We start from the raw sequence: 57,671 nt of genomic DNA on the forward strand, positions 1-57,671 counted from the left end.
ATAACATCTCTTTAGACAGTACAAGCTGATAGCTCATAGCTGACAGCCGATAGCTAAGGAGTGAGGTAGGTAATCAATTTGTTACAATTGACAGAAACGGTTGGAAATAAGTTATGGGTACCGTGCTTCGCATCAGTTATAGACATAACATCTCTTTAGACAGTACAAGCTGATAGCTCATAGCTGACAGCCGATAGCTAAGGAGTGAGGTAGGTAATCAATTTGTTACAATTGACAGAAACGATTGGAAATTAGTTATAGGCACTGCACTTCACATCAGTTATAGACATAACATCTCTTTTGACAGTACAAGCTGATAGCTGATAGCTCATAGCTGAAAGCTTTAAACTGCTTTACTAAACAACATTCTTTGTTCGGCTGCCGCTTCGCTGCGCAACAGGTGCAGATCAAAAGCCTTACACACATTTCTGATGAAATGACGGCCGGTGTAGGTTAGCTCAAGTCTCTTTTCACTCCAATGAATAAGGCCGTTTTTTTCAAGTTCATCTAATTCTCTAAGCGTGTAAGGTTGAAAAAGGGACAAGTGCTCAGGGCGGAAATAAGTCCCTCCCTGGCAGGATATATCAAGGATATATTTCCGCATGATCAGATCCTCCTCGTTAAGGAAGTAGCCTTTTGTTACAGCTAATTCATTTTTCTCAATGCTGGCGTAATAATCGTGAATTGTTTTATGGTTTTGTGCGAATGCAACACCTGCGTCGCTAATGCTTGAAACACCGAGACCAAGTAGCATTGATGTGCGCTGAGTTGTGTATCCCATAAAATTCCGGTGCAGCCAGCCTTCTTTCCATGCTTTATACAGATCATCACCAGGCAAGGCAAAATGGTCCATGCCTATATCGGTGTAGCCATTGGCCGTAAACAACTCTTTTCCCGCAAGGTATAATTGCATTTTAAGAGATGCGTCGGGAAGATCGCTTTCATCAAACAAACGTTGAGCTTTGCTGGTCCAGGGTACATGTGCATAGCTGTAAAGCGCAATGCGGTCCGGCTTCAATTGAATACTCTGCAGGATTGTTTGTTGAATACTTTCTAAAGTCTGTAAAGGCAGGCCGTAAATAAGGTCAAAGTTGACTGATTTGTATCCTATTTCCCTGGCATTTTTTACCGCGCGTTCAACATTTTCGTACGGTTGAATGCGGTTGATCACTTCTTGCACTCTTTCGTTGTGATCCTGTACACCATAACTAACTCTTCTAAAGCCGATATCATAAAGGGTTTGGAGATGCTCTCTCGTCGTGTTGTTCGGATGTCCTTCGAAACTAAATTCATGCTCAGCGTGAACTACGCAATCTGAGAGGATAGTTGAAAGAAGTGTCTGCAGATTTTCAGGGGAGAAAAATGTTGGGGTCCCTCCGCCAAGATGCAGTTCCCTGATAACCGGTGCTTTAGTTACTAACGCCCGATATAACCGCCACTCTTTAATGATGGCATTCATGTAATCATTCTCCACAGAGTGGTTGGTGGTTATTTTTTTATTGCAACCACAGTAAGTGCATAGCGACTCGCAAAATGGAAGATGAATATAAAGACTGATCCCGTCCGCTGCACTTGCTTGTTCCATTTGTGTTTTGCAAACGTCTTTCCATCTATTCACGTCTATATTGCCTTGCCAGAAAGGAACAGTAGGATAGCTGGTGTAGCGTGGTGTTGGAACGTTGTATTGTTGCGGTAATTCGAGCGAGATCATGGTTTGCAAAATATGTCGCAAAGGTATCCGGGGCAATTACGACAGAACATGACCAAAATCATATCGACCGTTGAAAATTGTCATGATACTATCATTTATTGGATATTAAGAACATTACGCAGGCATGATCAAACGAATATTTATTTGTCAGATTCCTGCTCTTCTTCATCCATTTCCAATAATAAATTAGTTATTAAAGCCGTCCACCCGGTTTGGTGAGAGGCGCCCAGCCCCTGACCAGTGTCGCCGTGGAAAAATTCGTAAAACAGGTGATGTTCTTTGAAGTGTTGTTCTCGCCATTGTGGCTGATGACTTGCATGGTACTGAAATCGCCCCTCATCATTTCTTTCAAAAATTTTCAACAGCCTTTTGGTAAGCTCGTTGGCAATTTGCTTTAGTGTCAGCCTGTTTCCGGATTTAGCCGGAAATTCATATGTATAGCTATCACCATAATACTGATAATACTTGCGAAGGGCATTAATAATCAGATAATTTAAAGGCAGCCAGATAGGGCCGCGCCAATTGGAATTTCCTCCAAACATAGAACTGGAACTCTCACCAGGTTCATACTGTATTCTATATTCGCTGCCAAGGTATCCAAATACAAATGGATTGTCTTTGTAGTGTCTTGACAACGAACGGATTCCATAATCTGATAAAAACTCAGCCTCATCCAGGAGTCTTTTCAATAAATGTTCAAGCCTGTCACCAATCATTATTGCGAATAAATAATTCCCGTCTTTGTTTTTGTTTTCGATATCTGAAATAATTCGTGTTAAATCAGGCCGGGTAAGCCTGATTACCTGAAGTCTTGTATTAAACTCCCGCAACTGTTCAAACACACTGCAATGCATAATTTCAACTGCGAGTAACGGAATAACGCCAACGAGGGAGCGGACTCTTAAGCGCTGACTTGTTCCATTTTCAAACTGAATAGCATCATAATAAAACCCATCCTGTTCATCCCAAAGAGAAATGTCCTTTTTGCCTATGTGATGCATGGCCCATCCAATATTGAGAAAGTGACGGAAGAATTTAGCGGCAGATTCTTCGTAAGCCTTATTATGCTGAGCCAGTTCAAGCGAAATACGCAACATATTGATGGCATACATTGCCATCCAGCTGGTAGCGTCTGCCTGTTGAAGTTTTTTTATGCCGGCCGGCATATGGTTTCTGTCGAACACACCGATGTTATCGAGGCCTAGAAAACCACCCTCAAAAATATCTGTACCGTTTGCATCTTTTTGATTGACCCACCAGGTAAAATTCATCAGCAATTTCTGAAAAGCCCTTTCGAGGAAGTCCCAATCCGAAATGCCTGTTTTTTTCTTATCCGTTTCATAAACATACCATACGCTCCATGCATGCACAGGCGGATTAACGTCACTAAAATTCCATTCATAAGCCGGAATTTGTCCGTTTGGATGCATGTAATACTCTCTTAGTACTAAAGACAATTGTTGTTTTGCAAAAGAAGGGTCCACATGAATAAAAGTCGCTGCGTGAAAGGCCAGGTCCCAGGCTGCAAACCAGGGGTATTCCCACTTGTCAGGCATGGAAATAATATTTCTGCAGGTAAGGTGCTGCCAATCATAATTGCGTTTATAATTTCGAAAAGGCGCTGCTTCACTTGGTTCTCCAAACAGCCATTTGAATACGTCGAGATAATAGAATTGCTTTGTCCATAACAAGCCACTCACCGTAGTGCGAAGCAAAGAGCGGTTTTTTTCTGATATTCTTTTTGGTGTAAGGCGTGCGTAATATTGGTCGGTTTCAGCAATGCGTTGCGCAAAGATCTCGTCAAAGTCCGCCCATGGCTCATCCATCGCTGTTTTGGTCAGTCTTACACTGAAGGATTTTGACGCTCCCGGATTAATCTTCTCTTTTATCCAGATTGCCGCCTTGGTCCCTTCCTTTTTGGGGTTCACTGTATTCTCTTTGTTTACGATGTAATTGTTGATCCCGTCTTTAACAAAAGGAGAATCATTGGGCGTATTATACATCCTTCGATTGTTGGTTTCATTATCACAAAACAATTGTTCTCCTCCCTGGTGGTAAAAGAAAAAATTGCCATTTCGGCTGGAGCTGCTTTGAAGGCAATTGCTTGATATGGATATAATGTTCGGCTTACTGAAGCGGGAATTATGTTTCCAAAAATTACGAAACCAAAAATGAGGAATTACATGGATGAATGCCGGTTCCTTCCCCCGGTTATACACTGTTACCTTTATCAATATATCGTTTATACCTCCTTTGGCGTATTCGATGTAGCAATCAAAATAGCGGTTATCCTTAAACAAATCCGTGTCAAGTAGTTCATATTCCGGTTTAAGGCGATCCGTCCTGTTTTGCTGCAGCAATTCCATGTAGGGAAATGCCTCCTGTGGATATTTATATAAAAACTTGCAGTATGAATGTGTAGGAGAAGAATCAAGATGGAAATAGAGCTCCTTAACATCTTCGCCATGATTACCTTCTCCATTGGTCAGGCCAAAAAGCCGCTCTTTCAGAATGGGGTCTTTTCCGTTCCAGAACGCCGGCGCGACACAAAGTACCTGGTCGCTATCGCAGAAACCACCGATCGCCTCTTCTCCCCAACGATAGGCATAACTTCTTGCAAGGTCATGATTGACATAGTGCCAGGCATCGCCGTGCGGGCTATAGTCTTCCCGGACAGTACCCCATTGCCGGTCTGAAATATATGGCCCCCATTTTTTCCAGTTTTTACTGCTTAACGGATCAGAAAGGCGTTCATTCTCCATAGAGTCTTCTATTGCGTACTTAAATTACGTAATATGTTATATCATTTGGTTTCAGTAAAAAATGTAATCGAATTTTAAGGAGGCTAAATAAATTATTTTATTTTTAATGTTATTTATTGGCTTTAAAATTGAATAGTTAAACGCTCTGTTTTTTATTGTTTTACAATATGTTAGGGAGTATTTTATTTTATTATGTATTCAATGGCTTCATTTCACGTGCTTTGCTTCAACTTAATTATAAGCGATTTATTCATTCAGGTATTGCTTATTTCCATTTTGCTTATAAGTCCGTTTTCAAACTGATAAACATGCTTCACAAAGCCATCGGACAGCAGATTTCCGTCAAGATCTTTTACAACCTGATGAACATGCACTTCCACAAGGTTAGGGCCTGTCTCTTTATAAGATGTTGGTTTAACAGTGGGATTAATCGCTTTCCATTGTCTTAGCCAGTATGCTTTTACCGCATCTTTCCCTTCAACATAACCGCCTTCCCAGCCGTTGGGCCAATGCACATTTTCTGCCATCAATTGCAATACAGCGTCCGCATCGCGGTTGTTAAATGCATCATATGCTTGTTCGAGTATGTGTTGATATGTAACAGGCATTTGCAAATATTTTTGTTTGAGTTTTCAGCATCCTTGTTTTGTCAGTCGATAATAGTTCACCATCTTTTAAAAAACAAACCCCTACGCAGGGCAGGGGTTTGTAGAAAAAGAATTTGAAGGCTTATAAGTTCTCTAACTCTATATTTTTCCATTTAACTTTTATTCCGCCGCCATCATGAATTTGCAGTGCAATAAAACCATTTCCCTGTCCGATCTTTTCGTCTTTTAACGTGATCATCTGATGGCCGTTGAGCCATGTAGTTACTTCATCACCATTCACTTTTATCTTGTAAGTGTTCCATTCGCCTTGCTTCAGGTATTTTTCGTCTTCTGCTTTTGGCTGAATTAACCATCCGCGGCCATAAGACTCATAAATGCCACCTGTATGATGGTTTAGCGGAGCCACTTCCGCCTGCCATCCGCTGATCTTTACGCCTTCGGGAATGCGTGACCTGAAAAATACACCGCTGTTTCCATCAGCCTCTTGCTTAAACTGCAGCGTTAAAACAAAGTTCTTGTAATCTTTATTGGTGGAAAGGTATCCGTATTGTTTATCAGGACCGCTTTCGCAAATAAGTTCACCATTGTCAACGTACCATTTTTCCGTTCCATGAATTGTCCAGCCTGTGAGATCTTTTCCGTTGAATAACTTTTCTTTTTTCTGTGCATTAGCAGCTGTAAGCACGCTGATAAGCGTTAATAAGGTAAGCAAATGTTTCATGTCGATAGTTTTTAAAAAGCTTTCAGCTATCAGCTGTCAGCTTTGAGGTCTCTGTAATAAATAGGTTGAAAGTTAATGTAATTCTCATTTCAAATCTCAAATTTCAAATCGCCTCCTCTATACTTTGCAGGATTATCTCACACGCTTTTATCAATTCATCCTCCGTTATAATGAGCGGCGGGCCGACACGCATGCATTCCGGCGCAAATAAGAACCAGTCGGTGATCAACCCGTTTTGAATACAACGATGTATGATTTTTTGATTGATTTCAAAGCTCCCAAACTCTACCGCTGCCCAAAGGCCTGCAGTGCGAAGTTGTTTGATGGCCTTGTGTTGCAGCTGTTGTTGGATGATGGTTTCTTTCTTTTTTACGTCGCTGATGAACTTTCCATCCAGTAATACTTCCAACGCAGCCTTTCCCGCAGCACATGAAACAGGGTGCCCGCCGAATGTAGTAATATGTCCCAGCACCGGACTGGAAGTTAAAGTTTGCATCAGGTCCCAACTACTTATAAATGCACCAAGTGGCATTCCGCCACCAAGCGCTTTGCCCAGTAATAGAATGTCTGGGATCACTTCATATTGCCCGAAAGCCCAAAGGCTGCCTGTGCGGCCAAATCCTGCCTGTATTTCATCAAATACCAGCAACACATTGTGATCCGTACATTTTTTCCTGATCTGTTGAATCCATTCTTTAGCGGGCGCGTTTAAACCGCTTTCAGCCTGCACTGTTTCCATAATAACACATGCTGTCGTATCGTCTATAAGGTCAATTGCTGCATCGCTGCCATAATCCACGTGGTAAATATCCGGCAATAAGGGCCTGAAGGCATTTCTAAAGTATTCATCTCCCATTATACTAAGAGCTCCCTGGGTACTTCCATGATAGCTTTTGTTGAAGGCAATTATTTTAGAATGTCCTGTAGCGCGTTTGGCTAATTTCATGGCACCTTCAGTTGCTTCGGCGCCGCTATTGGTAAAATAAACGCAATTCAGGGATTCGGGTAAAAGGTCAGCCAGCATTCGTGCATATTGTACCTGTGGGTTTTCAATAAACTCGCCATACACAATCAGGTGCATGTATTCAGCCGCTTGTTGCTGGACAGCTTTTACAACATCCGGATGGCCATGGCCAATATTACAAACACTAAAACCGGATATGAGATCTATATACGGTTTGCCATTTATGTCGTACTGGTAAATGCCGCGGGCTTTCACAATTTCCAGTCCTATAGGAGCCGGAGATGTTTGTGCCACATGATCAAGAAAAAGTTGCCTGTTCGAAATATGACTCATGCTTATTGCTTGAAAGTTGCAAATATCGCAGATTATTTTCTGTACCGGGGTTTGTGTTAATCAGAAACAAGTAACTTGGGCAAGCTTAAAGCTCACAGCCTGAAGCCCGAAGCGGAGGTATAAGGAGTGAGGTATAAGGCGTAAGGTATTTGGGACAGGCGTTACTGTAAGGTGCAACACTTCGATAGGGGAGTAAGATATGCATACAGTCCTCAAACCTTACACCTTAAGCCTTACACCTCAGAGCTCTATATCACCTAACCTGAATTTGAGTCGAGCCTGTTGCTCCAGACGTCTACTCTCAGTTTTAGGCTCTAGGCTTTGAGCTTTCAGCTTGTATTCATAAATCTTCTTAATTTGAAATTATGGCAGTGATTTTACCGGTTTTAGGAAAGGAACCAAAGTTTGGAGAAAAATGTTTTGTTGCGCCTAACGCTACAATTGTCGGTGATGTGGTAATGGGACGAGAGTGTAGCGTGTGGTTTAATGCAGTTGTCCGCGGAGATGTGAATTACATAAAGATTGGTGATAAGGTAAATATCCAGGACGGAGCAGTCATTCATTGCACATTTGAAAAAAATCCGACAGAGATTGGCAATAATGTGTCTATTGGACATAATGCACTGGTGCACGGATGCAAAATATACGACAACGTTCTGATCGGGATGGGTGCGATTGTAATGGACCGTTGTGAAATTCATAGTAATTCAATTATTGCAGCCGGTGCGGTTGTTTTGGAGGGAACGGTTGTAGAGAGTGGAAGCATTTATGCCGGAGTGCCTGCCAAAAAAGTAAAAGAGATACCCAAAGAAACTACTCACAGCGAAATAGAACGTATTGCGAATAATTACGTAAAATATTTTTCGTGGTTTTCTGATTTTAATGCAGCGAAATAATTTTTCCCGTTGTCTTTAACCAAAAAGATAGATACTGTACCCCGCAATCTCAACTAACTGCTTAATTTAATAAAATGATTAGACCCTTGACAGTATCTGTCTTTTTTCTTGGCCTTATGTTTGCTTTTACATCTTGCAAAGTGCGAAAAGGGTGTCCCAGTAACGGGGCAAATGTGGGAGCAGAAAGGATTTTAAGCGGCGACCCCCAGGCTGTCAAAAGTGTTAAAGGTGGAAAAAAATATAAAATGAACAAATTCTAAATTCGTTACTTTTTAAAAATCTGCCTTTTATTTAAGCCATCCAATTCCAATTGTAAAATACTAATTGCTTGCTGATAAAAATGTTGCACAATCATTCGATGAGTGCAATTGATGAAGTATTGTAAATGATATAAAAACGAAGGAGGATTAAATGAAAGTAAAAGTTACCGTAATTAAAGACGCAGCAGAAAGTTCCATAATTAACGAAAATGCAAGCTTGCAGCAATTTTACTCACTTACTAATGAATTAAGTAAGAACCGCCACGTTCGGTTTACAGGAAAAACTGATGAGGCTGATAATATTGTGTGGAGTTTTAAATATCGCGGAAGAAACCTTAACCTGCAATATAGCATTTACAATGGCTTATCCCTTGAGCCTGAAGATGTTAAAGATGCCAGAACCGCTTATGAACTGGTTGATAAAATCAAAAGCAAATCAGCAGTTTAATAATTCTTTGTATCGATCGATTCAAGTATATTATAATAACTGATATACCTGTCTTCGGTTATTCTTCCTTCGGCAACCGCCTGTTTAACGGCGCAACCCGGCTCATTAATGTGTAAACAATTATTAAATTGACAACTGGTTATCAATTTTTGCATTTCAGGGAAATAGTGAGAAAGTTCCTGGCGGGAAATATCCACCAGGCCGAATTCTCTTATGCCGGGCGTGTCAATGATCTGGCCACCGCCCGGCAAATCAAACATTTCCGCAAATGTTGTTGTATGCATTCCTTTTCCGCTCCATCCGCTAACTTCTTTCGTCCGTAATTCAAGGCCGGGAAAAATTGCGTTAATAAATGTTGATTTTCCTACTCCGCTATGTCCGCTTAGTAATGTTACTTTATCCTGCAGCAATGTGATCAGTTCGTCAATTCCACGGTTTTCTGTCATGCTAACCAGCAGTATTTTATAGCCGATATCTGTGTACATCGCGTGCAATTTCTCATATTGTTCAAGCTCTTTTTTCCTGTAGATATCAGCTTTGTTAAATACAATTACGGCGGGTACATGAAAGGATTCCGCAGAAATAAGAAATCGGTCTATAAACCCCTGCGAGGTTTTCGGTTCTTTCAAAGTAGCGAATAAAAGTGTCTGATCGAGATTTGATGCTACAATGTGATGCTGGTTCTTGTTGTGGGGAGATACCCTCGCTATATAATTCTTACGGTCATAAATTTGTGTAATGATGACCGTTTTTTCAATTTCGTTCTCATGTTCAATCTCTACTTCGTCGCCCACTGCGATCGGGTTAGTGGATGTAATACCCTCTATCTTAAATATGCCTTTTATGCGGGCATTGTAAACAGTGCCGTCTTCGGTTTTGGTGATATACCAGCTTCCTGTTGATTTATAAACCAGTGCTCTCATTCAATTGTAATGCTCAGGCTTTGGGCTCAGGCCTTTAAGCTTTCGGCTTTTAAGGAAATTTTCTAAATACAGTATAACGTAAAGTTATTTCAATAAGCAGGAAGAACAATGCTGCCGCAAGCCATGGTAAATATTTCTCTGTGTACCTGTTATGGGTCGAGATCTCTACCCTGGACTTTTCCAATTGATTAATGCTGTTGTAAATTAACTGAAGTGCGGCCTTGTCTGTGGCATGAAAATATTCGCCGCCCGTTTGCTGGGCAAGGTCCTTTAACAGCTTCTCATTAAATTCCAGCTTCTTGGTTTGCTGAACCGGTCCAAAAGGTGTGTTGGTTACTTCCTGTATTTCCTTTTCGGAACCCACACCGATCGTATATACTTTTATCTTGAAAAGTCTGGCCATGTCCCGGGCAATATCGGGTGGAATGGTTCCTCCAAAATCAACACCATCTGTTAACAGCACAATTACTTTTGATTTTGCTTTGCTTGACCTTAAACGGTCAACACTAGTCGCAAGCCCTGAGCCGATTGCCGTGCCTTCATCCTGCAAATAGCCGCTTTGTATATTTCTTATTTGTGTAAGTACTGCATTGTGATCAGTTGTTATGGGGCACAATGTAAAACTTTGATTGCTGAATATGACTACGCCAATTTTATCGCCGGGTCTTTGTTGAACAAACTGCGTGGCTACATCTTTCGACGCTTCCAGGCGATTCGGCTCAAAGTCGCGCTCCGTCATACTTCCGCTGATGTCAAAACAAAGCACCATGTCAATTCCTTCACCTTCTGTCAATTCCTCGGTAAATTTCTGCTGTGGCCTGGCCAGTGCGATAATGAGACAGATGAGTGACAGGCATCTTAACACAAACGGAAAATGCCGGAAAGTAAGTTTCAGGTTATTGGTGTTTCCGATAAAATGCGTTGTGGTAATGAGCATAGCGGCTTTACCCTTGTCGCCTCTGCGCAGGTATTCAAGTATAAGTATCGGGATGAGTAATAGCAATCCGAGCACCCATACATAAGCAAACTGAATATGTTTAAACCACTCTGTCAGCATTTACTTTCCTTTGGTTGTTATATATGAAATCTATTGTTTTTCTAACGATGCCAATCGCATTTGCTTCATCCTTCGGCGGTAAATATTTTGCAAATTTTACCGCAGATATTAACCTGGCCAGCTGAAAGAATTCTGTTCTTAGGCCAGTATCGGAAATCAGGTCCCTGGTGTGCATCATTACCTCATCCGTTGTGCTCTGCATCGTGTGGATATTTAGTTCGGCATCCAGGTACGTGCGATATATTTTGTCCAGCTGCAAGTAAAAGATATTGACTGGGTAATTGCTTTTTTCCAGTTCTTTCAGGGCTTCAATTGCCTGTTGATAGTTGGTGACCGGATCTTTTGGTTTTATTGCAACGGCCTTCGATTTTTTCTTTCTGAAAAGGAACCACCATAGGAGAAAAATTAGCAACAAGCCTCCTGCAATCAGCAAAATGATCAGCCATATATTGCTACGCGCCTGTACTTCCAGTATGTCTTTAATAGGGTGGTAATCTTTTAAAGAAGATACATCCACCGGTAAAACTTCCAGTATAACAGGGGCGCTATGTAAAATTACCGGTTTGCCTGTCGGTTTATCTGCAAATGTGACACTGATGTCTGGCAGTTGCCATTTTCCTGAATCAAAGGAGGTGATGGTTATTTTCTGAACGTAAGTATTCAGACCGGAGATCATAGTCGAGTCGGTCTCTTCTCTTTTTACTACTTCAACATGATTACCGGTGTCAGGAAGATTGGCCCATGTAACAAGTGTGGCGGATAAGGGATTGATGTCTTCAGCCTTAATGGTTAAAGTAACCTGTTCGCCTAACAGAATTTTATCTCTGTCCAGGGAAGCGGAAAGTTTTTGGGCGGTTAAATTTTTTGAAGCCGAAAGACAAAGTAGTAATGCCAGCCCATAAATAACAGCCTTCAACTTATGATAATCTGATCGTGGTCCTTTCGTGTGCTTCATGCCCTTCTGATGAAAAATTCCTGTAAAGCTTTAACATAATCCTGGCCAGTGGCAACCTGTATCAGATCTGCGCCGGCTGATCTGAATGTAGTTTTTGCATCGTCCAGTATTTTATGAAATTGCTGGTTGTATAAATGCCGGGTATAAGTATCATTGGTATTCAGCCATTTTGTTTTGCCGGTCTCTGCGTCTTTTACCTGGATAAGTCCAACCTGAGGAAGCTCCTGATCACGCTTGTCATAGACCTGCACACCAATTACGTCATGCCGTTTTGCCGCCACCCGTAAGATCTCCCTATAACCTGCATCGGCAAAATCACTCAGAATAAAAACAATGCTTTTATGCCTGGAAGTATTATTCAGAAACTGCAGGGCTTTGACAATATCTGTCTGTGCGGAGTGAGGTTTAAAAGAGAGTAACTCCCTAACCATATACAGCACATGATCGCGACCTTTTTTGGCAGGAATGTATTTTTCAACTTTTTCGCTGAAAAAGATCAACCCGGCCTTATCGTTATTGCTGATAGCAGAGAATGCAAGCACTGCGCAAATCTCAGTTATCAGGTCTTTTTTTGTTTGACGGAATGTTCCAAACAAACTACTTGCGCTCATGTCTACCAGCAGATAAACACTCAGTTCACGTTCTTCTTCAAAAAGTTTGCTGTAAGTATGCCCCATGCGGGCAGAAACATTCCATTCAATAAATCTCACATCATCGCCAGCCTGGTATTCTCTTACTTCCTTAAAAGCCATGCCGCGCCCTTTAAAAGCAGTATGATACTCACCGGTAAAGAGGTGGTTGGTGAGTCGCTTGCTTTTAATTTCCAGTTCGCGAACCTTTTTTAATATGTCGGATGATTGCAACATGAATAAGTTATAAGTTGTACGTTTTAAGTTTTACGTTATAAGTTATACGTTGTACGTTGAATACAGCAGTATGTTGCAAATTGTAAGTTTTTAATACAAATAAAGGAACTGTTTTTCCTTCTCCGCAAGAAACGTACAACGTATAACTTACAACGTACAACTCCTAAGGAACATTAACGCTTGCCAGAATATTGTCGATGATCTGTTCGCTGGTAACATTTTCAGCTTCTGCTTCATATGTAAGTCCAATGCGATGGCGCATTACATCTTTACAAATTGCTTTTACATCATCAGGAATAACGAACCCACGTTTTTCCATAAATGCATGGGCTTTGGCTGCAAGTGCAAGGTTGATGCTCGCACGTGGAGAACCGCCATAACTGATCATGCTTTTTATTTTACCCAGGCCATAGTTATCCGGAAAACGTGTGGCAAAAACCAGGTCAACGATATATTGCTCAATCTTTTCGTCCATGTAAACCTGCCTCGTCAATTCGCGTCCTTTGGTAATTTCTTTTACACTTACAACGGGTTTTACCTCGGGTAACGTCAGATCCTGCACCTGCTGCCTGATGATCATTTGTTCTTCTTTTTTATCCGGATACCCAACAATAACCTTCAGCATAAACCGGTCAACCTGCGCTTCAGGCAGGGGATAGGTTCCTTCCTGCTCCAGCGGGTTTTGTGTGGCAAGAACCAAAAACGGATCATCCAGTTTAAAAGTGTCTTCACCTATTGTTACCTGTCTCTCCTGCATTGCCTCAAGCAAAGCACTCTGCACTTTTGCCGGAGCCCGGTTAATTTCATCTGCAAGAATAAAGTTCGCAAAAATCGGCCCCTTGCGAACCATAAATTCATTGCGTGGCTGATTGTATATCATTGTGCCCACCACATCGGCCGGTAACAGATCCGGCGTAAACTGTATACGGCTGAATTTAGCATCAACAGCCTGGGCGAGTGATTTGATGGTTAATGTTTTGGCCAGGCCGGGAACACCTTCGAGCAACACGTGCCCGTTACTCAGCAATCCGATCAAAAGCCTGTCTACCATTGTGTTTTGGCCCACAATAACCTTTTTTAACTCCTCACGTATTACCGTTACAAACGTTGCTGTATTGCTTATTTTTTCGTTCAGTTGTTTTATCTCTTCGCTGGTGAGCATGTTTTATCTGATTATGTCGTGAATGTACAAAGTAAAGAGCAGTGGCTGAAAAATCAAAACGGAAGTAGAGCAAAGCTTAAAGCTTAAAGCCCAAAGCCCAAAGCTTAAAGCCCAAAGCCTAAAACCCAATGCCTAAAGTTTAACGTCATTTAGTAAGAACATTTAAAACTCCAGCGAAGCTTGCTGTTTGTAGAAGATCCGAATTTAAATTGTCATCGGACTCCATCGAAGTTTCCTGTAACGCTTAACCGGTAGCTCTTAACGGAGCTTAAACGCGTTTATTTCTTATTTCTGCAAACAGGTGCTCATATGATGCAAGCCCGACGGATTGTTCTTGACTAAATGAGATGGGCCAAAAGTCCTTGACTTTAACCTTAATCCTTAAGCCTAAAACTCAAAACCACGCTCTAATGAAGGCTTATAGCCAATAAAAATGCCAAACGTCTGTTTCAAAACGTTTGGCATAAAAAAAGTTCCTTTTCTGGTTTTAAGCTTTGAGCTTTAAGCTTTCAGCTTGCCTCTCTAATCTTCTTCAACACTTCCTTTAGCATAGCGTTTGATAACACCACGGCCACTCTCACGAATGAACGTGATGATCTCATCTCTTTCATCACTTGCTGTAAACTCTTCCTCAATAAATTCCAGTGCCTGGCTTATGTTCAGGTTTTTGGTGTAAATGATGCGGTAGATGTCAAGGATATGATTGATCTTATCCAGTGTAAATCCTCTGCGTTTTAATCCTACACTATTAACACCTCCATAACTAAGTGGCGTACGAACTGCTTTAATGTAAGGAGGTACATCTTTGCTAACAAGGCTGCCACCGGCAATATAAGAGTGCTGACCAATATGAACAAACTGGTGAACAGCACAAACGCCTGCAATAATAGCCCAGTCGCCCATTATTACGTGACCTGCCATTTGAGAGTTGTTACTCATAATGCAGTTGTCGCCAATAACACAATCGTGCCCGATATGGCTGTAAGCCATAATGAGACAATTGTTACCAACTTTGGTTTTATACCTGTCAACGGTACCGCGGTTTATGGTAACAAATTCACGGACTGTTGTATTGTCTCCAATTTCAACGTAAGTTTTTTCACCGTTAAACTTCAGATCCTGCGGAATAGCTCCCAAAACTGCGCCTGGAAAAATGCGGCAGTTTTTACCGATCCTTGTGCCTTCCATTATTGTAACATTACTGCCAATCCAGGTGCCCTCGCCTATCTCTACGTCCTGATGTATTACAGTAAACGGATCGAGCTTAACATTCGTGGCCAGCTTTGCATTGGGGTGAATATATGTATGGGGATGAATCATGCAATAATGTTATTATTTGCTATTTGTTTTTTAGCGATGATAAAAAATATGCCGGAAGCATTTTTTTTCCGGCATGCAAAAATAAACTTATTCAAATAACTTAATAATGATTTAACTTCTCTTCACAACCTGGGCTACCAGGTCTGCTTCTGTTGCCACTTTGCCGCCAACATAAACAGTTCCTTTCATTTCGCAAATTCCGCGACGAACGGGTGCAGAAAGCTCCATTTTCAGGATCATTGTGTCTCCCGGAACCACTTTTTGCTTGAATTTGCAATTATCTATTTTAAGAAAGTAAGTGTCATATTGTCCCTCAGGCATCGCATTAATACAAAGAATGCCACCGGTTTGCGCCAATGCTTCAATTTGTAAAACGCCTGGCATCACCGGGTTATTGGGAAAGTGGCCCTGGAAGAACCATTCATTCACAGTAACATTTTTTATGCCCACGATATGATTATCAGAAAGCTCGATAATCTTGTCTACCAGAAGGAATGGAAAACGGTGTGGTAACGTTTTCTCAATATTTTCCTGGTTAAATACCGGCGGTAATGCCGGGTTATAAACAGGAACATCTTTAACGTGCTTATTCTTCTTAATATACTGTTTGATCTTTTTTGCAAACTCAACGTTGGTGCTGTGACCAGGTCTGTTTGCTATGATCCGTGCTTTAATTGGATAACCTATCAGGGCCAGGTCACCTACAATATCCAGTAATTTATGCCTTGCAGGTTCGTTAGGGAAACGCAGTTCAAGATTGTTCAGGTAGCCTTCGCTCTTAACTTCAATTTTATCGCGCTTGAAGATTTTTGCAAGACGTGACATCTCTTCCTGAGTTACCGGTTTATCAACTACTACGATCGCATTATTAATGTCGCCACCCTTAATCAGGTTATGCTCCATCAGCATTTCCAGCTCGTGCAAAAAGCAGAATGTACGGCATGGAGCTATTTCAGCTCTAAAGTCACGGATTGTTTTCAGACCTGCGTGTTGTGTGCCAAGGACGGGGCTGTTGAAATCGATCAGCGTCGTTATCTGGTAATCCACGGATGGGAGCGCCACCATTTCAACGCGTTTTGCTTCATCGTAATGGTAAATATTCTCATCCAGGCTGTACCATGCCTTTGCAGCTTCCTGTTCTACTACGCCAGCCTCTTCAATCAGCTCTATGAATGGTTCGGAGCTTCCATCCATAATCGGAATTTCAGGCCCGTTTAAAGAGATCAATACATTATCAATACCCATTCCAACCAATGCAGCCAGAAGATGTTCTACTGTGCTTACTTTGGCATCACCCACCTGCAAAGTTGTACCACGGCTTGTATCGGTAACAAGATCGCAATCGGCCTTAATAACCGGCTTATTGGGCAGATCCACTCTTTGAAACTGAATACCAAAACCCGGGTTGGCTGGATGCAGTGTCATATCTACAAGAATGCCGGTATGCAAACCAGTTCCGCTGATATTGGCTACAGCTCCCAACGTATGCTGCTTATCCGGATTGAAAGTTGCGTTCATAAGTTAATTTTAAAACGTGATACCGCCGGAAATCATGGTTTGTTTATTATTCCGGCTTTGTCAGGGGTTGCAAAGGTAAGCATGAATGAGAAAAGGTAGTAACCGTGATGATGCGATTTTTGTAAATAAAGTCACAAATCATTCATTGTCAATATTCTGCAGCCAAATGAAAAATGGCCCATCAGGTGAACTAACAGGCCATTTTAAATATATTTAAAAATCTAGATTCCTATTTTTTCAGCCATCAACTGTTGAATCAATTTTTCCAGTTCAGCTACCTTTTTTTCCAGCTCAGGTAGTTTACGGGTTATGGCCTGGCTACGCAAAGCGCTGGTGTAATCGTGCGCGGGTGAACCGGTTACAGCTGAATTTGGCATTTTTATAGATTTGCTGACACCGCTCTGGGCATTGATTTTACTGCCATCGGCTATATGAATGTGTCCAACAATACCTGCCTGGCCACCAATCATTACATGATTACCCAGTTTAGTGCTTCCACTAACGCCTGCCTGAGCAGCTATAACGGTGTTGTTGCCCACTTCAACATTATGTGCTACCTGGATAAGATTATCCAGTTTTGCACCGGATTTTATCAGCGTTGAACCGATGGTGGCGCGATCTATTGTTGCATTGGAGCCTATCTCAACAAAATCTTCTATTACAACATTGCCAATCTGGGGCACTTTTTTATAAGAACCGTCAGGCTGAGGTGCAAATCCAAATCCATCGCCGCCTATAACGGTTCCTGCATGAATGGTAACATTTTTACCAATCTTGCAATCGTGATAAATTTTTACACCCGGATGAATAATTGAGTTATCGTCAATAGTAACGTTGTTGCCAACGAATGCTCCCGGAAAGATTTTTACATTATTTCCAATTGTTACATTGTCTCCCAAATAAGCAAATGCGCCGAGGAATACGTTTTCACCCAGTTTGGCTGAGGCTGAAACATAGCTTGGTTGCTGAATACCGGTTAATTGCTGTGTCATTAATTCCTGGTACTTATTCAGTAAACCTGCAAAAGCACTGTAAGCATCAGGAACCCTTATTAGCGCGGCCTGTACCGGCTGTTTCAGTTCCAGGGATTCATTTATAATTATTACTGACGCCTGTGTTGTGTATAAGTGCTCTTCGTATTTGGGGTTAGCCAGGAAGGCAAGCTGGCCAGCCTTTGCTTCTTCGATTTTTCCAAAAGAACCTACCAGGGCAGAAGCATCTCCTTCTACCTTTCCATCGATTAGCATGGCTATTTGCGCGGCGCTGAATTGCATATATTGTTGTTAGATATGTATTTTTTATTAGTAGTTTAAGGCAAAAAAGTTGAGTTATACGCTGCTTTTTTGTTTAACGCCCGGCTATTTTAGCAAAACGCCCTACCCCTTCAATGTGCAAATGTAAAATTTTTTAACCTGCGTAGAAAGAGTTTGATGGATAAGCGGATTATCAACCTTAGAAATATCCTTTACTGCTCCATCTTTAAATAAAATATTAATGTGTTCATCGGCTAATTTGTAGGTGGTGTTGGTGGCCTCGCCGCTAAACACAAAGAACGCAGCCTCTTCAAGTGATATATTCAAATTTTTTGCTGTTTCAGCTCTTTTCTCCATCAAAACGTGTTCATTTACCGGTTCAGACTGTATAGAGCATTTTATAAGCCTTCGGTTTAATATGCCTTTACATAAAGTTGAAAGTATCACATCCGTATGCTTGCTCCATAGTTTAATGGCAAACATCAGGTCGTTATCATCCATACTACAAAATAACTCCAGCGCTTGTTTGTCGGCCATACCGGCTCCATTGCCTGATAAAAAGTAATCTAACGGAGAATTCGTCTTTAAAAGTATGTCGGCGGGTGAGTAAATGGCCCGGGCGCGTTCAATAATTTTAACAAGCATTTTTTCTGCGGCCAGCACAGCCTTGTGCAAATACACCTGCCAGTACATCTGGCGACGGGCGACGAGAAATTTTTCAACGCTGTAAATACCTTTTTCTTCAACCATCAATTCGTTATTGTGAACGATAAACATTTTAATAATGCGATCGTAACCAATAACACCTTCGCTAACGCCGGTAAAAAAGCTATCGCGGGTTAGATAATCCATTCTGTCTACATCCAGCTGGCTGCTGATCAACTGATGAAGAAACTTTTTATGATAGTGACCTTTAAATATTGCAATCGTCAGATCCAACGCCCCATTCAGCTGGTTGTTCATTTCATGCATAATCTGCAGGCTGAGATGCTCGTGATGAGCGCCCTGAACAAGTGTTTGCTCCAGCGCATGTGAAAAAGGCCCGTGACCAATATCGTGTAGCAGGATCCCGGCCTTAACCGCCGTATCTTCTTCAGGTGTTATTTCTACGCCTTTGCTTTTTAGTTCGGAAACTGCATTGCACATTAAATGATAAGCGCCGAGGGAATGATGTAATCTTGTGTGCACCGCTCCCGGATAAACAAGCTGCGCCAGGGCCATTTGCTGAATGCGTCTTAACCTTTGATAATATGGATGAGCAATTATGCTGAATATTAGATCATTGTGTATTGTAATAAAGCCATAAACCGGATCGTTAATGATTTTTCGTTTAGAAGTGGGCATGCTTGTTGCTTATTTGTTAAAACAATGCGCTGTGAAATATTCAAAAGTAACATTTGTATTTTGCACTTGACGTTAGAAGTTATACGTTATAAGTTGTACGTTTTACGTTTATTGGCGCGAAAGAAATATTTTAAGAGGGAAATTTTCGCTCCAATCTTTGCTAAGAAAAACGTACAACGTGCAACTAAGTTGTAAGTTTTACGTTATACGTTTATTGAAACGAAAGAAATATTCTAATAAGGTAATTTTCGCTCTAATCCTCGCCTAAAAAAACGTACTACGTACAACTAAGTTGTAAGTTTTACGTTATACGTTTTACGTTTATTAAAGCGAAGGAAATATTCTAAGAATGTAATTTTCGCTCCAATCTTTGCTAAGGGAAACGTACTACGTGCAACTAAGTTGTAAGTTTTACGTTGTACGTTTTACGTTTATTAAAGCGAAGGAAATATTTCTAAGAATGTAGTTTTCGCTCCAATCTTTGCTAAGGAAAACGTACAACGTAAAACTTATAACATAAAACTTATAACGTACAACTTCACTAGATTTATAGACGAACAACAATTTAACTATGGCATTAGGTAAAATTTTGTGGGTTGATGATGAGATTGAAAGTCTGCAATCGCAAAAGATTTTTTTGGAACATAAAGGCTACGAGGTACAAACACTTACCAACGGTTTTGAAGCCATAGATTTTGTAAAGGAAAATCCGGTAGATGTTGTTCTGCTGGATGAATCAATGCCTGGAATAACAGGATTGGAAACATTGGCAAAAATTAAGGAGGTAAGTAAGCATATACCGGTGGTGATGATCACCAAGAATGAAACGGAGAACCTGATGGATGAGGCGATCGGTAGCCAGATAACCGATTACCTGATCAAACCGGTTAATCCAAACCAGGTGTTGCTTGCCTTAAAAAAGATCATCGACAACAGGCGACTGGTTGCGGAAAAAACAACCAGCTCTTATCAGCAGCAGTTTAGAAATCTGTTCATGGCGTTGAATAGTAATCCTGATCACGACGAGTGGATGGATATTTATAAAAAGCTGGTGTATTGGGAGCTTGAAATGGAGAAGAGCGACAGTCCTGAAATGCAGGAAGTGTTGTTATCTCAGAAACAGGAAGCCAATACAGAGTTCTTTAAATTTATCAGCAGAAATTATGCGGATTGGCTTCATCCAAAAACAGCCAATGCACCGATCATGAGCAATTCGCTGTTCCGGTTTAAAGTATTGCCGCATGTTGATAAGGAAGCGCCAACTTTTTTTATTCTGATAGATAATCTCCGGTTTGATCAGTGGAAAGCTATACAACCTTTCTTTTCTGAGAATTTTCGCATCCTGGAAGAAGAGACTTTTTACAGCATTTTACCGACTGCTACACAATACAGCCGCAATGCCATATTCTCCGGCCTGTTGCCTGTAGAAATAGAAAAGTTGTATCCCGAACAATGGAAGAATGATGATGAAGAGGGTGGAAAAAATATGTTTGAGGAAGAATTTCTCCGCGGCCAGTTAAAACGTCTTAAAAGAGATGATATAAAGTACAGTTATACAAAAGTGATCAATCATAACGATGGTCAGCAATTGGTGAACAATATTCACAATCTGCTCAACAACGATCTGAATGTGATCATTTACAACTTTGTTGATATGCTGAGCCATGCAAGAACGGAAATGGAAGTGCTGAAGGAGTTGGCCAGCGATGAGGCAAGCTACCGCAGCTTAACAAAGAGTTGGTTTGAACACAGTCCGTTAAACCAGGCGCTGAAAAAAATTGCTGATAAAAAGGTCAATGTGATCCTGGCTACGGACCATGGCAGTGTGAAAGTAAAAACACCGTGTAAAGTAATTGGCGATAAACAAACAACCGCCAACCTGCGCTATAAGCATGGACGTAATCTAAATTATGAGCCTAAAGATGTACTGGCATTCAGAAATCCAAAGGATGCGGGGCTTCCGGTGCCTAACGTAAACTCCTCTTATATCTTTGCCAAAGAAGATGGTTTTTTGTGCTACCCTAATAACTACAATCATTACGTTAATTATTACAAGAACACCTTTCAGCATGGTGGCATAAGTATGGAAGAAATGATTGTGCCTGTGGTGAAGATGATGAGTAAGGGCTCTTAAAAGTTATACGTTGTAAGTTATACGTTGTACGTTTATTGAAGCGAAGGGTAACGGAGAAGTTGTAGGTTGAAAGTTATACGTTTATAGAAAAGAAAGATAAATTCATAAGACATATCCTTCGCTCCGGTAAACGTATAACGTACAACGTATCACTTACAACTGCTTTTGAATCTTCCCAAAAGGTGTACACTTAACATTTTCTACTCGTATCCATTTTGCTTCAGAACACCATTGTAAGAATTTAATGCTCTGTTAGGAATAGGAAATACGGATCTGTCTTTTGAATCTGCAGCCTTATCCCACCATTCGTTACCAAACCTGTTCCAGCGCACAAGATCTGTTCTTCTATGACGTTCGCCTATGAATTCACGTCCAAGCTCGATTATAAACTCATCGTCTGTTAATTTGCTAAGATTAGAAACGTAACTATTCGACTGCCATTTATCATCGGGAAAATTTCTTTTACGAACTGCATCAAGTAACTGAGCTGCGCCGGCCTTATCACCTGCACGGTATTTGCATTCACCAAGTGCATAGTAGATTTCAGCCAGTCTTATCTCCGGAGCTGAATTAAATTGAAATAAATTTTGAGTCATTGGCAACCATGGAAATTTGAGTAAACGTACACCGGAATTTTCTTCTCCCGTGCTTACATGAGAGCCTTCACTCCATCTGCCATTAGGTTTTTCTGAAAAGCGGCCAACCTGGTCTACAAAAATCAGGGGCTTGTTATTGTATTCTTCTGTACCATTTACTTTCAGATTATAATTATAGCCGAAACCTTTAGCTGAATCGAAAGCGTATTGTTGACCAATTAAAAAGAATCCATCATACGAATCGCCCTTGGCGGTAGTTTTGAAAGGTTGTTTTCTTTTATCGTCTTCTGAATATCTTTCATATGGCATGCCCAACTTGTAGTTATATAAATTGCCAGCAAGGTCGCGGGATGGAGTAAGATGAATCCCGTTCCATCCACCCCAGTCGTTGTCCAGAGAATATCTCTCCTGATAATGCATCATAGCATTGTACATCCAGCTGAATTCGTAAATATTTTTGGCGTGCGGAAACTCAAAAAGATTTTCCGGAGATCTGTAACCGTTAACCCCCGACCTGAAAGGTCCCCGGTAATCGCTATCAAGACTGTATGAGCCATAAGTACCTTTTATAATATCCCCGGCCACTTGTGCACACTCACTATATTTAGCAGTTCCAATATATTTTTCAGCATTAAGATATAAACGTACTAATAAAGCAGCTGCGCTTCCCTGATCCCAACGGCCGGCTCTGCCATTTTTAGGCAATCCGGGAATAGATTCCTTAATCTCTTTTTCAATAAATGCAAATACTTCCTCCGGCGTAGATTGAGGTTTTATTTCCTGGGGCTTTTCAATAATAGGAACAGTTCTGAAATAATCTATGAGAAACAAATAAAACCATGCACGCAAAGTTCTTAATTCGGCCATATGCTGTGCTTTGTCAGCTTCTGTTAAACCAAAAGATGGATAGTTTAATCGTTGCATGTCATTGAAAATGACATTTATTTGAGCAATTCCCTGGTAAGGACCTACCCAGCCGCCATTAATATGACCATCGTCCGGTGTCCATGTATGACCGTGAAGGCGTATCCAGTCTCCCCCATCATAGCCATGTTTGCCTTTTTGGGTCCACACAAACTGATCTGCTGTTAGTTCAGAAATTACCCATCTGTCACCATCCCATCCGCACCAGTGTGCATGTTCGTAAGGGCGAACCAGTGCTGCTATAATAGAATTTTTATCTTGATAATAATTACTTGCTACAATGTCGCTAAAGGGTTCTTCGGCAAGCTTGGTACATGAAGAGCCTGTAAAAATTACAAGCAACAGAATATATAAGAATTGTATTTTTTTCATCTGTTTAGGTTTTCGTATTTACTTGTTTTGGGCAGTTGTAATTTTAAGGGATCATTTAAAAATTGATCTGTGCACCAAGTGTGAAATTTCTTGTAATGGGATAAACGCTCAGATCTCCATAGCCGGGTGTAAGTCCGGTAACGCCAACAGTTGTAGGATCGAGCCCGGAATATTTTGTAATGGTAAATACATTTCTTACAGTGCCATAAATCCGTAGATTTTTTAAGACGCTGCTTTTGATTGCAGGGCTCCATCCTAATGTTATATTGTCAAGCTTAAAGTAATCGCCGGGTTCAAGAAAATAATCGCAGATCACTTTGCCTGATGTGATTTGACCATTGCGTGTATAAGCGTCTTTCAGCAGGTTAACACCTGGTTCTGCCTGCAGGCCGAAATACATCTGATAAAGGTTGATGATTTTATAATTAAACCTTCCACGGAAATATAGAGAGAGATCAAAATTTTTATAGTTTAAGCTATTACCCCAGCTTAATTCATAATGAGGCGCCCCGTGACCAAGATAAACCCTGTCTCTGTCTGCATTTGCTTCGTTTGTGGCATCAATTTTTTCTTTGCCTACAATTCCGTCTTTCCAAACCTGGATATTGCCTTTGTCATCTATGCCTGCATATTTGTATCCATAAAAGCTACCTATTTCAACACCTGGTTCCAACCTGTAAGCAGGTCCGGGATTTCCTGGTGAAGGAAGATATTGGTCGTAATAGTAATTAGCGTGATACTGATCGTTAGACCAGGTTTGAACCTTTGTTTTTATATACGAAGCAATAACATTAGTGCTATATGCAAGGTTCTTTGTTTTTAATACGTTCCAGTTAACATTTAGTTCGAGTCCTTTGCCAGAAGTAGTGCCAACGTTAACGAACATTTTTTCATGAGGATAAGGCCCCACAGGTACATCATATTCGGAAATCAAAGCCTTCGATTTTCGATCGAATGCCTCAATACTACCGCTTAGTTTGCTTTTAAACAGAGAGAAGTCTATCCCTATATTATAAGCAATGGCTTTTTCCCATTGAAGGTTAGGATTAGGATTGTTGCCCGGGCCATATACTCTTATCCATTGACCCTGATCATTCTGGTATCTTCCATAACCGGAATATTTTGCTAATGCGGTGTAGCGATCAAAATTAGACCTGCCTGTTTCTCCATAAGAAACCCTGAATTTTAATTCATCAAGATTTTTAACCGATTGAAGCGCGGGCAGTTTCGTTATGCGCCATGCCCCGGAAACAGCAGGAAAAAGACCCCATTTATGGTCATCGCCAAATTTGGTGTTTCCTTCATAACGCGCAGATGCTGTTAAATAATAGGTTTCATCAAAATTGTAGGTAATGCGTCCCAGGCCAGCAATTACTTTTTCCTTGCTTCTCCACGAACTCATGACGTCGTCCATTCTTATTGCCTGTCCGTTACCCCAGTCCCCCTGGCCTATGCTGTTATAAGTAAACGCATCAGATAAAAAGCGCCTGTTTTGTATCCATGAACCATCATTGTTAAATTCCTGGTATGAGTAACCACCCATTGCTTTAAAATCATGTTTTCCGGCGCGTGTAGAATAATTACTGGTCCATTCTACTGTATAGTCTTTCCAATTTTCATCTTTCAGTCTTGCGCGTCCGGTGAAGCCGCCATTAACTGATTCTGCTGATTTGGAGGAAAGATATTCGTGCCTGTTCATGGTTTGTGACTGATGAGCAAGTTTTAATTCCGAGTACAAATTTTTTAGGATGTTCAATTTGAAGTTAATATCAACAATGGCATATGTTCTATCCGCATTATTGTCTCTTGTTTTCAGGTCCTGAACCGGATTGTAAGTGTCATATCCTTTAAAAGTATTATAGTTTAAAGGGTTGGCCGGATCCATAATTGGTGCTGTAGGGTTGAGTTTTACAGCCATTTTAAATGCATCATAGCTTATGTCGTCTCCACCATAAGGATATTGCTCCTTAACTGCGCGATAAGAGAAATTACCGCCTACCTCTAAAAGACCATTCAGCGCTTTTTGCAGGAAATTAGCCCGAAGACCATATTCTTTTCTATCACTCACAATATCTATAGCTTGCTTGGTTCTGTAATTGCCGGAAATTCTGAACAATGAATTTTCATTGCCACCGGAAAGAGATAAGTAATGATTTTGACCCACGTTATTATAACGGATCAATTCATTGTACCAGTTGGTGCTTGCACCAAGGTCCTGATCTCTTTTATGAGCGAGAAATTCTTCAGGTGAGAGCATGTCTGGTTTTGCGGCAACAGCATCATGTTCCACATAGCCATCGTAAGACATACTAACTTTGCCAGCCTTACCTTTTTTCGTTTGTATAAGTACAACTCCATTGGCGCCGCGTGAACCGTAAATAGCCGCGGCAGAGGCATCTTTTAAAATAGAGATTGATTCAATATCTTGTTGTGCAAGATTGCGAATTTCTCCACCCGCCATTCCGTCTATAATAATCAGTGGGCCATTTCCTGCTTTTAATGATGACGCACCTCTTACCTGGATGTCAGTTGACCTGTTTGGATCTGCTGCTGCAGGGTTTGAAACAACTACACCGGATACTTTTCCATCAATCAGTTGTAACGGATTATTAATCCCGCCTGACAAAAAATCTTTATTACGTACGGTTGTTACAGAACTGGTCAATTCTTTTTTCTGAACTGTGCCATAGCCCACAACTACTACTTCTGTCAGTTTCTTCTCGCCTTCTTCCAGTGTGATATCCAAAACCGATTTTCCATTGATATTCACTTCCTGGGTTTCATAACCTGTCATGCTTATTACCAGCGTTCCTTTACCGTTTGGAACGTTAATGCTGTAAAAGCCTTCTTCATTTGTGGTTGCTTCAATAGTAGTCTTTTTTAGATTAACAGAGGCATTGTGCAGTTTCTCATTTTTGGGGCCTTTTACTGTTCCTGTTATAGTTACTGCTGATTGTGGTGAGCCTGGATTGGAAAAAAATAATAAGGTTACACATGCAATAAACTGAAGACCTTTTTTTAGCAGATAAAGCTTTTTCTGCCTGAATAAATTTACATGTCTGTTTTTAATACAACAAGCTACATTCATGTTATTGATTTTAAGGTGAGAAAGTCTTAGTTGTTTTGGACTTATTAGCTGACAACAATGTTTTAGTTGGTGAGAAATTACGCAACAGCTAACCTGTTATGTTTAATAGTATTCTTTATTGATTTCAATGTCAAATCTATTTTAGCAAGTTTTCTAAAGTTGTTAACAGACACTAAACGGATAGTTAACGGACATTAAACGGGGCTGCACGGTCTATTTTTTGTGTGTTTATAACGGTAGCTTAGCGAGCGCGTTGTTAGCACAGTGATATGCATGTGCGAAATTGCTGCTTCTTGAATCCAACCTATTGTTTGTGAAGAAGAATAACTCTGTTGTGTTTATTATAATCTCGCTATGCTGCTTTTTGTTGCTTTCTGCAGTGCAGTTTTATCTTGTCTTTAATACATACAAGCTAAAGAACCAGTCTTACTATTACGTTGAAAAAGAAGCGATCAAAGAAGCGTATATGAAGTTGATCCGGAATGATAAGTTGTATCCCGGCGGACAAGCGATCATAGATAGCATTTTGAATCCACAACTCCGCGAACTTATTCAATTGCGGAAATCGGATATACAGCTATATAATACCAAAGCAGCTTCCATTATGAATGTGCTGGTTTACGAATTGCGGCTGAAAGAATCTCTCTCAGAATTTTTTGTTTATTTCAGAAGAAAACAAGGTATTAAAGAACCGCTTGTTTATGCATTGTATATTAATGCAATCGATTTGGTTATCAGCAACAATCAGCACATACCGTTGTATGATAAGCAAAACAATGAATTGGCAGCATCGAATGACGAACAGGATTTTGCTGGTATCCGGATCGGTGGAACCTTGTCCCGGCCATCAAAATCTAATCTTGTCACAGATATGATCGTAAACCCTGACAAGCCATTGCAATACCATATTTCTTTTTCACTGTATGTAGATTCTGTTGCGCATTTTAAAACAATAGTGCTGCAAACCATACCCGTTCTTTGCCTTTCGATCGGGTCAATTCTTGTGATCGGAATGTTGTTTTTTATCACTTTTAGAAAATGGCAATCGCAAAAGCAGCTTTCAGAAATGAAATCCGATTTCATCAATAATATTACGCATGAGTTTAACACACCTCTTGCGGCAATAATGATTGCAAACAAAAGTCTCAGGAATGATAAACTCATAAAAAATCCCAATCAGGTTGCACTTTCCTCGGAGATTATTGAGCGGCAGACAAACAGGCTTAAACAGTTAGTTGACCAGGTACTCGATGTGGTTTCTTTCAGCCGCTTTACGCTTCATTGTGAACAACGGTCGCTTCATACTGCCCTTAGTGAAATAATTACAGATTTTAAAGCAAGATTTGATAATGAAATCATTCAAATAAGATACAATCCCGGCGCTGGGAATGACTGCATTTTGTTTGATCAATTTTATTTGACCACATTGGTCATTAATATACTGGACAATGCAGTCAAGTATAATGAAAGTAGCGTTAAGTGGATAAACATTTCTACAGATGATAATGAACAATGCGTGTGTTTGCGTATTAATGATAACGGCCAGGGAATGAGTGCGGAAACACAAAAAAACATGTTCATGAAATTTTATCGAAACATAGAAACCTGCCGTGATACGAGACCTAAAGGAATTGGATTGGGTTTGTACTATGTGTACAGAATTGCAAAAGCGCATGGCTGGAAAATAAAAGTTGAAAGTGAATTGGGAGAAGGTACTATGTTTGTGCTCATTATTCCTAAACCTGTAAATTAAAACTCCTATGATTGCCAGGTTACTATTAGTAGAAGATGAAATTGATCTTGGTAATATCACAAAACAATACCTGGAACTTGTAGACTTCACGGTTGACTGGTGCACGACGGGCAAAGATGCCCAACGCAAAGCATGCAGCGACAGTTACCATCTCATTATTATTGATATCAATCTTCCGGACATTAATGGTTTTGAAGTAGCATCCTATATAAAACAGCATGCCGCTAATATGCCCTTTTTATTTCTTAGTGCAAGGCGTGCAAAAACTGACAGGCTAACGGGGCTGAAATTAGGTGCAGATGATTATGTGACCAAGCCGTTTGATATAGATGAATTGGTTTTACGCATCAGGAACATCATTAACAGAAACCGTGGGATGGTTCCCGGACATCCCTGTTTGCAGATTGGCGATTTTTGTTATTATCGCGATACATTGAAACTCGTTGTTGGTGGCAATAAAGAAATCTCGCTTACTCCACAAACCTCGCGGTTACTGGACTATTTATTAAGCAATTCCAACCGTTTATTAGAGCGAAAGGAAATTCTCGAGCACGTCTGGGGAAGCAACGATTATTTTTTAGGCCGCAGCCTGGATGTTTTTATGTCCCGCCTTCGCAAATACCTCAAAGGAAACGAGTTAATCAGCATAAGTAATGTGTACGGTGTTGGTTTTGTGTTTAATGTGAAAGCCTAGAGCTTAAAGCTTAAAGCCTAAAGCGTAAAGCCCAAAACTATTTGTACTCACTGCTAGATTATCCATCACAAAATACGATTTAGGCGCTGAAACTTATAGTTCAGACTAAACATGCCCGGTTTTAAGCTTTAGGCTTTGCGCTTTAAGCTTGCTTCCCCTGTGGCTAACCTGTGGATAAAACGGGCATTGTATCCAAAAATTGAAGGTAAATTTGCGGTTGATTAAAATTAATTGGGGGATCGGATAATGAAATATACGCAAGCAAACCTGGATAAGCTGGGAGATATTTTAGGTGAATCTGACTACGTGGTTCGATATGAGCGCGGGACTTTCCAAAGCGGATGGTGTTTGCTTGAGCAGAAAAAAGTGGTTGTTTTAAACAAATTCCTGAATGTAGAGGGACGAATTAATACGCTGTTAGAGCTGATCCCGCAAATAAATATAGACTTCGACAGACTCACGCATGGCTCTCAAAAGTTATATGAAGAAGTATTAAAAAGGGCCAGTGTTGCCCAGGCTGAAGAAGCTGATGCTCAGCAGGAGCCTCTGGTCGAGAGCCCTAAGGATGAAACTGCTGGACAGCAGGATCTTCCGGCCGAAAGCGCTCAAAATGAAGCGACTGAAACAGAAGGCGAAGAGAAAGAACCTGAAACTGAATAGCTTCGACGGCTGTTGGTAAAGCATTAGTCCTTATTTTTGACGCGTGCAAACAACATCTACCTTAAACATAACTTTCCTTGGAACCGGCACAAGCAGTGGTGTGCCAATGATCGCATGCAGTTGCGAAGTTTGTACTTCGCCAGACAGTAAGGACAAAAGGCTGCGTTCCTCCATCCTGGTTGAATCTCCGAAAACGACACTCGTGATTGACACTACTCCGGATTTTCGTCAGCAGATGTTACGCATCAACAACAAAAAACTGGACGCAGTAGTATTCACACATCCTCATAAAGATCATATTGCCGGCCTGGATGATGTACGGGCATACAACTATTTTCAGCAAAAAGAAATGGATGTATATGCCAATGCACTAACGGAAGAGTCGTTAAAACGCGAATTTGCATATGCTTTTTCTGATAAGCGTTATCCCGGTGTACCGGAATTAAATCTGATCACTATTGATGAGACCGCATTTAATGTTGGCGAGATAACCCTACAACCTGTTACAGTCTGGCATCACAAAATGCCTGTGTTCGGTTTTCGTTTTGAGAAGTTTACTTATATAACTGATGCCAATAGGATAGATGATGTAGAAAAAGAAAAAATTAAAGGATCTGAGGTGCTGATCATTAACGCGTTGAGACATCAGCAACATATTTCGCATTTTACATTGAGTGAAGCTATACAACTTGTGGATGAGCTAGAAATAAAGCAGGCGTATATAACACATATCAGTCATCAATTGGGCAAGCATGAAGAGGTAAGCAGGGATCTGCCTCCACACATTCATCTTGCTTATGATGGATTGAAACTGGCGGTATAGCCGCATCTGCGAAATTCAACCCGGTAATAAACCCAATAAATATGAACCCCGTTAACTGGAAAGATTATCTTTCTTTCTCCAAAAAAGAGCGTATTGCAGTGTTTGTCCTGCTAGCACTGATTTTCTTACTGATTATAATTCCGCATCTTCTTCGGGACACCAAAGAGCAAATCGTTATCGAAGAACTCTCTGCGAACGACAGTTTAAATGTAGCCCAGGAATTTCCGAAGTCCATTACCAACGATGGTTACGACAGTGCCGGTTCAGCGCAGCACGAAGAAGCAAAAAACTTTTCTGTTTTCTATTTTGATCCGAATGCTCTTGAAGAAGCAGGTTGGCGAAAACTGGGAGTGAATGAGAAAACGATCAGCACAATTTTACATTATCGTCTTAAGGGCGGAAGGTTTAGAAAGGCCGGGGATTTGAAGAAAATATACGGTCTGTCAGCAAAAGATGCAGAACGGCTGGTGCCATATGTGCAGATCTCCGATGAAGTTTCTGTTAAACCTGCTGATAAGAAAAATGAAGTTTCAAAAGTTGGTGCCAGGAAATTGCTTGTCATCAATGTCAACTCCGCCACAGCCGGAGATCTGAAAACATTGCCAGGCATTGGAGATGTGCTGAGCGAGCGAATAATACGCTTTCGCAATAAGCTGGGACACTTCAGTTCTATTGACGAGGTAGGCAAAACATATGGCTTGCCGGATTCGACCTTCCAAAAAATAAAGCCATATTTAGTTTTGGAGTGATTTTTATGGTATGATTTTACTAGATTTATGCTAACAAATGTTAGCGTATGGATTTCACCTTAAGCGAGCTGACCAGCCAGGTAGCAGAAACAGCAAGACAATTTGCACAACGCAAGATCAAGCCACATGTAATGGAGTGGGACGAGCAGCAGATTTTTCCTGTAGAACTTTTTAAGGAAGCCGGCAAACTCGGTCTTATGGGCGTACTTGTGCCCGAACGCTATGGCGGTTCCGGGCTGTCTTATTTTGAGTATAAGGTCATTATCGAAGAGATTGCCAGGGTTTGTGGATCAATCGGGTTAAGCATTGCTGCACACAATTCTCTTTGCACCAATCATATTCTCACTTTCGGATGTGAAGATCTTAGAATGAAGTTCCTGCCTAAGCTAGCTTCCGGCGAGCATATTGGCGCCTGGGGATTAACGGAAGCCGTGACCGGAAGCGACGCTGCAAATATGCAAACAACAGCAACCAGGGATGGTAAGTATTGGATATTGAATGGAACCAAGTGCTGGATCACGCATGGTAAATCAGCAGATATTGCTGTAGTGATCGCAAGAACCGGGGAACCGAATTCGAGAAACAACAGCACTGCATTTATTGTAGAAAGAGGAACGCCGGGATTTTCTGCCGGAAAAAAAGAAAATAAACTTGGCATGCGCGCCAGTGAAACAACGGAAATGATCTTTGATAATTGCCGCATTCCGGATGATAACCGCATGGGTGAAGTGGGAGATGGCTTTAAACAGGCATTAACCATACTGGACGGCGGAAGGATCTCAATAGCTTGCCTGGCACTCGGTATTGCAAAAGGAGCCTATGATGCCGCCCTGCAATATTCTAAAGAACGACACCAGTTCGGACAGCCAATTTCGAATTTTCAGGGAATCAGTTTCAAGCTTGCCGATATGGCTACAGAGATCACAGCCGCTGAGTTATTAATCCTGCAGGCTTGTGACGGCAAAGTTCGAGGAGCCAATATTACCCGTCAGTCAGCAATGGCGAAATATTATGCTTCTGAAGTCGCCGTAAAAGTAGCAACCGATGCAGTACAGATCTTCGGCGGATATGGTTATACGAAAGATTTTCCCGTAGAAAAATTTTATCGCGATGCAAAACTCTGCACCATTGGAGAAGGCACTTCGGAAATACAGAAGATTGTGATTGCGAGAGAGGTGTTGAAGTAGTGAATAGTGAATGGTGAAAGGTGAAAGGTGCCGCAGGTTGTTTTTTTTGAACAGGCCTTTGGTAAAGTGCGAATGTAGAAGTACGAAGTACGTTAAGTGAGTCAACATATCGCTTGCGCCAAGGTTCTCATTCGCCGTGGTTCGTGTCTTACGAATCTCAGGTACAATAAATGGTTCGTGAGACACGAACCACGGCTTCGCAAATACTTTTCAGTTCTCTCAAAGCCCTGAAGGGCGGCAGGCATTAGCGCAGGGCAACGCCCTGTGAAAAATAAACCATGCGATCGTTCGCCATGGTTCGTGTCTCACGAACCACAAGTGTATTAAAACCCGAAACAAATTTTATCGAAACAATTTTTAATCTCTATGCCTAAGCACACAAAAACACATCAGATAACACTAATTGCTGAAAAGGGTGATGATGCTTTATGGGGGCGTATTAAATATGACGATGACCTGATTGTTGTTATCGGTGAAACCACTGGGGGAACTTAAGCGTAAAATCGAAAAGACACTTGTAGATCTGCATGGATTTCTGCCGGCAAACTATCGGAGGTTCAATTTACAGTCGTTTCGAATAACCACAAAGGCTGCACCTAATCTTTAGATTAATCACAGCCTTTGTTATAAAAAGTATCAGATGAAGTTAATGATGTCGAGTTTAATCAACCACTTCCACCTTTCACTATTGACTATTCACTTTTCACGTCTTCCAACGGATAGCATTAACAACAAAGGCTGCAACTAATCTTCTGATTAATTACAGCCCTTGATATAAAAAGTATCAGATGAAATTAATGATGTTGAGTTTTAATCAACCAGTTCCACCTTTCACTATTGACCATTCACTTTTCACCATCTAATAGCTCGCACATTCCTTCATCTCCTTCTCCGTATAAGCAAAACCATATTGCTTCAACACATCGTCAGGAACACCGTTCCATTTGTTAGGAACGTTACCCATATAGCCAACATCTTTTACACCAATTTCAGAAGTGTAGAAGCCGGTTGCTGTCAGGTTGCGCATCAGGTTAAAGAAGCTTACACCCTGGCTCATTTCAGGTTTTGCTTTTTTAGGATAAGCTATCTGATCAACCATTTCAATTTGTTGCTGTTTGCTGCAATCTTTGAACGGTTTGCCGTAATTGTTAAGGCACTGCAGATCAAGCCAACGTAACCCTCCGCGCATGGGTATCTGGTGCTCCGGCATATCCTTTACAATAAACTCAATGAATTCAGGAACTTTTGCATCACTGGCGCTTCCGCTAACAGCATCTTTGGGAATGATGATGTCGCCAAGAATAGTAATGGTTGCCATTTCGTCTGCAGTAAAGAAGGTTTTCTGAGCCATTACACTTTTGTAATGCTCTTCTTCTTCAGCCATACGATTAATGTCGCTCGTTGGCGGTTTGGTGGCAGCGTCTTCAAGTTTTTTATCTCCTGTTTTGCAGGATTCTATTATTACACCGGTAGATACGGTACCTACAACAAGTGCTTTGAGTGTTTTTCTACGGTCCATAATTTTATTTTAAATTATGATTAGCAATAATTTAGTACGACTATTCAACTAAAACCATTTTGCAAATAGTCTTTAAAAAAAATTACAGGTTTTGTTTTTTCAATTCGTCAACAATGTACTCGCTTGCTCTCATGGACATTGCAAGAATGGTCCATGTCATGTTCTTGTCCGCCATTGATGTAAATGCGCCACCATCCACGCAGAACAGGTTCTTAACATCATGCGCCTGGTTGTATTTATTTAAAACAGATTTTTTAGGATCTGTACCCATACGCACTGTTCCTGCTTCGTGAATGATCTCTCCGGGATTATGTAACCCGTAATTGTTCTGAGGACCATCATCACCTCCCCAGGTGATCACAGCGCCCATTGCATGAAGAATTTCAGCGAAAGTTTCTTTCATGTGTTTGGCCTGCTTGATCTCGTGGTCAGTCCAGTTTACGTTAAAGCGCAGTACAGGAATACCGAACTTATCAACAACATTAGGATCCAGTTCGCAATAGTTACTTTCAAGTGCCAATGCTTCACCACGGCCGGCCATACCAACGTGTGAACCAAAGAAGTAGCGATAATCTTCTTTCAATGAAGCGCCATATCCCCCTGCTTCTTTTTGTTGGCCCTTAATTTTATAAGCACCATTCAGTTTTTCAATACCCCAGTTAAATCCATATAAAGGCATACCAAAACCTCCACCGTATTCAATATGGTAACCGCGTGCAAAATCCAGTTTTTTATTATCAAGCCACCATGGCGTATAAACGTGCATGCCGCCAACACCATCTTCATTATAACGCTTACGGTCAAACAGTTCAGGAATAATGCCACCCATGTCGGCCCCTGTTGAATCATGCAAATAACGGCCAACAACCTTATTGGGGTTTGCAATGCCGTTAGGATGACGTGTAGATTTCGAGTTGAGCATGATGCGTGCACTTTCGCAAGCGCTCGCAGCAAGGATTACAATGCGTCCCTCAACCTGGTATTCCATCATATCATTTTTGTTGATGTAAGAAACACCGGTGGCAAGACCTTCTTTGTTGGTAGTAACCTCTCTCACCATCGCATTCGTGATCAGGTCGATGTTACTGGTTTTCATGCCAGGAATAACCAGTGCAGAAGAAGAAGAGAAATCCGCATAGGCCTTACAGCTGCGTCCGCATTGTGCGCAGTAGAAACATTCGCCACGCTCGTCATTGATCTTTTTTGTAAGGATTGACAAGCGTGAAGGGATTACAGGGATACCAATGCTGGTTCCTGCTTTCTTAATGAAAAGCTCATGCAGACGAGGTTTGGGGGGAGGAAGAAAATATCCATCCGGATCGTTAGGTAAACCTTCATTTGTACCAAAAACACCCAGTAACTTATCTATTTTGTCATAATAAGGCTTCATGTCTTCATAACCAATTGGCCAGTCATCACCTAAGCCATCAATACTTGCGCGCTTGAAATCTTTTGGGCCAAAACGAAGCGAAATTCTTCCCCAATGATTTGTACGCCCGCCGAGCATACGCGCTCTCCACCATTGCCACGGTGTTTTGCCGCCTTGCGTATAAGGTTCGCCGTCAATTTCCCAACCCCAGTAGCAACCATCGAAATCGCCGAAAGGACGATATTTTGTACTGGCGCCACGCCTGGGTGATTCCCATGGGTTTCTGAGTTGTAAAGAATCTTTTTTCGGATCAAACATTGGTCCTGCTTCCAACAGACAAACTTTTAAACCGGCTTTTGCCAGCACATACGAAGCCATGCCGCCACCTGCGCCAGAGCCTACAATGATGGCATCATACTTTTTTGATTGTTTTTTGATTTGAAGATCTCCCATACAATTTGGTGTTGTTCGTTAGAGGGGTAAATTTAAAGAAGCCATGAATGTATGATTTTATGGTGAATGATAAATGCATTTTCTATTTTCGAATTAATATTTCGACAAACATGCAGCATATTCTGGCTATCGATATTGGAACTACACATTGCAAGGCAATCATCACCGACATAAAGGGGGCTATCGTTAGTGCATCTCAAAGGCCTTGTGTTTCAATCACAACGCTTCCCGGCCAACATGAGCAGGATCCTGTTTTGATGTTTGATAACGTAGCAGGGCTTATGCAGGAAGCGTTCTCATCACTAAAAAATAAATCGTTAACATGCGTTAGTTTTAGCTGTGCTATGCACGGGTTGATGGCAGTTGATGCTGACGGTATACCCTTGACGAACATAATCACATGGGCCGATACACGCAGCAATCAGTATGCAGAACAATTACTTGCAAACAATAACGCATTTGAAATTTATCGTGACACCGGTACGCCTATTCATGCTATGTCGCCACTTTGTAAAATAATGTGGCTGAAAAATGAACATGCAGAGGTTTTTAACAAAACGCATAAGTTCATCTCTTTCAAGGAGTATATTTTTTACCAGCTTTTCGGGAAGTTCATTATTGATTATTCACTGGCATCTGCGACCGGATTATTTAATATTCGCGAGAAGAAATGGAATGAGACTTCACTTTCGTATGCTGGTATTAGTTCTGCGCAGCTTTCTAGTCCGGTACAAGTTACTCATACGGAAAAAAGTATGCTGCCTGAAATGGTGGAAAAGCTCGGCATTAATAACGGAACCCCCTTTGTGATAGGAGGGAGTGATGGGTGCCTCGCCAATCTCGGTTGTGGTGCAATTCATCCGAATGAGCTGGCGCTTACTATTGGTACCAGTGGAGCAATCCGGTTAGTTACACCTACTCCGTATACGTTTGAAATAAATACTGTTTTTAATTATTTGCTTACAGATAAACTCTACGTTGTTGGTGGCCCGACAAACAATGGGGGGAATGTGCTTCAATGGTTTATTGAACATGTAATGAAAAAGAAGCCTGATTCGGGTAGCTTTGATGAAGTGCTGGCGCTGGCTGCGGGAGTTTCCGCAGGAGCAGACGGTTTGTTATTTCTACCATATCTGTATGGCGAAAGAGCGCCCATATGGAACGCTACCGCAAGAGGCTGTTTTATCGGGCTGAATGCATCGCATACAATTGAGCACATGGCAAGAGCTGTAGTGGAGGGGATTTGCCTGGGGTTGTTTGATATATTTAATTCCATGCAGGGCCTGAAAGAGAGTGTGGATGTGATTTATGCAAGTGGTGGCTTTACACGTTCCACCTTTTGGTTACAGATGATTGCCGATGTGTTCGGCAAAAGAGTTGTGTTAAATGATGTTGCTGATGCCTCTGCCATGGGAGCTGCAATGGTTGGTATGGTTTCGGCCGGTATTTTAAAAGACGTTGAAGAAGGAAAAGCGATGGTTAAAGAGGGTGAAGTGTACATGGCTGATCCCTGCAAGCATAAAAAATATCTTAAAGCGTACGCGATCTATCATCGTTTATATAACAAACTGAAAACTGAAATGGAAGCGTTAAATGATGCTGATTAAGTGAATTCAAAAAGATCGGAATACAAACTGCATTTGTTCCTATGATTGAACAATTAATGAGCGCTTAAACGAGGCTTGTTAATGCTTTTTTCCTGTCGAGAAACTCATTCCAGATTTCTTCTATGATTTCTTTCGCAGGTTTTATGTCTTTAATCATGGAGCTAACCTGGCCAATTTCCAGCTCACCCTCTTCTAATTCGCCTTCAAACATTCCTTTTTTTGCACGCCCGCGTCCCAATAATTCTTTCAGGGAATCAGTATCGGCGCCGCTTAGTTCAGCAGCCCTCACTTGTTCAAAGAAATGATTTTTAAGGAGTCGCACAGGTACAATTTTTTTTAGGCTGAGCATCGTGTCTCCTTCTTCAGATGTGACTATTGCCTGTTTAAAATGCAGGTGAGAGGATGCTTCGCTGCTGCAGACAAAACGTGTTCCTATCTGTACGCCTTCGGCTCCCAATGCCATTGCCGCAAACATTTGTCTGCCGGTTGCAATACCCCCGGCAGAGATAACCGGAATATTCACGGCGTCGCAAACTGCGGGAGTTAATATTATAGTAGTTGTTTCTTCTCTACCATTATGTCCGCCAGCTTCAAAGCCTTCCGCAACAACCGCGTCGCATCCGCATGCTTCGGCCTTTTTAGCAAACTTGCTGCTGCTTACAACGTGTACAACGGTAATACCGCGTTCTTTAAAAAACGGTGTAAATGTTGCAGGATTCCCGGCCGAAGTGAACACTATTTTTACATCTTCCTCAATAATTACCTGTATGTGTTTCTCAACATCTGCATATAAAAGAGGCAGGTTAACACCGAAGGGTTTGTCTGTTGCATGTTTGCATTGCTGAATATGATGTCGCAGGACATCGGGGTACATACTTCCGCTGCCGATCAGCCCTAGTCCACCAGCATTACTAACCGCACTGGCAAGTTTCCATCCGCTGGCCCAAACCATGCCGGCCTGTATTATAGGCAGTTCAATATTAAATAGACGGGTAACCCGGTTGGAAAAAGGATAAACCATGATGTATGTCTGATGTGATGATCTCTGATGTGTGGATCTAAAAGTCGATCAGAAAATTCGAGATTGTCAGCAGATTGGAATATCGGATACAATTTTGGTGATGCACCTAAAGAAATCAGCGATCCTCAAATCTGAGATCAGCGATATTAGCCTGCTGACAGCTAATTCAACTGTGGATCTATCGGGTAGTTCACCAGCTGTTCATATTCTCCGCCCAATTGTTTCAACGCTTCTCTCCATATCTGGTTTTCGTCAGGAAAAAAGACGAGTCTTTTATTGCCGTCGGTCACCAGCCAGCTTTTTTCTTTCATTTCGCCGTTTAATTGTCCATCGCCCCAGCCGCTATATCCCAGGTAAAAGCGAATCATTTGATCTGTCAGCTTGCCGAGATTGATGGCTTCAACAACTTCTTCAAATTCGCCACCCCAGTAAATGCCATCTGTAACTTCAATGCCGCCGGTGATAAATTGAGGTGATTGGTGCAGAAAATGTATGGTGTCCGTTTGAACAGGGCCTCCAAAGTAAACCGGAAAATCGCATCCTTCCAGATCCAGGATCAGTTCGCCGGCAGTTTTATTGTATCGCCGGTTCATTATAAAGCCAATGCTTCCTTCATCCTGGTGATCACAAAGAAAAACCGCGGTTCGCATGAAATTCGGATCTTTCAAAAAAGGATCGGCTATAAGTATTTTTCCGGATGATAGATTTGCCATAGTATTAAATTAGCGCTTTTAAAGCCAAACATGAAATTAATTATCCAGATATTTATAGCTGTTAAAACGATGACAAAATCACAGAATTAAACAATAACAGCTAGAAACGTTCAACTATTTTTGCCGCAATGAAGAAGACTTTACCTGTAATCGTTATTTTAATTACGCTCGCCCTATTTGGCATTTTTGCCATCCAGGTATCCTGGTTCCGGAATGTATTACAGGTTCAGGAGCAGAGATTGTTTGACAATATTACCAGGGCAATGTATTCAGTTGCCCAGGACGTGAGTACGCAACCATCCATGGGGCCCACAATGCGTTCAAACCGGCGTCCCAGTCTTCAGCTCCCGCACGATAATTTTCCGATGAATTTTGCCAAACAGGCTACTGTCGCTCAAAGATTTACGGATTATGAAATACATGATAAGATTTTGAAGGCCCTGATAAAACAAGACAAAGGCCTTAAAAAGCTGGATTTTGAATTTGGCATAACCTCAGATTATGATGACTATGTGGTAGAAATGCAATCCAAAAATTTTATGTCACTGATTTTGGATTCCACCCGCGCCCGCCAGATTGTTGTGCCCATTGCCGGCGACAATTCCAATTACCTGGCGAGTATCTCTGCATATGAAAATCTCTGGATCGTTCTTCCCGATTTTAAAAAACAGCTTTGGCGTTCGCTTACCTGGCTCGTCATAATTGCCGCAATCTTTACAATCATTATCCTCGCTGCATTCTATCTTACTCTTAAAACAATGTTGAATCAGAAAAAGTTGAGTGAGATAAAGAGTGACTTCATTAATAATATGACGCATGAATTTAAGACGCCACTGGCTACGATATCTCTGGCTGTGGATGCGCTTAAAAATGAAAAAGTGCAGAACGACCGAAATAAAATGTCGTACTTCAGCGGGATAATTAAAGAGGAAAACAAGCGGATGAACAAGCAGGTAGAAACTATTCTGCAGGCCGGTTTGATGGAACGCCAGGATATAAAAATGAACATGCGCGATATCCATGCTCATGAGATCATCCACACTGTCATGGATAATTTCAACCTGCAGCTCCAGGAGAAAAATGCACATTCAGAATTGCTGCTGAACGCAGCCAATGATAATATCATTGCGGATGAAGTTCATTTTACGAACCTGATTAACAATCTTGTTGATAACGCTGTAAAATACTCCAAGGAAAACCTGGTGGTGCGGGTATCTACGCACAGCACCGGCAAAAACCTCGTGATCCGTATTGAGGACAACGGTATTGGTATGAGCAAAGAAACCGTTAAGCGCATCTTCGAAAAATTCTATCGCGCGCATACCGGCAATGTGCATAATGTAAAAGGCTTCGGTCTTGGCATGAGCTACGTTAAGACCATCGTTGATGCACACAAGGGAAAAATTAAAGTAGACAGTACGCCAGGCAAAGGCAGTGCCTTCACGATAGAAATTCCTCTGCGGAAAGACTGAGGAGCTATTAGCTATTAGCTTTCAGGTATCAGGTTTCAGGTATCAGGTTTGTACTCTGGGCTTTCCGCTTTGGGCTTTAAGCTTTAGGCTTTACACTTATTAAGCATCCATCCCCGTAACTCAAAAACCTGAAATCATTTTCAAGTGCATATTTGTAAATATTCTTCCAGTCATCACCGGCAATGGCGGCAACCAATAATAATAATGTTGATTGCGGCTGGTGAAAGTTTGTGATGAGCACTTTGGCTACTTTTAATTCATAGCCCGGTGCAATAATGATCTGCGTTTTGGTAATAAGTCTTTCGGCTTCATTTTTTTTCATCCATGATAGCAAGGATGTTAAAGCGTCCGCTACAGTCACGTTCTCGTGAGGAAGTTCGTAGGGTTCCCATTGGGTGATATGCAGATCTTCCGGAGAAGTGTCCGGATGCAAAATTGTTTTCAATCCAAGCCAGTAAAGGCTTTCAATGGTGCGTAGCGAAGTTGTGCCGACTGCAACAATATTTTTGTCTAAGTGCGAAAGAAGGTTTCTGATCAATTCATCTCTTACATCTATAAACTCTGCATGCATCTCGTGGCCTTTCATGGTGTCAGCCTTCACCGGTTTAAAGGTTCCGGCGCCAACATGCAGGGTGACAAAGTCGCGCTGAATATTTTTCTTCTCAAATTTTTCAAACAGGCTTTCTGTAAAATGGAGGCCGGCTGTTGGAGCTGCCACTGAGCCATCGTGTTTGGCATAAATAGTCTGGTATCTTTCATTGTCGCTTTCTTCGGCTGTCCTGTGCATGTATGGAGGAAGAGGTAATATCCCTCCGTGATGTAAAACCTCAGCAAAAGAAATAGCGCTATCGTTCCAGCTAAATTCTATCAGAAAATAATCGCTGTGCTGAACAAGTTTGGCTGCACTTAATGTTAGTTCTCTGCCGTCAAATGCAATGATTTTCTCCAATGCCCCTTCTTTCCACTTTTTTGCACCGCCTACCAGGCATTTCCATTTAACCGTTCCTTTTTGCAGCATGGCAGTAGTAACATCGTGGTAGGTGTCGTCAGGTTCCAGGCAAAAAAGCTCAATCGCTCCGCCTGTCGGTTTTTTAAAAATGATCCTGGCTTCTACTACTTTGGTATTATTAAAAATCAGCAGTGATGATTCGGGTAAAAAAGTATCTAAATCATAATAATGACTTTCGGTGATATCACCATTCCGGTACACCAGCAATTTACTCTCATCTCTCTTGCTCAGCGGGTAGGCCGCAATCTTTTCTTCGGGTAAATCGTATGAAAAATCATGAATGGATAAATCTTTTGGATGCATTTCGCAAAAATAGAATGGCTTTTCAACATCCTGCATTTTAAATAATTGCGGAGAAATTCACATGTTATCCACACTAATGCACAGTTTAAGCAGTCCGGGGAACGCTGAAGTGCTTTTAAGTAGCAGACAATCATCCATTTACATAAAATTATAGATGTGGATAAAATGATGCATCCAAAATGCCCGACAAAAGTGGGAAAAAGTGTTATTTTGTGTTATTAAATGGAGCAAATCTTCAAATCCGCATAAATGATTGGTTTTCTAGGTGAATATGAGGCCACTTTGGACACAAAAGGGCGTTTTCTTTTACCCGGAGCTTTAAAAAAACAGCTTCCGGAAGGGGAAAGCCGTTTTGTGATCAGCCGCGGATTTGAGAAATGTCTCAATTTATATCCCATTAATACCTGGGAAGGTATTGTCGCCAAAATATCCAAACTGAATGATTTTGATCCGAAAGTACGGCAATTCAAGCTGTTATTTCTCGGTGGTGCAACAGAAGTTGAACTGGATAGCGCAGGCAGAATGTTGCTTCCGCCTTCTTTGAAGGAGTTTGCCGGTTTAACGAAGGATATAGTGTTAGCAGCAAACATTGACAAGATCAATATTTGGGATGCAGGAAAATACAAACAGTTCTTTGAAGAGTTCTCTTCTGAAGCATTTAGTGCACTGGCTGCAGAAGTTATGGGTGGTGTAAACGAAAATTTATAAAACGGCTTTATGGATAATCAACAATCACCAAACGATTCTGGATACCATATTCCGGTCTTATATAATGAATGTCTCGAGGCTTTGAACATAAAGCCCTCCGGCGTTTATGTGGATTGCACTTTTGGAGGAGGCGGACATAGCAGGGGAATTCTGGCAAATTTGAATGAAGAAGGCAGGCTGATTGCTTTTGATCAGGATGCCGATGCACAACAGAATTTGCCGGATGACAAACGTGTAATATTTGTTCCGCAGAATTTCAGGCACATACAACGCTTTTTGAGATTGCACAATTATCCCAAAGTTGACGGGATTCTTGCTGATCTGGGAGTGAGCAGTCACCAGTTTGATGAAGGTGAGCGTGGCTTTTCGACAAGATTTGCCGGTCCGCTGGATATGAGAATGGACAGGAGATTGCCTACAACTGCATCGGATGTACTGGCAACTTATACTGAAGCGCAATTGCACAAGTTATTTGAGATGTATGGCGAAGTGACTAACTCAAAAACTTTAGCAAAACATATTGTACAGAACAGGGCTAAAACATCGTTAAAAACCATTGAAGGCTTTAAAGCAATGTTGCAGCCGGTCGTAAAAGGCAATCCCAATAAGTACCTGGCCCAGGTGTTCCAGGCTTTGAGGATAGAAGTGAACCAGGAAATGGAAGCGCTGAAAGAAATGTTGCAACAGTTGCCGGATGTGCTGAACCAGGATGGCCGAGTTGCAATCATCACTTTCCACTCAATAGAGGACAGGATTGTAAAAAGCTTCTTTAAGCAGGGAACATTTGAAGAGCAGGTTGACAACCCTTTTGAAACTGTAAGGAAGGAGAATCCATTGAAGATCATAACAAAGAAACCGATAGTGCCGGGAGCAGAGGAAACAAAAAGAAACCCAAGATCACGCAGTGCTAAACTAAGAGTGGCTGAAAGAAAATAACCACGGTAATTAAGTATAACATCATCTAAAAGAAATTTGAAATGGAGGGTAAAACAGAAGAAGTTGTACAGGAACAACCGGAAGTTAAACAGGAAAAGCAGCCGGGCGCGTTGAAGAACCTGTTCAGCTATGACTGGATCACGAAGAATATTCCGTTCTTCTTTTTCCTCGCCTTGCTGGCAGTGTTGTACATAGCAAACGGCCACATGGCTGATAAAACAATAAGAGATATAAACCGTACGGCAAGGCAGTTAAAAGAACTGCAGTATGAATATAAAACGTTGAAGAGTGAAGTGATGTTTAAGAGTCGTGAAGCTGAATTAATAAAAGCTGCACAACCGCTGGGTTTGCAACTTTCTGATCAGCCGCCGATGCGCATTACATTGGAGAAAAGAGATAATAAACAGTAAGAAGAAATTAATAGAACAGAGGTTAATTCCTCTAAAACAGAGAAGAGGTTAGTGGAAGTAAAACGTGACATATTATGGCGTGTGTACCTGGGCTATATAGCAGTAGCTGTGGTTTGTGTAGTGGTTCTTGGCAAGGCCTTTTACATACAACAGATCCAGGGTGCTTACTGGCGGGGAATGAGCGATAGCCTTCACCAAAAGATTGAAGAGATTGACGCGGACAGGGGAACTATTTATAGTGAGGACGGCCAGATGTTGAGTACGAGTATTCCCCAGTTTGATGTATATATAGATTTTATGGCGGATGGTTTGCGTCAGAAAAGTGGCAAGCGTTTCCGCGAGAATGTAGATTCTTTGAGTTATTGTCTGGCTGATCTTTTTAAAGATAAGAGCAAAGCTGAATATAAGAAGATGTTGCAGCAGGGGTATCGTGATAAAAGCAGGTACTTTTTGTTGAGAAAGAAAATTGGTTTTCGTGAGTACCAGCAATTGAGGCAGTTTCCATTAGTAAGGCAAGGGCAAAACAAGAGTGGTTTTATTGCGGACAAGAAGAGCATAAGATTGAATCCGTATCAATTGCTGGCTTACAGAACCATCGGGCTGGACAGGGAGAATGCACAAAAAGTAGGTCTTGAACAAACGTATGATACGGTTTTGAAAGGAACTACCGGAAGAAGGCTGGTAAGATATATAGCTGGTGGTGTAAGTGTTCCGGTGGATGATGCTTACCAGGTTGAACCGGAGAATGGAAAAGACATTGTTACTACGCTTGATGTTCACATCCAGGAGATTGCAGAGAATGCGCTGATGAAAATGATGATCAGCAACGAGGCTGAACATGGGTGTGCGATTGTGATGGAGGTGAAAACCGGAAAAATTAAGGCGATAGCCAATCTCGGTAAAAGACCGGATGGCAATTATTGGGAAGATTTCAACTATGCTTTAACACCAACGGAGCCTGGATCTACTTTCAAGCTCGCAACGATGTTAGCGCTGCTTGAAGATAAAAAGGCAAATTTAAATACATCAGTAAATCTTGGGGGAGGCGTTTGGCAGGTAGCAGGAAGAACGGTTTACGATAGTGAACAGCATGGTCTGAATGAAGTGTCAACCAAGAGAGCGTTTGAAGAAAGTTCGAATGTTGGTATGGCGAAACTGGTTTATAATAATTATAGTTCAACGCCATCATTATTTGTAAATCACCTGAAGAAACTTGGAATGGATAGTGTAACAGGGATTGATCTTACGGGGGAAAGAAGACCGTTCATTGACAAGCCGGGCAGCAAATACTGGAGCAACACCACATTGCCGTGGATGGCTTTTGGTTATAACCTGCTGATTACGCCGATGCATACAGCTATGTTGTACAATGCAATCGCCAACAACGGGGTAATGTTAAAGCCTTATTTGTTGCAAAGTGTAAAAGAAGATGGTGTGGCTATTAAAGAGAATGCGCCGGTTGTTTTAAGACAAAAAATTTGCAGCAATGCAACTGTAGCTCTTTTAAAAGAATGTTTAAGAGGTGTATGTATTGAAGGTACGGCGAAAACCTTGTTTAAAGATGCGCCTTATACTGTTGCCGGTAAAACTGGTACAGCGCTGGTGGCAAATGGTACAAGAGGTTATGCGGACCGCATCTATCAATCGTCATTTGCCGGTTATTTTCCTGCGGATGATCCGCAATACACTTGCGTGGTTGTTGTTAAGAACAAACCTTTTGCCGCGAAGTTTTATGGAGCAGCGGTTGCGGGTCCGGTGTTCAGAGAAATAGCAGATCGTTTGTACACGCTGTACGTAAGACAGAAGAACCAGGTTCAATATGCTTCGGTTACAAAGAATGACAGCATCGCTTACAACTATGGCGGATTGTACGAGGATATGAAATTTCTTACTTCAAACCTGGGTATCAGTGTGCAGGATTCAGGAAGCAGCGATGTAACGATAGGAAAGATGAGCAAGCAGAACAGTGGTGCGCAAATGTCCGGCTATAACGTACCTAATAACCAGATGCCCCAGTTAATGGGGTTAGGTTTGAAAGATGCGATTTACCTGTGTGAAACAGCGGGATTGAAAGTGAATGTGAAGGGCCGCGGAAAAGTAATAGGCCAATCGGTGACAGCGGGTCAGGCAATTGCCAAAGGACAACAAGTACAACTATTGCTGAATTAATATAACATAAGAGAGATTGAAAAAACTACAGGACATATTATATAAGGTTCGTTTGCAATCTGTAAACGGTTCTACTGATGTAAATGTAAATGGCATCCAGATAGATTCCAGGAAGGTGGCAAAAGGCGATGTGTTTGTGGCAATACGTGGAGAAAAATCTGATGGCCACGCTTTCATAGAGAAAGCAGTTGAGCTGGGCGCCACCGCCATTGTTTGTGAAACCATGCCTTCCTCATTTGCTGATGGGGTTGTGTATTTGCAGGTGAACAATACGCATGAGGCAGTGGCTTATATGTCGCACAATTTTTTTGATGAGCCTTCTCAAAAAATAAAGCTGGTAGGTGTAACCGGAACGAATGGTAAGACCACTATCGCAACTATTCTGTATAAGCTGTTTACTGAATTAGGGTTTAAATGCGGGTTGGTTAGCACTGTGCAAAACCAGGTTGGAAAAGAAATAATTCCGGCAACACACACAACGCCTGACGCAGTTAGCTTAAACGCGTTGCTGCATCAAATGGTAGAAGCTGGTTGCTCGCATGTGTTTATGGAATGCAGCAGTCACGCAATTCACCAGCATAGAATTACGGGCTTGCATTTTACAGGTGCATTGTTCAGCAACATCACACATGATCACCTTGATTATCACAAAACATTTGATGAATACATCAGGGTAAAGAAAAGTTTTTTTGATGGATTGAGCGGAGATGCATTTGCTATCTCAAATCTTGACGACAAACGCGGCACCGTTATGTTGCAGAACACGCCCGCAAAAAAATATTACTACAGTCTTAAAAATATCGCCGATTTCAAAGGCAAGATCTTAGAAAATGCATTGACCGGTCTCCAAATGACCATCAATAATAAAGAAGTGCATTTCCGGCTGATTGGTGAGTTCAATGCTTATAATCTGCTCGCAATATATGGCGCGGCAATTTGCTTAGGTGAAAACAGCGATGAAGTGTTGCGCGTGCTAAGTAACCTCAGTAGCGCAGAAGGAAGATTTGACTACATGATCAGCGGGCAGAAGATTATCGGTATCGTTGATTACGCACACACACCGGATGCGTTGGAGAATGTGCTGGCCACCATTAAAAAGCTTCGCAAGGGAAGCGAGAAAGTGATTACGGTTGTTGGTTGTGGTGGTGACAGGGACAAAACAAAACGCCCGATCATGGCAAGCACTGCCGCAGAGCTAAGTGACAGGGTTATTTTGACAAGCGATAATCCGCGAACTGAAGACCCGCAAGCTATTTTGAAAGACATGGAGGAAGGATTGAACAGTGCGGCAAGAAGAAAAGCAATTTCCATACTGGATAGAAAAGAAGCGATCAAGACTGCCGTTAGTCTTGCAGATCCTGAAGATATCATCCTTGTTGCAGGCAAGGGGCATGAGAAATACCAGGAGATCAACGGCGTGAAGCATCCGTTTGATGACAAAGCGATTTTGAGAGAAATGTTTGAATTGCTGGAGAAGTAAGTCCGGAAGAGATTCACAGATTTAGTTTATAAGACACAACAAAAAATAAAGCGCAAGAGAGTTAATACATTTTATGCTATACAGTTTATTTAATTGGTTGAAACAAGAGTTTAATATGAGCGGTGCGGGACTGTTCCAGTTCATCACGTTCAGGGCTGTTATGGCAATACTGTTATCTCTTTTGATTGCAACGGTTTACGGCAGACGCATCATTAATCTGCTAAAGCGCAGGCAAATTGGTGAAGCAGTCAGGGATCTTGGTTTGACGGGAGAACAGCAAAAGAAGGGAACTCCTACAATGGGAGGGATCATTATCCTGCTGGCAATACTGATCCCAACACTGTTGTTCGCAGACTTAAGCAAAGTATATGTAAGGTTAATGGTTTTGTGCACCGTTTGGTTGGGAGTGATCGGTTTTCTTGATGATTACTTTAAGCTCAAAGCCAGGAAGGCGGCACAGGCGCGAGGTGAGAGTTATAAAAAGAAAGACAGTGATGGTCTGGCAGGTACTATTAAGATCATCGGGCAGGTAGGTCTCGGTATCATTATCGGCGCCACACTTTATTTCAATAACACAGTGGTAGTAGAAAGAGAGCTGGCATCGCCATCCACAAATGTTACATCTATTGTCCATAGTGGCGAGAAACTGGCGAAGGATAGCAACGTTGTAATAAGAACAATTGATGGTGAGCAAAGACGTTTTGCAAGAGTTAAAACACCTATTACGACCATTCCTTTTGTAAAGAATCATGAGTTCAACTATAGCAAACTGATCAGCTGGATTGGAGAAGGTGCAGAGAAATATACATGGATCATCTACATTCTTATCGTAACGTTTATTATCACTGCGGTTTCAAATGGTGCGAACCTTACAGATGGTATTGATGGGTTGGCCGCCGGCGTGAGTGCCTTCATCGGCGCAGGTATTGGCATATTTGCTTATGTGAGTGGTAACTATAGAATCGCGGACTATTTGAATGTAATGTACATCCCGAACCTGGCGGAGCTCTCCATTTTTATCGGCGCATTTGTTGGTGCATGTATCGGATTTCTCTGGTACAACACTTTCCCGGCACAGGTATTCATGGGCGATACTGGAAGCCTGGCTTTGGGTGGAATTATCGCCTCTTTGGCGATCATCATCAGAAAAGAATTATTGATACCAATTTTCTGCAGCGTATTCCTTGTAGAGAATTTAAGTGTGATTATACAGGTGACATACTTTAAATACACCAAAAAGAAGTACGGAGAAGGACGGCGTGTGTTTTTAATGAGTCCGCTGCATCACCACTACCAGAAAAAAGGATATCACGAGAATAAGATTGTAATGCGGTTCTGGATCATAACACTGCTTTGTGTGTTGTTTTCAATTGTAACCCTGAAGATCAGGTAGTACGTTGTTGGCAAATGCAGTCGTTTAAACTAAAATTCAATGTCAACTATTTAAGAGAAGACAATTATGGAACAAAACGCGGCAAAAGCACATAAGCTGGTTGTGCTGGGGGCAGGAGAAAGCGGAATTGGCGCGGCATTGCTGGGAAAGAAGAATGGTTATGAGGTTTTTGTGAGCGATGGTGGTGCAATAAAAGATAATTATAAAAAAGAGCTCATTGATAACGGAATAGCATTCGAGGAAGGAAAACATACTGAAGAGAAGATATTGGAAGCGGATGAAGTAATGAAGAGTCCGGGTATACCGGAGAAGAACGAAATGGTGAAAAAGATCCGTGCAAAAGGTATTGAGGTTATTAGTGAGATTGAATTAGCATACAGGTTCAAAGGAAATAGTAAAATAGTAGCGATAACCGGTAGCAACGGAAAAAGTACGACTACTTCTTTGATCTACCATATTTGTAAAACCGCGGATTTAGACTGTGCACTTGTAGGAAATATCGGTTATTCATTTGCGAAGCAGGTGGCCGAAGATCCCAAACAGTTGTACGTAGCAGAGATAAGTTCTTTTCAGTTGGATGATATTGTTGATTTCAGGCCGGACATTGCTGTTTTGCTGAATATCACGGAAGATCACTTGGACAGATACGATTACAAGTTTGAAAATTATATCGACAGCAAGTTTCGGATCATTGAAAATCAAAGACCAGGTGATTACTTCATCTACAATGCTGATGACGAAGTGATCGAACAAAAACTACAGACATTACACCTTAATATTAACCTATTGCCATTTTCTATGAAACAAGAAATAAAAAAGGGCGCATACATTAAAGGAGACCAGATGATGATAAGAATTCAGGAAGAACGCGTAAGTATGAGCATCTACGATTTTGCTCTAAAAGGTAAACACAACCAAAGTAATACAATGGCAGCAGGAATAGCAGCCTCAACGCTGGATATAAGAAAGGAAAAGATCAGAGATGCAATTACCAACTTCGAAGCTTTGGAGCACCGCATGGAGCATGTCGCTACGGTTAGAGGCGTTGAGTTTATTAACGACAGCAAAGCAACGAATGTTAACAGCACCTGGTATGCGCTTGAAAGCATGAACAAGCCCACCATACTGATCCTCGGTGGTGTAGACAAAGGCAATGATTACTCCCTGATTGAAGACCTGGTTGTAGAAAAGGTGAAGGCTATTGTTTGCATGGGACTTGACAATGAAAAGATCCATGAAGCATTTAAAGGTAAAGTGCCTGTTATTGTAGATACGGCAAGTGCTAAAGATGCCGTAACCAAATCATTTGAACTGGCTGCAAAAGGCGATGTTGTTTTGTTAAGTCCTGCATGCGCAAGTTTCGACCTCTTTAAGAATTACGCTGAAAGAGGAACGCAGTTTAAAAACGCGGTGAAGGATCTCTGATCGCTGATTTTTTGATGTCTGATGTTGATTTAAGGATGTCTGATTTCTGATTTGATAGTAACAGAATGGAAATAGTAGTTAAGGATTTCTGAATAGTCTGTAAAAGGTGAATGGTTGGTATCTAAAACCTAAAACCTGATACCTGATACCTGAAACCCAACGCTGAAAGCTAATAGCTGACAGCAAAAAGCACAACCATGAGTGATTTTGTGAACATAGATAATCTTGAGAATTCTTTCAGGGGTTTTGGTAAAGGCCTTGGCCGCAAAACCCGTGGAGATAAATACATATGGGGCATTGTAATACTGCTGGCGCTAACATCGTTGCTCGTGGTTTACAGTGCTACCGGCTCTTTGGCATATAAATTATATAAAGGCAACACGGAAGTGTATTTGTTTAAGCAACTGTCCTTTATTGTAATAGGCTTCCTGGTGATTTATTTTTTGCATAGGGTGAATTATACCTTGTATTCAAGAATATCACTCATCCTTTATCTTATTTCAGTTCCAATGTTGTTTTACACATTGTTCTTTGGTGCGGAGATAAATGAAGGTAGTCGCTGGATTAAACTGCCGGTAATCAATCTTACCATACAAACCAGTGACTTCGCAAAGCTTGCGCTGTTTATGTATGTGTCGAGACAATTAAGCCGTAAGCAGGAAGTGATCAAGGATTTCAAAAAAGGTTTTTTGCCCGTCATTATTCCAGTGGCAATCACCTGCGCACTGATCATGCCGGCTAACTTGTCAAATGCTTTGCTTACGGGCGCTACATCACTTTTGTTGTTGTTTATCGGGCGCGTAAGTTTCAAGCATATTCTATTGGTAATAGGTGTTGCATTAATCCCCGTGCTGTTGATTGTGAGTGTTGCTGTTGGTACTTACGACGGTGCAAAAGCCGAATCAAAGAAAGATAAATCAACAGTTGTAGAAAGCCTGCATTCATTTGGCCGTTTCGGTACGTGGGTTAAGCGTGTGCAGGATTATATCTATGCAGGTGATGAGGATGTTCCCTACCAGGTGCAACAGGCAAAGATCGCTATCTCAAACGGAAGTGTTTTGTTTGGTCTTGGTCCGGGGAATAGTATGCAACGTAATTATCTGCCGCAGGCTTATAATGACTTTATTTTTTCTATTATAATAGAAGAGTATGGATTACTGGGAGGGACGTTTATCATATTTGTATACCTGTTGTTCCTGTTCAGATGTATAAGAACATTTCGAAAGTGCCCGTATGCTTTTGGTGCGTTTCTTGCGTTGGCATTAAGCTTCACTTTAGTTATACAGGCGGTTGCAAATATGGCGGTGAATGTTAACCTGGTTCCTGTTACCGGGGTTACGTTACCACTGGTGAGTATGGGAGGTAGTTCATTTCTTTTTACCTGTGCATCCATTGGAATTATTTTAAGCGTTGCAAGAAACGTAGAGCAAATGGAAGGAAAGGATGTTGTTCCTGCTGACTCCAATGCAAAAGTTGCGACGGCTGCTTAATAAGAAGGGGAGGAGAATAATAAAAAACAAGCGGTTTATGATAGCTGACGAGGTTCAGACAGAAAGTAGAAGTAAGAGCACGGCAAAGCAAAAACAATTGCGTTTCATAATTGCCGGAGGTGGCACGGGCGGACATATTTTTCCGGCCATAGCCATTGCTAACGCATTGAGGCAGCAATTGCCTGATGCTGCTATTCTGTTTGTTGGTGCGAAGGGTAAAATGGAAATGGAAAAAGTTCCACAAGCGGGTTACGAAATTGAAGGATTAGATATCGCCGGATTTAACAGAAGTTCTTTGTTAAAAAATATAGGCTTGCCGTTCAAGCTCATTAAAAGCTTTTACCAGGTAAGAGCTATTGTGGGCAGATTTAAACCTGATGCCGTTATCGGTGTCGGTGGTTATTCAAGTTTTCCTGTATTGCGGTTTGCGCAAAAAAAAGGGATTCCCACTTTCATACATGAAAGCAACTCTTTTGCGGGAAAAAGCAATATTCTCTTGGGTAGGGCTGCTACAAAAATATTTGTAGCCGTAGAGGGAATGGAGAAATTTTTTCCTGCAGAAAAGATCCTGATAACAGGCAATCCTGTTAGAAAGAATATTGCGAACGCAGATGTTTCCAGGGAAGAGGCGCTGGCTTTTTTCGGATTACAGGATAAAAAGACCATTCTTGTGGTTGGGGGAAGTCTTGGTGCAAAAACGATCAACGATGTTGTTGCGTCACACGTGCAGGACCTGGAGCCACTGGATCTTCAGTTGATCTGGCAGACCGGTAAAAATGGCGCTGAATTATACAGGAATAGAGGACGAAGTTTTTCAAATGTTTGGGTGAGTGATTTTATTGTGGAGATGGATAAGGCTTATGCTGCAGCAGATCTTGTTGTTTCACGCGCTGGTGCAATGGCTGTGACGGAATTGTGCGTTGCGAAGAAGCCGGTGATATTTGTCCCGTTTCCTTATGCTGCAGAAGATCATCAGACGGTGAATGCAAAACAACTCGTGGATAAGGATGCCGCGATGATGGTGAAGGATGAAGAGGCTAAAGGAAAGTTGTTTCCTGCAATATTAAGTTTAGCAAAGAATGATGCTTTGCAGGAGAAGTTAAAGTATAACATAGCAGCTTTGGCTATTACAGATGCTGATGAAAAAATTGCGAAAGCAATCATCGAATTTATGTAACAGTTATCAATACAAGCAGATTTAAAGATCAGGAATGAGTGAGCAAATAAATAATAGTAAATTTTCCGAAGCCGTAACCGGCACCAGGGCTATCAATAAGATCTATTTTATCGGGATAGGTGGAATAGGTATGAGTGCGCTGGCAAGGTATTTCCATTCCAGGAAAGCGGAAGTAAAGGGTTATGACAGAACCATTACGCCGTTAACCCGTAAGCTGGAAGAAAGCGGTATAGAAATTCACTATGAAGAAGATGTAGAAAGAATACCGAAAGATGTGGATGTGGTGGTATATACCCCAGCCATTCCTAAAGATCATACAGAACTGGTGTATTATCAGCAAAATGGCTATACCGTTGTAAAGCGCAGTGATGTATTGAAATGGATCACACAAAACTCATTCAATATTTGTGTTGGAGGAACGCATGGCAAAACAACCATCACTACCATGGTGGCCCATTTGCTCAGAGATTCAGGCTACGGGTGCAATGCTTTTCTCGGAGGGATCTCTTCAAACTATCAAACGAATTTCTGGAGCAACGAAAGAAATGTAGTTGTTGTAGAAGCAGATGAATATGACAGAAGTTTTTTGAAGCTGGTTCCGGATGTAGCAGTGATCACCGCAATGGATCCTGATCACCTGGATATATATGGAACTCCGGAAGAAGTGGAAAAAGCTTTTGTGCAGTTTGCCAATACTGTTAAGCCCGGCGGATGTTTGGTTGCAAGGTATGGATTGAAAAGAGCTGGTGAATTTAAGGCTGATAAAGTAGTTACTTATAGTCTTGATGATGTTCGTTCAGATGTCTATGCAGAGAATTTAAATGTGGTTAATGGCTCCTATGTGTATGATGTTATATCTGCCGACTGGCGTATAACAAATGTAGTGCTGCATATGGGCGGTTTACACAACATTGAAAACAGCATTGCGGCGATCACTGTTGCGAAGCATCTTGGTATAGATGACGATAAGATAAAGCATGCGGTCGAGTCATTCAAGGGTGTAAAGCGCCGGTTTGAATACATACTTAAGTCGCAAAAGCATGTGTTGATTGATGACTATGCACATCATCCTGAAGAGCTAAAAGCATTGATCAGTGGAGTTAGAAGTATTTATCCGGATGAGAAATGTACGGTGATTTTTCAACCGCATCTGTTCAGCAGGACAAAAGATCTTTCAAAAGAATTTGCAGAAAGTCTTGACATGGCAGATGAAGTGATCATTCTTCCTATTTATCCTGCAAGGGAATTACCAATGGAAGGTGTAACGAGCGAGTTGATATTAAACGACATGAAATTGCCGCAAAAGCAAATACTGACAAAAGAAGCGATGCAGGACTGGGTAAGATTATACAAGCCAAAGTTGCTGGTGATGTGTGGAGCAGGTGATATTGATGCGTTGATTGAACCGGTTAAAGAAATTCTGAAATAAAAATTGATATCTGATATCCGATTTGCAGATGTCTGATTTAAAAAACGGCGACTGTCTTAAGTAGTTAATGCCGGAAGCTGAAAGCTAAGAGCTGACCGCTGAAAGCTGAAAATATGTTGAAGAAGAAATTAATATTTACCGGATGGTGTTTGCTGGCGGCCTCGTTGGTCTTTCTGCTGATAACTGCTATGCGCAAGAAGGAAAACAAGACCGTAAGCGACATTAAAGTGGAAGTAATAGATGCTGAGGAGCATGTGTTTGTTGATGAAAAAGAGGTTGTGGTATTTCTGAATAAGATGGGAATAAGCAAAGAGACCGAATTGTATAAAATCAATGTCCGGCATCTTGAAGAAGGGCTTGAAAAAAATACCTGGGTAAAGAAGGCAGATCTTTTTTTTGATAATGATAATGTGTTGCATGTAACCATCCATGAGCGTGAACCGCTCGCAAGAATATTTACAATAAACGGAAGTTCTTTTTATATAGATAGCAGCGGAAAGCGTTTGCCATTGAGTGACAAGCTAAGTGCAAGAGTGCCGGTGTTTACATCATTTCCTTCATCAGAGAGAAAATTATCAGCACCTGATAGTTTGGTGTTGAATGATGTGAGGCAATTGGCTCAGTTTATTGCAAGGGATAGTTTCTGGATGCGGCAGATATCGCAGGTTGATATAACGCCGCAACGAACATTTGAATTGATACCGGTGTTAGGCAACCAGGTAATAGCTATTGGAGATGTGGACGATCTTGAAGGCAAGTTTGACAGACTCTATAGCTTTTACAAACAGGTTTGGACCAAGGCCGGTTTTGAGAAATATGAAACGATTGATGTGAGGTTCAATGGGCAGGTAGTAGCATCAAGAAGAGGAGCTGCAAAGCCTAATGTCGATTCTCTGAGAGCAGCGATGCAATTGGCCGACAATGTTGCGAGGATGAACAATGCTATGACAGACAGTTCAGTGGCGGCCGGAAATGTAGTGAAGCCCGCTGTTGATTCTGTAAGTCATGCTGCTGTAGTTCCGGCTTCTACCACAAAGCCAAACAAGGTTGCTGCAACAACAAAGCCGGCAGTTAAAAAAACAACAACAAAGCCTGCAGGCACAAAGCCAAAGGCTGTGATGAAAAAAACAACGAAGAAGAGATAAAAGAACAAAGTCAATGGGCATGTTTGAAAAATTGATAGTGTTAAAGAATTAAGTGGTTCTTTTTTGAATTTTGACTTTTCCTGCCCGACTGACGTCAGTCAGGCGGGGACTTTTGAATTAAAACGAAACAACAACAAAAACATACATCTATGAACCCGAATGAAGCGCCTATTATTGTAGGACTAGACATTGGAACGACGAAGATTGCCGCTATTGCAGGCCGCAAAAATGAGTATGGGAAACTGGAGATTTTAGGATTTGGCAGGGCTAACAGTAATGGTGTGCAACATGGCCAGGTGTTGAATATTGATCAAACGATCAAAGCAATTCAGCAGGCTTTGCATAACTGCGCCGAAAGCAATCCGGATCTTGAAATAAGTGAAGTGTATGTGGGCGTGGCAGGGCATCATATTAAGAGCCTGCAAACACGTGGCGACCTGGTAAGGCAGAACTCAGACATGGAGATAGAGCGCTGGGAAGTAGAGCAGTTGATAGACAATCAACGCAAAACATTTATTCCTGCCGGTGATCAGATCATTGATGTGATACCCCAGGATTTTCATGTGGACAATTACCAGAATATTAAAGATCCTGTTGGGTATAATGGCGTGAAAGTTGGAGCAAACTTCCACATCATTACAGGTGATAGAAATGCAATCCGCAATATCAACCGTTCAGTAGAGCGTAGTGGCCTTAAAACTAAAGATCTTGTATTGCAGCCGCTGGCATCTGCTTCTGCTGTAATGAGTGAGATTGATATGGAAGCAGGTGTTGCCATTCTTGATATTGGTGGTGGTACCAGTGACCTCGCTGTATTTTATGATGGTATTTTAAAACATACAGCGGTTATTCCGTTTGGTGGTGAAAATATTACCAACGACATCCGCATGGGGCTTGGTGTATTGAAGCAGCAGGCTGAAGCAATGAAAGTACAGTTTGGTGGCGCGCTTGCAGATGAAGCTAAAGCAAACGCTTTCATTACTATTCCCGGAATAAAAGGTATGCCGGCAAAAGAGATCAGTGTAAGAAATCTTGCTAACATTATCCAGGCGAGAATGAGTGAAATACTTGATTTCGTTACTTATCACCTGAAACAGGTAGGGCTTGATAACAGAACGCTTAACGGCGGCATCATTCTTACAGGTGGTGGTTCTCAGCTAAAACATCTTATTCAGTTGACGGAATATGTTACAGGCTTGAATGCACGTATTGGTTTACCAAATGAGCATTTGGCGGCAAATCATATAGATGAGCTGAAGAAGCCAATGTATGCAACCTGTATTGGTCTTATTCTGAAAGGATACAGCGATTATGAAAATCATAATAAAGAGTTTAACAACACTTTCCTTCGGGTGAGTGTTCCGGATAAACTGATTAAGGAAGAAGTTGAAGCGCTTTCTCCCGTTAGAGAAAACACTGTAGATATAGGAAAAAGAAAGGGCGGTATCAATGGTTTCTGGAATAAATTCAAAGATGGTCTGATTGATTTGTTCAAGGAAGAAGGAGATACAGTGATCAAATAAGAATAAAATCGTTTCCATTATAATTTGTTGCTATTACTATTACTAACCATTACATTCTAAAATTTTCATTATGATACACTTTGATCTGCCAAAACAAAAGTCATCCATCATTAAGGTTCTTGGTGTTGGAGGAGGCGGAAGCAATGCGGTAAACTACATGTTTGCGCAGGATATTGAAGGTGTAGACTTCATTATTTGTAATACTGATGCCAAGGCATTGGAACAAAGTTCAGTGCCCAATAAAATACAGCTTGGGCCACACCTTACACAAGGTTTGGGTGCAGGCGCAAATCCCGAAGTAGGTAAACAGGCTACTGAGGAATCCCTGGAAGAAATAAAACGCATACTGGAGGTAAATACCAAAATGGCATTTATCTGCGCCGGTATGGGTGGTGGAACAGGTACCGGTGGTGCTCCCATCATTGCCAAGATCTGCCGCGAACTGGGTATTCTTACCGTAGGTATTGTTACTACTCCGTTTGGTTTTGAAGGTCCGCGCCGTTTGCAGCAGGCAGAGGCAGGCATCAAACAATTGGAGCCTTATGTAGATACACTGCTTGTTATTAGTAATGACAAGCTGCGTATACAATATGGCAACCTTAAAATGAAAGATGCATTTGGCAAGGCCGACAATGTATTGGCTACCGCTGCTAAATGTATTACTGATATCATCAACAGCCGTGGTCATATCATCGTTGACTTTGCAGACGTTTGTACTGTGATGAAGAATGGTGGTGTTGCTATTCTCGGAAGTGCAGCTGTTTCCGGTGAAGAAAGGGCGCAACGTGCCATTGAAAATGCGTTGAATTCTCCGTTGCTGAATGACAATGATATCCGTG

The 57,671-nt window shown here is 41.5% G+C and carries 46 protein-coding genes (1 of these 46 only partly in view); 25 read left to right on the forward strand and 21 right to left on the reverse strand.

Features of this window, described 5'->3' with window-relative positions:
- Positions 1–343 precede the first annotated feature (343 nt).
- The 5 genes from hemN to QTN47_RS00130 form a co-directional block, all read right to left on the reverse strand.
- A complete protein-coding gene (gene hemN, locus QTN47_RS00110; RefSeq protein WP_439100172.1) occupies positions 344–1,711 on the reverse strand; it encodes an oxygen-independent coproporphyrinogen III oxidase in 1,368 nt (455 codons plus the stop codon).
- A gap of 140 nt (positions 1,712–1,851) precedes the next feature.
- The gene (locus QTN47_RS00115; protein ID WP_369327262.1) at positions 1,852–4,473 is read right to left on the reverse strand and encodes an MGH1-like glycoside hydrolase domain-containing protein; all 2,622 of its coding nucleotides are present in this window, start codon (positions 4,471–4,473) and stop codon (positions 1,852–1,854) included.
- A gap of 254 nt (positions 4,474–4,727) precedes the next feature.
- A complete protein-coding gene (locus QTN47_RS00120; RefSeq protein ID WP_369327263.1) occupies positions 4,728–5,081 on the reverse strand; it encodes a nuclear transport factor 2 family protein in 354 nt (117 codons plus the stop codon).
- Between the two features lie 121 nt (positions 5,082–5,202).
- Positions 5,203–5,802: a 3-keto-disaccharide hydrolase gene (locus tag QTN47_RS00125; RefSeq protein ID WP_369327264.1), complete on the reverse strand. Its 600-nt coding sequence runs from the start codon at positions 5,800–5,802 to the stop codon at positions 5,203–5,205.
- A gap of 103 nt (positions 5,803–5,905) precedes the next feature.
- Positions 5,906–7,099, reverse strand: coding sequence for an aspartate aminotransferase family protein (locus tag QTN47_RS00130; protein WP_369327265.1), 1,194 nt, complete (start codon positions 7,097–7,099; stop codon positions 5,906–5,908).
- Positions 7,100–7,464: 365 nt separating this feature from the next.
- On the opposite strand from QTN47_RS00130, the gene QTN47_RS00135 reads away from it, so the two are divergent.
- Positions 7,465–7,995: a gamma carbonic anhydrase family protein gene (locus tag QTN47_RS00135; protein ID WP_369327266.1), complete on the forward strand. Its 531-nt coding sequence runs from the start codon at positions 7,465–7,467 to the stop codon at positions 7,993–7,995.
- A 411-nt stretch (positions 7,996–8,406) separates the two neighbouring features.
- Entirely contained in the window at positions 8,407–8,703 is a 297-nt protein-coding gene (locus QTN47_RS00140; protein WP_369327267.1) for a DUF3630 family protein, read from the forward strand.
- On the opposite strand, the gene rsgA is transcribed toward QTN47_RS00140, so the two are convergent.
- The 9 genes from rsgA to QTN47_RS00185 all read right to left on the reverse strand — a co-directional run bounded on the left by rsgA (position 8,700) and on the right by QTN47_RS00185 (position 19,101).
- Positions 8,700–9,626: a ribosome small subunit-dependent GTPase A gene (gene rsgA / locus QTN47_RS00145; protein WP_369327268.1), complete on the reverse strand. Its 927-nt coding sequence runs from the start codon at positions 9,624–9,626 to the stop codon at positions 8,700–8,702. The genes QTN47_RS00140 and rsgA overlap by 4 nt on opposite strands.
- A 49-nt stretch (positions 9,627–9,675) precedes the next feature.
- The gene (locus QTN47_RS00150) at positions 9,676–10,683 is read right to left on the reverse strand and encodes a vWA domain-containing protein (protein ID WP_369327269.1); all 1,008 of its coding nucleotides are present in this window, start codon (positions 10,681–10,683) and stop codon (positions 9,676–9,678) included.
- On the reverse strand, positions 10,664–11,638 hold the full coding sequence (locus tag QTN47_RS00155) for a hypothetical protein (protein ID WP_369327270.1): 975 nt from the start codon (positions 11,636–11,638) through the stop codon (positions 10,664–10,666). The genes QTN47_RS00150 and QTN47_RS00155 overlap by 20 nt, the downstream gene beginning before the upstream one ends.
- The gene (locus QTN47_RS00160; RefSeq protein ID WP_369327271.1) at positions 11,635–12,504 is read right to left on the reverse strand and encodes a DUF58 domain-containing protein; all 870 of its coding nucleotides are present in this window, start codon (positions 12,502–12,504) and stop codon (positions 11,635–11,637) included. Before QTN47_RS00160 ends, QTN47_RS00155 begins: the two co-directional genes overlap by 4 nt.
- 163 nt (positions 12,505–12,667) lie before the next feature.
- Positions 12,668–13,666, reverse strand: a complete 999-nt coding sequence (locus tag QTN47_RS00165) for an AAA family ATPase (protein ID WP_369327272.1) — start codon at positions 13,664–13,666, stop codon at positions 12,668–12,670.
- A gap of 522 nt (positions 13,667–14,188) precedes the next feature.
- Positions 14,189–14,986 carry an acyl-ACP--UDP-N-acetylglucosamine O-acyltransferase gene (lpxA, locus tag QTN47_RS00170; RefSeq protein ID WP_369327273.1) on the reverse strand — a complete coding sequence of 266 codons (798 nt, stop codon included), beginning with the start codon at positions 14,984–14,986 and terminating at the stop codon, positions 14,189–14,191.
- A gap of 111 nt (positions 14,987–15,097) precedes the next feature.
- A complete protein-coding gene (locus tag QTN47_RS00175) occupies positions 15,098–16,504 on the reverse strand; it encodes a bifunctional UDP-3-O-[3-hydroxymyristoyl] N-acetylglucosamine deacetylase/3-hydroxyacyl-ACP dehydratase (RefSeq protein ID WP_369327274.1) in 1,407 nt (468 codons plus the stop codon).
- 221 nt (positions 16,505–16,725) lie between these two features.
- Positions 16,726–17,778 carry a UDP-3-O-(3-hydroxymyristoyl)glucosamine N-acyltransferase gene (lpxD, locus tag QTN47_RS00180; protein WP_369327275.1) on the reverse strand — a complete coding sequence of 351 codons (1,053 nt, stop codon included), beginning with the start codon at positions 17,776–17,778 and terminating at the stop codon, positions 16,726–16,728.
- Between the two features lie 102 nt (positions 17,779–17,880).
- Positions 17,881–19,101, reverse strand: a complete 1,221-nt coding sequence (locus QTN47_RS00185) for an HD domain-containing protein (RefSeq protein WP_369327276.1) — start codon at positions 19,099–19,101, stop codon at positions 17,881–17,883.
- Between the two features lie 571 nt (positions 19,102–19,672).
- Between QTN47_RS00185 and porX the strand changes: the two genes are divergently transcribed.
- Positions 19,673–21,235: a T9SS response regulator signal transducer PorX gene (porX, locus tag QTN47_RS00190; protein WP_369327277.1), complete on the forward strand. Its 1,563-nt coding sequence runs from the start codon at positions 19,673–19,675 to the stop codon at positions 21,233–21,235.
- 200 nt (positions 21,236–21,435) lie between these two features.
- Here porX and QTN47_RS00195 read toward each other — a convergent pair whose 3' ends face one another.
- Positions 21,436–23,127, reverse strand: coding sequence for a RagB/SusD family nutrient uptake outer membrane protein (locus QTN47_RS00195; RefSeq protein WP_369327278.1), 1,692 nt, complete (start codon positions 23,125–23,127; stop codon positions 21,436–21,438).
- 55 nt (positions 23,128–23,182) lie between these two features.
- Positions 23,183–26,215 carry a SusC/RagA family TonB-linked outer membrane protein gene (locus QTN47_RS00200; RefSeq protein WP_369327279.1) on the reverse strand — a complete coding sequence of 1,011 codons (3,033 nt, stop codon included), beginning with the start codon at positions 26,213–26,215 and terminating at the stop codon, positions 23,183–23,185.
- 313 nt (positions 26,216–26,528) lie between these two features.
- On the opposite strand from QTN47_RS00200, the gene QTN47_RS00205 reads away from it, so the two are divergent.
- The 7 genes from QTN47_RS00205 (at position 26,529) to QTN47_RS00235 (ending at position 32,576) form a co-directional block, all read left to right on the forward strand.
- On the forward strand, positions 26,529–27,968 hold the full coding sequence (locus QTN47_RS00205; RefSeq protein ID WP_369327280.1) for a sensor histidine kinase: 1,440 nt from the start codon (positions 26,529–26,531) through the stop codon (positions 27,966–27,968).
- Between the two features lie 7 nt (positions 27,969–27,975).
- A complete protein-coding gene (locus tag QTN47_RS00210; protein WP_369327281.1) occupies positions 27,976–28,662 on the forward strand; it encodes a response regulator transcription factor in 687 nt (228 codons plus the stop codon).
- Positions 28,663–28,908: 246 nt separating this feature from the next.
- The gene (locus tag QTN47_RS00215) at positions 28,909–29,322 is read left to right on the forward strand and encodes a hypothetical protein (protein WP_369327282.1); all 414 of its coding nucleotides are present in this window, start codon (positions 28,909–28,911) and stop codon (positions 29,320–29,322) included.
- A gap of 43 nt (positions 29,323–29,365) precedes the next feature.
- Positions 29,366–30,145, forward strand: a complete 780-nt coding sequence (locus QTN47_RS00220) for an MBL fold metallo-hydrolase (protein ID WP_369327283.1) — start codon at positions 29,366–29,368, stop codon at positions 30,143–30,145.
- A 41-nt stretch (positions 30,146–30,186) separates the two neighbouring features.
- Complete coding sequence (locus QTN47_RS00225; RefSeq protein ID WP_369327284.1) at positions 30,187–30,894, forward strand: ComEA family DNA-binding protein; 708 nt, start codon at positions 30,187–30,189, stop codon at positions 30,892–30,894.
- 47 nt (positions 30,895–30,941) lie between these two features.
- On the forward strand, positions 30,942–32,081 hold the full coding sequence (locus tag QTN47_RS00230; RefSeq protein ID WP_369327285.1) for an acyl-CoA dehydrogenase family protein: 1,140 nt from the start codon (positions 30,942–30,944) through the stop codon (positions 32,079–32,081).
- Between the two features lie 366 nt (positions 32,082–32,447).
- Positions 32,448–32,576: a hypothetical protein gene (locus QTN47_RS00235; RefSeq protein ID WP_369327286.1), complete on the forward strand. Its 129-nt coding sequence runs from the start codon at positions 32,448–32,450 to the stop codon at positions 32,574–32,576.
- A gap of 364 nt (positions 32,577–32,940) precedes the next feature.
- Here QTN47_RS00235 and QTN47_RS00240 read toward each other — a convergent pair whose 3' ends face one another.
- Positions 32,941–33,600 carry a gluconate 2-dehydrogenase subunit 3 family protein gene (locus QTN47_RS00240; protein ID WP_369327287.1) on the reverse strand — a complete coding sequence of 220 codons (660 nt, stop codon included), beginning with the start codon at positions 33,598–33,600 and terminating at the stop codon, positions 32,941–32,943.
- A gap of 82 nt (positions 33,601–33,682) precedes the next feature.
- Positions 33,683–35,422, reverse strand: a complete 1,740-nt coding sequence (locus tag QTN47_RS00245; RefSeq protein ID WP_369327288.1) for a GMC family oxidoreductase — start codon at positions 35,420–35,422, stop codon at positions 33,683–33,685.
- A 110-nt stretch (positions 35,423–35,532) separates the two neighbouring features.
- Between QTN47_RS00245 and QTN47_RS00250 the strand changes: the two genes are divergently transcribed.
- Entirely contained in the window at positions 35,533–37,029 is a 1,497-nt protein-coding gene (locus QTN47_RS00250; RefSeq protein ID WP_369327289.1) for a gluconokinase, read from the forward strand.
- Between the two features lie 64 nt (positions 37,030–37,093).
- Here the strand turns inward: QTN47_RS00250 and QTN47_RS00255 are convergent, their stop codons facing one another.
- Entirely contained in the window at positions 37,094–38,050 is a 957-nt protein-coding gene (locus tag QTN47_RS00255; RefSeq protein ID WP_369327290.1) for an NAD(P)H-dependent flavin oxidoreductase, read from the reverse strand.
- A 161-nt stretch (positions 38,051–38,211) separates the two neighbouring features.
- On the reverse strand, positions 38,212–38,763 hold the full coding sequence (locus QTN47_RS00260) for a YqgE/AlgH family protein (protein ID WP_369327291.1): 552 nt from the start codon (positions 38,761–38,763) through the stop codon (positions 38,212–38,214).
- A gap of 128 nt (positions 38,764–38,891) precedes the next feature.
- Here QTN47_RS00260 and QTN47_RS00265 point away from each other — a divergent pair, with 128 nt between their 5' ends.
- Positions 38,892–40,235: a sensor histidine kinase gene (locus QTN47_RS00265; RefSeq protein WP_369327292.1), complete on the forward strand. Its 1,344-nt coding sequence runs from the start codon at positions 38,892–38,894 to the stop codon at positions 40,233–40,235.
- A gap of 76 nt (positions 40,236–40,311) precedes the next feature.
- On the opposite strand, the gene QTN47_RS00270 is transcribed toward QTN47_RS00265, so the two are convergent.
- Entirely contained in the window at positions 40,312–41,583 is a 1,272-nt protein-coding gene (locus QTN47_RS00270) for an S-adenosylmethionine:tRNA ribosyltransferase-isomerase (RefSeq protein WP_369327293.1), read from the reverse strand.
- 213 nt (positions 41,584–41,796) lie between these two features.
- Between QTN47_RS00270 and mraZ the strand changes: the two genes are divergently transcribed.
- From mraZ to ftsZ, 13 genes are all read left to right on the forward strand, one after another.
- Positions 41,797–42,255, forward strand: a complete 459-nt coding sequence (mraZ, locus tag QTN47_RS00275; protein WP_369327294.1) for a division/cell wall cluster transcriptional repressor MraZ — start codon at positions 41,797–41,799, stop codon at positions 42,253–42,255.
- A 9-nt stretch (positions 42,256–42,264) separates the two neighbouring features.
- A complete protein-coding gene (gene rsmH / locus QTN47_RS00280; RefSeq protein ID WP_369327295.1) occupies positions 42,265–43,191 on the forward strand; it encodes a 16S rRNA (cytosine(1402)-N(4))-methyltransferase RsmH in 927 nt (308 codons plus the stop codon).
- Between the two features lie 41 nt (positions 43,192–43,232).
- Positions 43,233–43,601 carry an FtsL-like putative cell division protein gene (locus QTN47_RS00285; protein WP_369327296.1) on the forward strand — a complete coding sequence of 123 codons (369 nt, stop codon included), beginning with the start codon at positions 43,233–43,235 and terminating at the stop codon, positions 43,599–43,601.
- Between the two features lie 51 nt (positions 43,602–43,652).
- On the forward strand, positions 43,653–45,770 hold the full coding sequence (locus QTN47_RS00290; RefSeq protein ID WP_369327297.1) for a PASTA domain-containing penicillin-binding protein: 2,118 nt from the start codon (positions 43,653–43,655) through the stop codon (positions 45,768–45,770).
- 16 nt (positions 45,771–45,786) lie between these two features.
- Positions 45,787–47,250: a UDP-N-acetylmuramoyl-L-alanyl-D-glutamate--2,6-diaminopimelate ligase gene (locus QTN47_RS00295; RefSeq protein ID WP_369327298.1), complete on the forward strand. Its 1,464-nt coding sequence runs from the start codon at positions 45,787–45,789 to the stop codon at positions 47,248–47,250.
- A gap of 73 nt (positions 47,251–47,323) precedes the next feature.
- Positions 47,324–48,643, forward strand: a complete 1,320-nt coding sequence (gene mraY / locus QTN47_RS00300; protein ID WP_369327299.1) for a phospho-N-acetylmuramoyl-pentapeptide-transferase — start codon at positions 47,324–47,326, stop codon at positions 48,641–48,643.
- Between the two features lie 66 nt (positions 48,644–48,709).
- Positions 48,710–50,068 carry a UDP-N-acetylmuramoyl-L-alanine--D-glutamate ligase gene (gene murD, locus QTN47_RS00305; RefSeq protein WP_369327300.1) on the forward strand — a complete coding sequence of 453 codons (1,359 nt, stop codon included), beginning with the start codon at positions 48,710–48,712 and terminating at the stop codon, positions 50,066–50,068.
- A gap of 197 nt (positions 50,069–50,265) precedes the next feature.
- Positions 50,266–51,558, forward strand: coding sequence for an FtsW/RodA/SpoVE family cell cycle protein (locus tag QTN47_RS00310; RefSeq protein ID WP_369327301.1), 1,293 nt, complete (start codon positions 50,266–50,268; stop codon positions 51,556–51,558).
- Positions 51,559–51,595: 37 nt separating this feature from the next.
- Positions 51,596–52,735, forward strand: coding sequence for an undecaprenyldiphospho-muramoylpentapeptide beta-N-acetylglucosaminyltransferase (gene murG / locus QTN47_RS00315; protein WP_369327302.1), 1,140 nt, complete (start codon positions 51,596–51,598; stop codon positions 52,733–52,735).
- A 34-nt stretch (positions 52,736–52,769) separates the two neighbouring features.
- Positions 52,770–54,164 (forward strand): UDP-N-acetylmuramate--L-alanine ligase, encoded by a 1,395-nt coding sequence (murC, locus tag QTN47_RS00320; protein ID WP_369327303.1) that lies wholly within the window; start codon positions 52,770–52,772, stop codon positions 54,162–54,164.
- A gap of 113 nt (positions 54,165–54,277) precedes the next feature.
- The gene (locus QTN47_RS00325) at positions 54,278–55,309 is read left to right on the forward strand and encodes a cell division protein FtsQ/DivIB (RefSeq protein WP_369327304.1); all 1,032 of its coding nucleotides are present in this window, start codon (positions 54,278–54,280) and stop codon (positions 55,307–55,309) included.
- Positions 55,310–55,458: 149 nt separating this feature from the next.
- The gene (gene ftsA, locus QTN47_RS00330; protein WP_369327305.1) at positions 55,459–56,832 is read left to right on the forward strand and encodes a cell division protein FtsA; all 1,374 of its coding nucleotides are present in this window, start codon (positions 55,459–55,461) and stop codon (positions 56,830–56,832) included.
- Positions 56,833–56,902: 70 nt separating this feature from the next.
- Positions 56,903–57,671 carry the start of a cell division protein FtsZ gene (ftsZ, locus tag QTN47_RS00335; protein WP_369327306.1) on the forward strand. 1,208 nt of this gene lie beyond the right edge of the window, so only the first 769 of its 1,977 coding nucleotides appear in the window; it begins with the start codon at positions 56,903–56,905; its stop codon lies off the right edge, out of view.

This window comes from Danxiaibacter flavus (assembly GCF_041060425.1).
Classification (GTDB): domain Bacteria; phylum Bacteroidota; class Bacteroidia; order Chitinophagales; family Chitinophagaceae; genus Danxiaibacter; species Danxiaibacter flavus.

Bases quoted from the DNA above. Each gene is read 5' to 3' on its own strand.
- QTN47_RS00135 (WP_369327266.1), top strand. From the start codon at position 7,465: ATGGCAGTGATTTTACCGGTTTTAGGAAAGGAACCAAAGTTTGGAGAA.
- QTN47_RS00150 (WP_369327269.1), bottom strand. From the start codon at position 10,683: ATGCTGACAGAGTGGTTTAAACATATTCAGTTTGCTTATGTATGGGTG.
- QTN47_RS00230 (WP_369327285.1), top strand. From the start codon at position 30,942: ATGGATTTCACCTTAAGCGAGCTGACCAGCCAGGTAGCAGAAACAGCA.
- QTN47_RS00325 (WP_369327304.1), top strand. From the start codon at position 54,278: ATGTTGAAGAAGAAATTAATATTTACCGGATGGTGTTTGCTGGCGGCC.
- QTN47_RS00160 (WP_369327271.1), bottom strand. From the start codon at position 12,504: ATGTTGCAATCATCCGACATATTAAAAAAGGTTCGCGAACTGGAAATT.
- QTN47_RS00115 (WP_369327262.1), bottom strand. From the start codon at position 4,473: ATGGAGAATGAACGCCTTTCTGATCCGTTAAGCAGTAAAAACTGGAAA.
- QTN47_RS00155 (WP_369327270.1), bottom strand. From the start codon at position 11,638: ATGAAGCACACGAAAGGACCACGATCAGATTATCATAAGTTGAAGGCT.
- murC (WP_369327303.1), top strand. From the start codon at position 52,770: ATGAGTGAGCAAATAAATAATAGTAAATTTTCCGAAGCCGTAACCGGC.
- QTN47_RS00120 (WP_369327263.1), bottom strand. From the start codon at position 5,081: ATGCCTGTTACATATCAACACATACTCGAACAAGCATATGATGCATTT.
- QTN47_RS00210 (WP_369327281.1), top strand. From the start codon at position 27,976: ATGATTGCCAGGTTACTATTAGTAGAAGATGAAATTGATCTTGGTAAT.
- QTN47_RS00200 (WP_369327279.1), bottom strand. From the start codon at position 26,215: ATGAATGTAGCTTGTTGTATTAAAAACAGACATGTAAATTTATTCAGG.
- porX (WP_369327277.1), top strand. From the start codon at position 19,673: ATGGCATTAGGTAAAATTTTGTGGGTTGATGATGAGATTGAAAGTCTG.
- QTN47_RS00235 (WP_369327286.1), top strand. From the start codon at position 32,448: ATGCCTAAGCACACAAAAACACATCAGATAACACTAATTGCTGAAAAG.
- QTN47_RS00215 (WP_369327282.1), top strand. From the start codon at position 28,909: ATGAAATATACGCAAGCAAACCTGGATAAGCTGGGAGATATTTTAGGT.
- QTN47_RS00265 (WP_369327292.1), top strand. From the start codon at position 38,892: ATGAAGAAGACTTTACCTGTAATCGTTATTTTAATTACGCTCGCCCTA.
- QTN47_RS00240 (WP_369327287.1), bottom strand. From the start codon at position 33,600: ATGGACCGTAGAAAAACACTCAAAGCACTTGTTGTAGGTACCGTATCT.
- QTN47_RS00310 (WP_369327301.1), top strand. From the start codon at position 50,266: ATGAGTGATTTTGTGAACATAGATAATCTTGAGAATTCTTTCAGGGGT.
- QTN47_RS00130 (WP_369327265.1), bottom strand. From the start codon at position 7,099: ATGAGTCATATTTCGAACAGGCAACTTTTTCTTGATCATGTGGCACAA.
- QTN47_RS00175 (WP_369327274.1), bottom strand. From the start codon at position 16,504: ATGAACGCAACTTTCAATCCGGATAAGCAGCATACGTTGGGAGCTGTA.
- rsmH (WP_369327295.1), top strand. From the start codon at position 42,265: ATGGATAATCAACAATCACCAAACGATTCTGGATACCATATTCCGGTC.
- ftsA (WP_369327305.1), top strand. From the start codon at position 55,459: ATGAACCCGAATGAAGCGCCTATTATTGTAGGACTAGACATTGGAACG.
- murG (WP_369327302.1), top strand. From the start codon at position 51,596: ATGATAGCTGACGAGGTTCAGACAGAAAGTAGAAGTAAGAGCACGGCA.
- QTN47_RS00285 (WP_369327296.1), top strand. From the start codon at position 43,233: ATGGAGGGTAAAACAGAAGAAGTTGTACAGGAACAACCGGAAGTTAAA.
- QTN47_RS00270 (WP_369327293.1), bottom strand. From the start codon at position 41,583: ATGCAGGATGTTGAAAAGCCATTCTATTTTTGCGAAATGCATCCAAAA.
- QTN47_RS00195 (WP_369327278.1), bottom strand. From the start codon at position 23,127: ATGAAAAAAATACAATTCTTATATATTCTGTTGCTTGTAATTTTTACA.
- hemN (WP_439100172.1), bottom strand. From the start codon at position 1,711: ATGATCTCGCTCGAATTACCGCAACAATACAACGTTCCAACACCACGC.
- lpxD (WP_369327275.1), bottom strand. From the start codon at position 17,778: ATGCAATTCAGCGCCGCGCAAATAGCCATGCTAATCGATGGAAAGGTA.
- QTN47_RS00255 (WP_369327290.1), bottom strand. From the start codon at position 38,050: ATGGTTTATCCTTTTTCCAACCGGGTTACCCGTCTATTTAATATTGAA.
- QTN47_RS00260 (WP_369327291.1), bottom strand. From the start codon at position 38,763: ATGGCAAATCTATCATCCGGAAAAATACTTATAGCCGATCCTTTTTTG.
- QTN47_RS00165 (WP_369327272.1), bottom strand. From the start codon at position 13,666: ATGCTCACCAGCGAAGAGATAAAACAACTGAACGAAAAAATAAGCAAT.
- lpxA (WP_369327273.1), bottom strand. From the start codon at position 14,986: ATGATTCATCCCCATACATATATTCACCCCAATGCAAAGCTGGCCACG.
- QTN47_RS00250 (WP_369327289.1), top strand. From the start codon at position 35,533: ATGCAGCATATTCTGGCTATCGATATTGGAACTACACATTGCAAGGCA.
- mraY (WP_369327299.1), top strand. From the start codon at position 47,324: ATGCTATACAGTTTATTTAATTGGTTGAAACAAGAGTTTAATATGAGC.
- QTN47_RS00140 (WP_369327267.1), top strand. From the start codon at position 8,407: ATGAAAGTAAAAGTTACCGTAATTAAAGACGCAGCAGAAAGTTCCATA.
- murD (WP_369327300.1), top strand. From the start codon at position 48,710: ATGGAACAAAACGCGGCAAAAGCACATAAGCTGGTTGTGCTGGGGGCA.
- QTN47_RS00245 (WP_369327288.1), bottom strand. From the start codon at position 35,422: ATGGGAGATCTTCAAATCAAAAAACAATCAAAAAAGTATGATGCCATC.
- QTN47_RS00225 (WP_369327284.1), top strand. From the start codon at position 30,187: ATGAACCCCGTTAACTGGAAAGATTATCTTTCTTTCTCCAAAAAAGAG.
- QTN47_RS00125 (WP_369327264.1), bottom strand. From the start codon at position 5,802: ATGAAACATTTGCTTACCTTATTAACGCTTATCAGCGTGCTTACAGCT.
- QTN47_RS00185 (WP_369327276.1), bottom strand. From the start codon at position 19,101: ATGCCCACTTCTAAACGAAAAATCATTAACGATCCGGTTTATGGCTTT.
- rsgA (WP_369327268.1), bottom strand. From the start codon at position 9,626: ATGAGAGCACTGGTTTATAAATCAACAGGAAGCTGGTATATCACCAAA.
- mraZ (WP_369327294.1), top strand. From the start codon at position 41,797: ATGATTGGTTTTCTAGGTGAATATGAGGCCACTTTGGACACAAAAGGG.